Annotated in this window: 57 protein-coding genes, 1 tRNA gene and 1 riboswitch (2 of these 59 running past the window's edge); of the genes, 32 read left to right on the top strand and 26 right to left on the bottom strand. The window is 44.5% G+C overall.

From position 1 onward, the window contains the following. The 4 genes from mutM to AC58U0_RS08405 form a co-directional block, all read left to right on the top strand. Positions 1–661, top strand: partial view of a DNA-formamidopyrimidine glycosylase gene (mutM, locus tag AC58U0_RS08420; protein WP_497378544.1) — the 3' portion only. The gene continues 200 nt to the left of window position 1, outside the view; only the last 661 of its 861 coding nucleotides appear in the window; its start codon lies off the left edge, out of view; its stop codon occupies positions 659–661. Positions 662–757: 96 nt separating this feature from the next. After that, the gene (locus tag AC58U0_RS08415; protein WP_497378543.1) at positions 758–1,501 is read left to right on the top strand and encodes an MntP/YtaF family protein; all 744 of its coding nucleotides are present in this window, start codon (positions 758–760) and stop codon (positions 1,499–1,501) included. Positions 1,502–1,526: 25 nt separating this feature from the next. Then, complete coding sequence (coaE, locus tag AC58U0_RS08410) at positions 1,527–2,123, top strand: dephospho-CoA kinase (protein WP_060647772.1); 597 nt, start codon at positions 1,527–1,529, stop codon at positions 2,121–2,123. Continuing rightward, positions 2,120–2,698, top strand: coding sequence for a lytic transglycosylase domain-containing protein (locus tag AC58U0_RS08405; RefSeq protein ID WP_497378542.1), 579 nt, complete (start codon positions 2,120–2,122; stop codon positions 2,696–2,698). The genes coaE and AC58U0_RS08405 overlap by 4 nt, the downstream gene beginning before the upstream one ends. Before the next feature lie 102 nt (positions 2,699–2,800). Here the strand turns inward: AC58U0_RS08405 and AC58U0_RS08400 are convergent, their stop codons facing one another. Continuing rightward, complete coding sequence (locus tag AC58U0_RS08400) at positions 2,801–3,025, bottom strand: alpha/beta-type small acid-soluble spore protein (RefSeq protein WP_029199330.1); 225 nt, start codon at positions 3,023–3,025, stop codon at positions 2,801–2,803. Positions 3,026–3,140: 115 nt separating this feature from the next. Between AC58U0_RS08400 and nrdR the strand changes: the two genes are divergently transcribed. Then, complete coding sequence (nrdR, locus tag AC58U0_RS08395; protein ID WP_029199331.1) at positions 3,141–3,620, top strand: transcriptional regulator NrdR; 480 nt, start codon at positions 3,141–3,143, stop codon at positions 3,618–3,620. Between the two features lie 164 nt (positions 3,621–3,784). Here the strand turns inward: nrdR and AC58U0_RS08390 are convergent, their stop codons facing one another. Beyond that, on the bottom strand, positions 3,785–3,976 hold the full coding sequence (locus AC58U0_RS08390; protein ID WP_497378540.1) for a hypothetical protein: 192 nt from the start codon (positions 3,974–3,976) through the stop codon (positions 3,785–3,787). Between the two features lie 39 nt (positions 3,977–4,015). Next, positions 4,016–4,112, bottom strand: a riboswitch (cyclic di-GMP riboswitch). An 83-nt stretch (positions 4,113–4,195) separates the two neighbouring features. Between AC58U0_RS08390 and AC58U0_RS08385 the strand changes: the two genes are divergently transcribed. Continuing rightward, positions 4,196–4,369 carry a hypothetical protein gene (locus tag AC58U0_RS08385; RefSeq protein ID WP_156390265.1) on the top strand — a complete coding sequence of 58 codons (174 nt, stop codon included), beginning with the start codon at positions 4,196–4,198 and terminating at the stop codon, positions 4,367–4,369. A gap of 486 nt (positions 4,370–4,855) precedes the next feature. On the opposite strand, the gene AC58U0_RS08380 is transcribed toward AC58U0_RS08385, so the two are convergent. The 3 genes from AC58U0_RS08380 to AC58U0_RS08370 all read right to left on the bottom strand — a co-directional run bounded on the left by AC58U0_RS08380 (position 4,856) and on the right by AC58U0_RS08370 (position 7,934). Continuing rightward, positions 4,856–5,320, bottom strand: coding sequence for a hypothetical protein (locus tag AC58U0_RS08380; RefSeq protein ID WP_497378539.1), 465 nt, complete (start codon positions 5,318–5,320; stop codon positions 4,856–4,858). A 61-nt stretch (positions 5,321–5,381) separates the two neighbouring features. Further along, positions 5,382–7,262 carry a molecular chaperone HtpG gene (gene htpG, locus AC58U0_RS08375; RefSeq protein ID WP_497378537.1) on the bottom strand — a complete coding sequence of 627 codons (1,881 nt, stop codon included), beginning with the start codon at positions 7,260–7,262 and terminating at the stop codon, positions 5,382–5,384. 114 nt (positions 7,263–7,376) lie between these two features. After that, positions 7,377–7,934: a PadR family transcriptional regulator gene (locus tag AC58U0_RS08370; protein ID WP_497378536.1), complete on the bottom strand. Its 558-nt coding sequence runs from the start codon at positions 7,932–7,934 to the stop codon at positions 7,377–7,379. A 187-nt stretch (positions 7,935–8,121) separates the two neighbouring features. Between AC58U0_RS08370 and AC58U0_RS08365 the strand changes: the two genes are divergently transcribed. Then, entirely contained in the window at positions 8,122–9,291 is a 1,170-nt protein-coding gene (locus AC58U0_RS08365; RefSeq protein WP_497378535.1) for a YhgE/Pip domain-containing protein, read from the top strand. 153 nt (positions 9,292–9,444) lie between these two features. Here AC58U0_RS08365 and AC58U0_RS08360 read toward each other — a convergent pair whose 3' ends face one another. The 5 genes from AC58U0_RS08360 to AC58U0_RS08340 all read right to left on the bottom strand — a co-directional run bounded on the left by AC58U0_RS08360 (position 9,445) and on the right by AC58U0_RS08340 (position 12,734). After that, on the bottom strand, positions 9,445–10,035 hold the full coding sequence (locus tag AC58U0_RS08360; protein ID WP_497378533.1) for a TetR/AcrR family transcriptional regulator: 591 nt from the start codon (positions 10,033–10,035) through the stop codon (positions 9,445–9,447). A gap of 45 nt (positions 10,036–10,080) precedes the next feature. Then, on the bottom strand, positions 10,081–11,157 hold the full coding sequence (locus AC58U0_RS08355) for an alpha/beta fold hydrolase (RefSeq protein WP_497378532.1): 1,077 nt from the start codon (positions 11,155–11,157) through the stop codon (positions 10,081–10,083). Positions 11,158–11,327: 170 nt separating this feature from the next. Continuing rightward, positions 11,328–11,681: an MmcQ/YjbR family DNA-binding protein gene (locus AC58U0_RS08350; RefSeq protein ID WP_497378531.1), complete on the bottom strand. Its 354-nt coding sequence runs from the start codon at positions 11,679–11,681 to the stop codon at positions 11,328–11,330. Between the two features lie 21 nt (positions 11,682–11,702). Beyond that, positions 11,703–12,362 (bottom strand): NAD-dependent epimerase/dehydratase family protein, encoded by a 660-nt coding sequence (locus AC58U0_RS08345; RefSeq protein ID WP_497378530.1) that lies wholly within the window; start codon positions 12,360–12,362, stop codon positions 11,703–11,705. 45 nt (positions 12,363–12,407) lie between these two features. Continuing rightward, complete coding sequence (locus AC58U0_RS08340) at positions 12,408–12,734, bottom strand: winged helix-turn-helix transcriptional regulator (protein ID WP_057307433.1); 327 nt, start codon at positions 12,732–12,734, stop codon at positions 12,408–12,410. Positions 12,735–12,873: 139 nt separating this feature from the next. On the opposite strand from AC58U0_RS08340, the gene AC58U0_RS08335 reads away from it, so the two are divergent. The 7 genes from AC58U0_RS08335 to AC58U0_RS08305 all read left to right on the top strand — a co-directional run bounded on the left by AC58U0_RS08335 (position 12,874) and on the right by AC58U0_RS08305 (position 23,555). Beyond that, positions 12,874–14,043, top strand: coding sequence for an MFS transporter (locus AC58U0_RS08335; protein ID WP_497378529.1), 1,170 nt, complete (start codon positions 12,874–12,876; stop codon positions 14,041–14,043). Between the two features lie 159 nt (positions 14,044–14,202). Continuing rightward, positions 14,203–16,185: a methyl-accepting chemotaxis protein gene (locus AC58U0_RS08330; RefSeq protein ID WP_497378527.1), complete on the top strand. Its 1,983-nt coding sequence runs from the start codon at positions 14,203–14,205 to the stop codon at positions 16,183–16,185. A gap of 407 nt (positions 16,186–16,592) precedes the next feature. Next, a complete protein-coding gene (locus tag AC58U0_RS08325; protein WP_497378525.1) occupies positions 16,593–17,555 on the top strand; it encodes an ABC transporter permease in 963 nt (320 codons plus the stop codon). A gap of 15 nt (positions 17,556–17,570) precedes the next feature. Then, the gene (locus tag AC58U0_RS08320; protein ID WP_497378523.1) at positions 17,571–18,458 is read left to right on the top strand and encodes a carbohydrate ABC transporter permease; all 888 of its coding nucleotides are present in this window, start codon (positions 17,571–17,573) and stop codon (positions 18,456–18,458) included. A 78-nt stretch (positions 18,459–18,536) separates the two neighbouring features. Continuing rightward, the gene (locus AC58U0_RS08315) at positions 18,537–20,159 is read left to right on the top strand and encodes an extracellular solute-binding protein (RefSeq protein ID WP_497378521.1); all 1,623 of its coding nucleotides are present in this window, start codon (positions 18,537–18,539) and stop codon (positions 20,157–20,159) included. A 34-nt stretch (positions 20,160–20,193) separates the two neighbouring features. Further along, positions 20,194–21,963, top strand: coding sequence for a cache domain-containing sensor histidine kinase (locus tag AC58U0_RS08310; protein WP_497378843.1), 1,770 nt, complete (start codon positions 20,194–20,196; stop codon positions 21,961–21,963). Then, on the top strand, positions 21,957–23,555 hold the full coding sequence (locus AC58U0_RS08305; RefSeq protein WP_497378520.1) for a response regulator: 1,599 nt from the start codon (positions 21,957–21,959) through the stop codon (positions 23,553–23,555). Before AC58U0_RS08310 ends, AC58U0_RS08305 begins: the two co-directional genes overlap by 7 nt. Positions 23,556–24,518: 963 nt before the next feature. Here the strand turns inward: AC58U0_RS08305 and AC58U0_RS08300 are convergent. Then, the gene (locus AC58U0_RS08300) at positions 24,519–25,793 is read right to left on the bottom strand and encodes an MFS transporter (protein ID WP_497378518.1); all 1,275 of its coding nucleotides are present in this window, start codon (positions 25,791–25,793) and stop codon (positions 24,519–24,521) included. A gap of 168 nt (positions 25,794–25,961) precedes the next feature. Between AC58U0_RS08300 and AC58U0_RS08295 the strand changes: the two genes are divergently transcribed. Continuing rightward, positions 25,962–26,543, top strand: coding sequence for a TetR/AcrR family transcriptional regulator (locus tag AC58U0_RS08295; protein WP_497378517.1), 582 nt, complete (start codon positions 25,962–25,964; stop codon positions 26,541–26,543). Between the two features lie 57 nt (positions 26,544–26,600). On the opposite strand, the gene AC58U0_RS08290 is transcribed toward AC58U0_RS08295, so the two are convergent. The 3 genes from AC58U0_RS08290 to AC58U0_RS08280 all read right to left on the bottom strand — a co-directional run bounded on the left by AC58U0_RS08290 (position 26,601) and on the right by AC58U0_RS08280 (position 31,809). Continuing rightward, positions 26,601–28,277, bottom strand: coding sequence for a type 2 periplasmic-binding domain-containing protein (locus AC58U0_RS08290; protein ID WP_497378515.1), 1,677 nt, complete (start codon positions 28,275–28,277; stop codon positions 26,601–26,603). A 108-nt stretch (positions 28,278–28,385) separates the two neighbouring features. After that, on the bottom strand, positions 28,386–29,993 hold the full coding sequence (locus tag AC58U0_RS08285) for a response regulator transcription factor (protein WP_497378513.1): 1,608 nt from the start codon (positions 29,991–29,993) through the stop codon (positions 28,386–28,388). Between the two features lies 1 nt (position 29,994). Beyond that, positions 29,995–31,809, bottom strand: a complete 1,815-nt coding sequence (locus AC58U0_RS08280; protein WP_497378512.1) for a sensor histidine kinase — start codon at positions 31,807–31,809, stop codon at positions 29,995–29,997. Positions 31,810–31,954: 145 nt separating this feature from the next. Between AC58U0_RS08280 and AC58U0_RS08275 the strand changes: the two genes are divergently transcribed. Together AC58U0_RS08275 and AC58U0_RS08270 are read left to right on the top strand one after the other, a co-directional pair. Further along, entirely contained in the window at positions 31,955–32,905 is a 951-nt protein-coding gene (locus AC58U0_RS08275; protein WP_497378511.1) for an ABC transporter permease, read from the top strand. A gap of 72 nt (positions 32,906–32,977) precedes the next feature. Then, the gene (locus tag AC58U0_RS08270) at positions 32,978–33,850 is read left to right on the top strand and encodes a carbohydrate ABC transporter permease (RefSeq protein ID WP_497378510.1); all 873 of its coding nucleotides are present in this window, start codon (positions 32,978–32,980) and stop codon (positions 33,848–33,850) included. Between the two features lie 78 nt (positions 33,851–33,928). Here AC58U0_RS08270 and AC58U0_RS08265 read toward each other — a convergent pair whose 3' ends face one another. Continuing rightward, complete coding sequence (locus AC58U0_RS08265; RefSeq protein WP_497378842.1) at positions 33,929–34,192, bottom strand: VOC family protein; 264 nt, start codon at positions 34,190–34,192, stop codon at positions 33,929–33,931. Between the two features lie 174 nt (positions 34,193–34,366). Beyond that, positions 34,367–36,367, bottom strand: a complete 2,001-nt coding sequence (locus AC58U0_RS08260) for a YhgE/Pip family protein (protein ID WP_497378509.1) — start codon at positions 36,365–36,367, stop codon at positions 34,367–34,369. A gap of 143 nt (positions 36,368–36,510) precedes the next feature. Here AC58U0_RS08260 and AC58U0_RS08255 point away from each other — a divergent pair, with 143 nt between their 5' ends. Continuing rightward, on the top strand, positions 36,511–37,389 hold the full coding sequence (locus tag AC58U0_RS08255) for a LysR family transcriptional regulator (RefSeq protein ID WP_497378507.1): 879 nt from the start codon (positions 36,511–36,513) through the stop codon (positions 37,387–37,389). 562 nt (positions 37,390–37,951) lie between these two features. Here the strand turns inward: AC58U0_RS08255 and AC58U0_RS08250 are convergent. The 4 genes from AC58U0_RS08250 to AC58U0_RS08235 form a co-directional block, all read right to left on the bottom strand. Beyond that, positions 37,952–38,119, bottom strand: a complete 168-nt coding sequence (locus AC58U0_RS08250; protein WP_235549452.1) for a hypothetical protein — start codon at positions 38,117–38,119, stop codon at positions 37,952–37,954. Positions 38,120–38,250: 131 nt separating this feature from the next. Then, on the bottom strand, positions 38,251–38,553 hold the full coding sequence (locus tag AC58U0_RS08245) for a hypothetical protein (protein WP_497378506.1): 303 nt from the start codon (positions 38,551–38,553) through the stop codon (positions 38,251–38,253). A 557-nt stretch (positions 38,554–39,110) separates the two neighbouring features. Further along, positions 39,111–39,590: a hypothetical protein gene (locus AC58U0_RS08240; RefSeq protein WP_497378505.1), complete on the bottom strand. Its 480-nt coding sequence runs from the start codon at positions 39,588–39,590 to the stop codon at positions 39,111–39,113. An 800-nt stretch (positions 39,591–40,390) separates the two neighbouring features. Further along, positions 40,391–40,463: transfer RNA gene (locus tag AC58U0_RS08235), tRNA-Ala, on the bottom strand. 210 nt (positions 40,464–40,673) lie between these two features. Between AC58U0_RS08235 and AC58U0_RS08230 the strand changes: the two genes are divergently transcribed. Both AC58U0_RS08230 and AC58U0_RS08225 read left to right on the top strand, forming a co-directional pair. After that, entirely contained in the window at positions 40,674–40,961 is a 288-nt protein-coding gene (locus AC58U0_RS08230) for a hypothetical protein (protein WP_057307042.1), read from the top strand. Between the two features lie 16 nt (positions 40,962–40,977). Then, entirely contained in the window at positions 40,978–41,493 is a 516-nt protein-coding gene (locus tag AC58U0_RS08225) for a VanZ family protein (protein WP_497378504.1), read from the top strand. On the opposite strand, the gene AC58U0_RS08220 is transcribed toward AC58U0_RS08225, so the two are convergent. Further along, the gene (locus AC58U0_RS08220) at positions 41,471–41,620 is read right to left on the bottom strand and encodes a hypothetical protein (protein WP_156396556.1); all 150 of its coding nucleotides are present in this window, start codon (positions 41,618–41,620) and stop codon (positions 41,471–41,473) included. The two genes, AC58U0_RS08225 and AC58U0_RS08220, sit on opposite strands and share 23 nt — an antisense overlap. A 114-nt stretch (positions 41,621–41,734) precedes the next feature. On the opposite strand from AC58U0_RS08220, the gene AC58U0_RS08215 reads away from it, so the two are divergent. Together AC58U0_RS08215 and AC58U0_RS08210 are read left to right on the top strand one after the other, a co-directional pair. Then, positions 41,735–43,561 (top strand): SgrR family transcriptional regulator, encoded by a 1,827-nt coding sequence (locus AC58U0_RS08215; protein WP_497378503.1) that lies wholly within the window; start codon positions 41,735–41,737, stop codon positions 43,559–43,561. Between the two features lie 60 nt (positions 43,562–43,621). Beyond that, positions 43,622–44,023 carry a hypothetical protein gene (locus AC58U0_RS08210; protein WP_497378502.1) on the top strand — a complete coding sequence of 134 codons (402 nt, stop codon included), beginning with the start codon at positions 43,622–43,624 and terminating at the stop codon, positions 44,021–44,023. 18 nt (positions 44,024–44,041) lie between these two features. On the opposite strand, the gene AC58U0_RS08205 is transcribed toward AC58U0_RS08210, so the two are convergent. After that, on the bottom strand, positions 44,042–44,302 hold the full coding sequence (locus tag AC58U0_RS08205; protein ID WP_057307038.1) for a hypothetical protein: 261 nt from the start codon (positions 44,300–44,302) through the stop codon (positions 44,042–44,044). 187 nt (positions 44,303–44,489) lie between these two features. On the opposite strand from AC58U0_RS08205, the gene AC58U0_RS08200 reads away from it, so the two are divergent. Then, positions 44,490–45,155 (top strand): tetratricopeptide repeat protein, encoded by a 666-nt coding sequence (locus tag AC58U0_RS08200; RefSeq protein WP_497378500.1) that lies wholly within the window; start codon positions 44,490–44,492, stop codon positions 45,153–45,155. A 13-nt stretch (positions 45,156–45,168) separates the two neighbouring features. On the opposite strand, the gene AC58U0_RS08195 is transcribed toward AC58U0_RS08200, so the two are convergent. Continuing rightward, positions 45,169–46,221, bottom strand: coding sequence for an acyltransferase (locus tag AC58U0_RS08195; protein ID WP_497378499.1), 1,053 nt, complete (start codon positions 46,219–46,221; stop codon positions 45,169–45,171). Positions 46,222–46,492: 271 nt separating this feature from the next. Between AC58U0_RS08195 and AC58U0_RS08190 the strand changes: the two genes are divergently transcribed. Together AC58U0_RS08190 and AC58U0_RS08185 are read left to right on the top strand one after the other, a co-directional pair. Further along, entirely contained in the window at positions 46,493–46,924 is a 432-nt protein-coding gene (locus AC58U0_RS08190) for a DUF86 domain-containing protein (RefSeq protein WP_497378498.1), read from the top strand. Positions 46,925–47,008: 84 nt separating this feature from the next. Then, positions 47,009–47,641, top strand: coding sequence for a helix-turn-helix transcriptional regulator (locus AC58U0_RS08185; protein ID WP_497378497.1), 633 nt, complete (start codon positions 47,009–47,011; stop codon positions 47,639–47,641). 43 nt (positions 47,642–47,684) lie between these two features. On the opposite strand, the gene AC58U0_RS08180 is transcribed toward AC58U0_RS08185, so the two are convergent. Further along, positions 47,685–48,317: a bifunctional 4-hydroxy-2-oxoglutarate aldolase/2-dehydro-3-deoxy-phosphogluconate aldolase gene (locus AC58U0_RS08180; protein WP_497378496.1), complete on the bottom strand. Its 633-nt coding sequence runs from the start codon at positions 48,315–48,317 to the stop codon at positions 47,685–47,687. Between the two features lie 176 nt (positions 48,318–48,493). Here AC58U0_RS08180 and AC58U0_RS08175 point away from each other — a divergent pair, with 176 nt between their 5' ends. Continuing rightward, the gene (locus AC58U0_RS08175) at positions 48,494–48,940 is read left to right on the top strand and encodes a DUF948 domain-containing protein (RefSeq protein ID WP_497378495.1); all 447 of its coding nucleotides are present in this window, start codon (positions 48,494–48,496) and stop codon (positions 48,938–48,940) included. Positions 48,941–48,954: 14 nt separating this feature from the next. Next, positions 48,955–49,326: a YtxH domain-containing protein gene (locus AC58U0_RS08170; protein WP_497378494.1), complete on the top strand. Its 372-nt coding sequence runs from the start codon at positions 48,955–48,957 to the stop codon at positions 49,324–49,326. 48 nt (positions 49,327–49,374) lie between these two features. Here AC58U0_RS08170 and AC58U0_RS08165 read toward each other — a convergent pair whose 3' ends face one another. Together AC58U0_RS08165 and AC58U0_RS08160 are read right to left on the bottom strand one after the other, a co-directional pair. Continuing rightward, positions 49,375–50,490, bottom strand: coding sequence for a phosphodiester glycosidase family protein (locus AC58U0_RS08165; protein ID WP_497378493.1), 1,116 nt, complete (start codon positions 50,488–50,490; stop codon positions 49,375–49,377). Between the two features lie 484 nt (positions 50,491–50,974). Then, entirely contained in the window at positions 50,975–51,634 is a 660-nt protein-coding gene (locus AC58U0_RS08160; protein WP_497378492.1) for a helix-turn-helix domain-containing protein, read from the bottom strand. Between the two features lie 172 nt (positions 51,635–51,806). On the opposite strand from AC58U0_RS08160, the gene AC58U0_RS08155 reads away from it, so the two are divergent. The 5 genes from AC58U0_RS08155 to racE form a co-directional block, all read left to right on the top strand. After that, entirely contained in the window at positions 51,807–53,843 is a 2,037-nt protein-coding gene (locus tag AC58U0_RS08155) for a glycoside hydrolase family 15 protein (RefSeq protein ID WP_497378491.1), read from the top strand. 18 nt (positions 53,844–53,861) lie between these two features. Then, positions 53,862–55,025: a glucose 1-dehydrogenase gene (locus AC58U0_RS08150; protein WP_497378490.1), complete on the top strand. Its 1,164-nt coding sequence runs from the start codon at positions 53,862–53,864 to the stop codon at positions 55,023–55,025. Positions 55,026–55,818: 793 nt separating this feature from the next. Next, the gene (locus tag AC58U0_RS08145; RefSeq protein WP_497378488.1) at positions 55,819–56,238 is read left to right on the top strand and encodes a disulfide oxidoreductase; all 420 of its coding nucleotides are present in this window, start codon (positions 55,819–55,821) and stop codon (positions 56,236–56,238) included. Between the two features lie 85 nt (positions 56,239–56,323). Continuing rightward, positions 56,324–57,310: a polysaccharide deacetylase family protein gene (locus tag AC58U0_RS08140; RefSeq protein ID WP_497378487.1), complete on the top strand. Its 987-nt coding sequence runs from the start codon at positions 56,324–56,326 to the stop codon at positions 57,308–57,310. A 118-nt stretch (positions 57,311–57,428) separates the two neighbouring features. Further along, a protein-coding gene (gene racE, locus AC58U0_RS08135; protein ID WP_497378486.1) for a glutamate racemase crosses the window boundary here: on the top strand, positions 57,429–57,671 show its 5' portion. It continues 567 nt past the right edge of the window; 243 of the gene's 810 nt are visible here — the first part of the coding sequence; the start codon lies at positions 57,429–57,431; its stop codon lies beyond the right edge, outside the window.

Below are 57,671 nucleotides of genomic sequence, written 5' to 3'. Positions count from 1 at the left end.
CGATTACGTCATGGTTTCGCATCTGCGGATGGAAGGACGATACGGTCTGTATGACGGTGAAGATCCGTTGGAGCTTCACACCCATGTGTTGTTCCGCTTTACCGATGGCAGCGAGCTCCGCTATAAGGATGTTAGACAATTTGGAACGATGCATCTGTTCCCCAAAGGCGAAGAGCTCACGCAGCCACCGCTGCATAAGCTCGGACTTGAGCCTTTAGATGAAGGCTTCACCTTCGAGGCTTTTCGTGACCGGATCGCTCATCGTTCGACGAAGATCAAACCGCTGCTGCTGAATCAAGAATATATTGTGGGCATCGGGAATATTTATGTAGACGAGTCCCTTTTCTTGGCTGGTATTCATCCAGAACGCGAAGCCTCGTCACTGAGCAAGAAGGAACTCGAACTTCTTCACTCAGCTATCATTCGTACGCTTAGTGAATCGGTTGAAGTCGGAGGATCCTCCATCAAATCGTATGTGAATGGACAAGGCGAAATTGGCTTGTTCCAGCATCAATTGAACATTTATGGCAGACAGTCCGAGCCCTGCAAAACATGCGGGAGCGAGATCTACAAAACCGTTGTTGGCGGTAGAGGAACGCATATTTGCCCAACTTGTCAACCGTTAAAGCGCAAGGTCATCCGAAAGAAGTCAGAGAAATAGGCACGTGAAGCCTCCCCTTCCCATATGATATGGAGTACTTAGCCTAGATAACGGCTTACAAGCTAGTTTCTAGGTAAAACTCTTAGGAGGGGTATTATGCTTCCTGTAGTTTCTCTACTTATTCTTGCTTTCGCAGTTTCTTTGGACGGCTTCGGCGTTGGTGTGATGTATGGATTACGCAAAATACGAATTCCGCTCCTATCCATTGGGATTATATCGCTTTGGTCTGGTATCATTATCTACAGTTCGATGCAGATCGGTGTACTGATGTCTTCCTTCATGTCTCCTTTGGTTGCTAAGCGTATCGGTGCTCTCATCTTGATTGGGATTGGCATCTGGGCACTGGCACAAACAAGACAACAGAAGTCTCAAGACCATCAGGAACGAGGAGGAGTCACATCCTTAGATCAAGCATCGATAAGCGGTGTTCTTCCTTCATCTGAGGGTAAGCATCCTGGTTCTGGAGAGATTCTCACGTTTGATACTTTGCAGCGAACGAAAGAAATACTGAATATCGAACTGAAACGCTTCGGACTGGTTATTCAAATTTTGCGAACGCCCTCCATTGCAGACGTTGACAAATCGGGCAATATTTCTGCATCAGAAGCTACATTGCTAGGTTTGGCGCTATCTTTGGATGCATTCGGTGCTGGTATTGGCGCAGCATTAATTGGTTTCGTCCCTCTGTTAACGGCTTCTGTCATTTCGATATCAAGTGGTTCATTTATTGCATTAGGTTTGCGGTTTGGTTTACGGTATGCGGAGATAAATTGGATGAAGAAACTGTCTGTACTTCCGGGATGTGTACTCATTATTATGGGTCTTTTGAAAATGTTGTAGGACGCACGTTAGGAGAGATTTGCCCATGAATATCGGGTTAACAGGAGGAATCGCTTGCGGCAAAAGCACGGTTAGCGCCATGCTGGTTAGCCGCGGCGCCCTATTAGTAGATGCGGATACCATAGCCCGCGATGTCGTCGAGCCCGGCAGCCCTGTTCTTGAACAGGTTGCTGCACATTTTGGACAAGCCGTCCTTCTGGCAGACGGCTCGCTTCATCGCAAGAAGCTTGGCGAGATTATCTTTGGGAATACCGAGGCTCGCAAGCAGCTGGAAAGTATTCTGCATCCGCCAATTCGTGCACAAATACGTGAACAGATGGAAGCCTATGAACGGCAATTTCCAGACAAGCTTGTTGTGGTCGATGTCCCTTTATTAATCGAATCTAATTTATCCTTCATGTTTCAAGAGGTTATGGTTGTTTATGTGCCACGTCCAGTTCAGTTGGAGCGGCTTATGCAGCGAGATGGATTGACGGAAAGTGCGGCGAATAATCGCATTGATGCTCAGATGTCCATTGAGGAGAAACGTAAATTCGCGGATGTTGTCATTGACAACAGCGGGACATGGGAAGAAACTAACGCTGAAGTGGAGCGGTTTTGGCTAGGGAAGGGGCTTTCATGACCTTTTTACGTAAAAAACGAGTTTTTGCCCTGCTTCTTGTTTGTTTTGTTCTAGTTCTCTTTATGAATAGCGATTTTATCGGAAGAAAGCTGTACCCGATCTACTTTGAGCAGGAAATTAGGCAGAGCGCGGCGAAACACAATATAGATCCATTTTTAATTGCTGCGATTATTAGGGTGGAAACGAATTACAAATATCATTTGGAGTCAAGCAAAGGGGCATTAGGCCTTATGCAGCTTATGCCTGACACGGCAGAGTGGATTGTAGAATCCACGAATCTAGGGCCTCATGTGCAGAACGATTTATTAAAAGTGGACGTAAATATTAATCTTGGTTCTTGGTATTTGAGCTGGCTAAAGAAGCATTATAATGGTAATTTAATTTATGCGATTGCGGCTTATAATGCAGGTCAAGGGAATGTGAATAAATGGAAGCAAAATGACGTTTGGGATGGTTCGCAAGAGCATATTAATCAAATTCCATTCGGAGAAACACGTCATTATGTACAGCGGGTACTCTATTATTACGAGAAATATACGAAGCTTTATTCTCAGCAATGGGGAAAGAAAGATTAGGATTCCGTGTCTTCATAAACAAAGAAGCATTGGACTAGCTCCTTTTGGGGGCTTAGAGTCCAATACTTCCTGTTTTTGAGCTTCAGTAGCTAGGATTCAAGATTACTTGAATTGACCAGCCAAGGATTGCTCTGCGATTTGTACTAAGCGACGAGTGATGTTACCACCAATGGCTCCAGCATCACGAGTAGCCATATTACCCATATAACCATCTTGTGGGATGGCGATACCAAGTTCTTGCGCTACTTCATATTTTAGCTGATCCAAGGCTGCGTTAGCTTGAGGAACAACTAAAGTATTGCTGTTACGGTTTTGTCCTGCGCCCATGTCTGTTCACCTCCTTGTCGTTTGGTAATAGTATTGTGTGCATATCTCCTAAGTTCATGACATGTAACATATGGTAATAGATCAAAGAAGAGAAGAGAGAAAGGAGAGATAGCGAATGAAGTGTCCGTTCTGTGACTATTCCGGTACGAAAGTTCTTGATTCACGTTCAGCCAATGAAAACAAATCGATTCGTCGTCGTCGAGAATGTGAGAAGTGCGCGAGAAGATTCACCACTTTTGAGATGGTGGAAGAAACGCCGTTAATCGTGATTAAGAAAGATGGAAGTAGGGAAGAATTTAGTCGAGAGAAGATATTAAGAGGCTTGATTCGAGCTTGTGAGAAGCGGCCGGTATCGATGGAGAGGCTTGAGATGATGGTATCTGAAGTGGAAATGCAGCTTCGTACAACAGCTCATGCTGAAGTGGATAGTTTAAGCATTGGAGAAATCGTCATGGAACAGCTGTACCCCGTCGATGAAGTGGCGTACATTCGCTTTGCCTCCGTATACCGACAGTTTAAGGACATTAATATGTTCCTGAAGGAGTTAACGCAAATATTGGGAAAGCATGACACCGGACTGCTCCGGGATAAATAATCTCTAAATATGACAAAAACTAAGAAAAAGACAGCGGGATTCCCGTTGTCTTTTCTTAGTTTTTCCCATGAAATCAACAATCATGCGATTAATATTTATTTGAAAAAAATAAATCTTTAGACATCAACCGACTGTATTTTTGAATGCTTTCGTGCATAATTCCTTTATTGAGTTCGTTTGTCCAGTTCACTTCTTAGAAAATGAATAAACCGAATAGCTTCATCTTGGGTTAAAACGTTGTTATTAAACTTAAAGGAGAACATGTTCAAAAGATCGTTTTCTGGAAGGTGCAAGTTATCAATCAATTGCTGTACATCCATGCTCATTTTACCATCCACCGTAATTTTTTCCATCATTTTTGTTCCCTCCTAGTCTTTCTACATGAATCGGACGGAGGCGGTAGCTGGCTGACATTTTGGACATTCAACGAATGCCATTTTAGTCCCTTTAGCTTTGCGTCGCCACTTTTCAGTGGTTTTGCCTTTATCGTACCGATTTATGTTTGTAAGAAAACTATATCATATTTACGGATTGAGTATCCATTAATTACATTATTCGAAGGATGGTTGAAGCATATGTCCGTCAAGTCCAATCAAATTCCAAGTATTTCTTATGAATTAGACATCGTAAAAGTTGCTAGCTCTCTCGGAATTGATACAGATCGTTTATTGGCTTATGTGTATGCAAACTCGGACTCGAAGAAACAATATGAGGTAAAGGAAACCTTTCCCGACTATAAGAGTGGTTGATCATATAAAAAAAGGATGTCTCAAAAGTGAAGCTACTTGTGGTCAGCCTCTTAGGGCCTACTTACTTTCTGGGACATTCGCTCGAAGCGGTGGTATTCAGAACGAAATTCATACATCCATTGGATTTTTCCAATGGAATTTAATCTGAGGCTTCGAAGTTCATAATTCTATTGGAATATATCCAATGGAAGGGACTTTTAGGTCGCCAAATCCCTACTTCCACTGGATTAATCCAATGGAAGTAGCAGAAAGACTACGAAATACATAAAGTGGGATTTCATTTTTCTGAATATGACTTTTGGGGCAGCCCCATTTAGCTTTAGTAACGGTAGATGGGCTATAGGATTACGAATGATGTATTTTCTACAACAATTCACACGCCCAAAGGCTATTTTGCAACTTGAAGTTGCAGTTTGTACAACATTTTGAGCCCATTTGTTGCGAAATGGCCTGTATAGGAGCAAATTGTTGTACATAATGCAACAACTATGCGAGGACGGCGAGATTTAGGCAGCTAATGTTGCACTTTCTACAACATCTTTCAACCGCGAATGACGCAATGATGAAAAGTATCGTTACAGCATTAAACTGATGATTGAGTACCCTTGCAACGATGAAATACATCATTGCAGCAAGAGTGGCTGTGCAAAAAGTCGTCGAAGATGACTGTGAGATAGGCCCACGATTCTTCACTTTCTTGCCGATGAGAAATACGTGCAACTTGAGCTCTACTTTGTCGACGGCACCCAAATTGAAGCCATTGCCAATCGGTATTCCTTTGTTAGAGGTAAAGCCGCCCAGAAGCATAAGGCAAAGGGTTCGAAAAGGCTCCTGCTTCGAGGCTTGCCCAAAGTAAGTCTGGAGGTCAGGGGCTTTCCCAAACTCACTGCGGCGGTGGACGCCAAAAGCAAAGGAGCTAAGCACATACAAGCCGCTTAGCTCCTTTTTCATTCAAATATTCACTATTTTAAACAATTGAATCTGTCCCACACATCTATCATGTTACTTTTGACTAAACCATGATTTTGCAGATATCGTTCGTGAACTCAACCGGATCTTGAAGTGGCAAACCTTCGATCAAGAGCGCTTGATTGTACAGCAGGGCTGTATAAAGATTCAGCTTTTCTTTATCTTTGTCAAAAGCATCTTTTAAGGATGCGAATACTTCGTGATTGACGTTGATTTCCAGTACCTTCTCAGCCTTCACGTTAGGATTATTCGGCATCGCATTTAAGATTTTTTCCATCTCGATCGTTACATCGCCGTCTGTCGATAAGCACACAGGGTGCTTTTTAAGACGCTTGGATGCTTTTACATTTGTAACCTTACCTGACAACAAGTCTTTCATATAATCGAAAAGCTCTTTGTTGTCATTTTTGTCAGCATCGGTTTCCGTTTGGTTATCATCCACTTCAATCCCAAGATCGCCGCTTGAAACGGATTTAAATTCTTTTTCTTTGTAGGTCATGATCATTTTGATCGCGAATTCATCGATATCATCGGTGAAATACAAAATCTCATAGCCTTTATCTGTCACAAGCTCGGTTTGTGGAAGCTTATCGATTCTTTCCATCGATTCTCCAGAAGCGTAGTAAATGTACTTCTGATCTTCCGGCATTCTTGCCACGTATTCGTCCAATGTAACCAGTTTTTTCTCCTTGGAGGAATGGAACATTAATAGATCCTGCAAGACGTCCTTATGGCTTCCGTAATCGCTGTAGACACCAAATTTGAGTTGTCGACCGAAGGACTTGTAGAATTGCTCATATTTCTCTCTTTCGTCTTTCAGCAGGCTTTGCAGCTGGCCTTTGATCTTGCTAGAAATGTTTTTGGCAATCAGCTTCAATTGACGGTCATGCTGGAGCATTTCTCTGGAAATATTGAGCGAAAGGCTCTCTGAATCAACCATTCCTTTAACGAAGCTGAAATAGTCAGGAAGCAGGTCCGCACATTTGTTCATGATCAATACGCCATTGGCGTAGAGCTCCAAGCCCTTTTCGTACTCTTTGGAATAATAGTCAAAAGGAATATTTTCTGGAATAAAGAGGATAGCTTGATAGACGACAGCTCCATCGGCGCTAACGTGAATATGTTTGAGCGGCTTGTCGAAGCCGTAATGTTTCTCATGATAGAACTTCTTGTAATCTTCCGGAGTCAATTCACTTTTGTTTTTTCTCCAGATGGGAACCATGCTGTTGACATGCTGCTCTTCTTGGTAATCCTCAAATTCGCTTTCGCTGCCTTCTTTCAGCCTTTTTCCGGAAATGTCCATTTTAATAGGGTAACGAATGAAATCGGAGTATTTTTTGATGATCGCTTTTAAACGATACTCGTCTAAAAATTCATCAAAGTTCTCATCTTCCGTATTATCCTTAATTTTCAGGATGATCTCTGTGCCCACTTCGTCTTTCTCCGCTGTTTCGATCGTGTAGCCATCAGCACCGGTGGACTCCCACTTGTAGGCAACATCGCTGCCTAAAGCTCTACTAATAACCGTAACGACATCTGCAACCATAAACGCTGAATAGAAGCCAACGCCGAACTGGCCGATGATGTTGTGACCGTCTTTTGCTTCATTTTCTTTTTTGAAAGCCAAAGATCCGCTCTTCGCAATGATCCCCAGGTTATTCTCCAAATCTTCCTTTGTCATACCAATACCCGTATCACGCAGTGTGAGTGTGCGATTCGTTTTGTCGGCAATCACTTTAATGAAATAACTATCTTTGTCAAAAACCAACGAGTCATCGGTCAAAGCTTTGTAGTAAATTTTGTCGATAGCATCGCTGGCATTGGAGATAAGCTCTCTTAGAAATATCTCTCTTTGCGTATAAATCGAATTGATCATCATTTCCAATAAGCGCTTGGATTCGGCTTGAAACTGTTTCTTTTCCAATGGGAGATCTCCTTTCAAATATGTAGAAATTAGTCAGAGATGATTATTAGCACTCTCAGTAGCTGAGTGCCATTCCTTACTTTTATAACACTCCTTAATTTTATTGTCAATATTTCATTCGATATGAACTTCTTGCAGCTTTTCTATGAGCTTATCGCACCAATCCATATACATGCGTTCATATTCAATGCCAAATTCCACCACTGAGATGCTCGAGACTAGAGGATGATCAATCTTGGAATTACCAAGTAATTGCGTAAGCTCCGCTACCTTGTCCAGATAGGCAGTTAAACGCTCTTGATGCTGCTTCTTTTTCTCTTTAATTCGTATGATCATTTTCTCTGGCTCAATCAGCCATGAATTATAGGCTTTCAAAAGAAAGTCATCACGAACATTCTCGACTTCCTCCGGATTTAGCGTCCACTGGATTAAAGCCTCACGACCAACCTCTGTTATCTCATACAATTTCCTGGCGGGGCGGTAGCTAAGCTGCTCTACAGTTTGCAGCGCCACCCAGCCTTCAGCCTCCAATTTTGACAGTTCAGGATAGACTTGATTGCTGCCTACTTTCCAAAAAGGTCCGATCCGACTGTTCATCTGCTGCTTGATATCATAACCGCTGAGAGGCTCGCGAGCCAATAAGGTAAGGAGGGCATAGCGAATTGAGCTCATATAGACAACAACTCCTTATATCATAATGCGATTTTATGTAATAGGTTCATTTTAATCTATAACTACTGGATTAACAACTTTTTGACATAGGTTAAATTTAACTTATATTTTTGTTGACTCATATAATTTTATAGGTTAATATTGACCTATGTTAATATTAACCAATCGAATGAAATGGGGAAATGAAATGAAAAACTCTTTATTAACGTATTTAAAAAAGCCGCAAACCATTGTGGCAGTAGTCGTGGCCTTGATGGCTCAGCTGATTTTTTGTGTCGTATGGATGACAGCCTATGATGGCGTACTGGATCGGGTCAATCATCTGAGAATTGCTATCGTCAATGAAGATGGCGAGTTCGGAAAAAGCATCGAAAACCAATTACAAAGTAATCTGCCTTTTGAAATCATAACTTCGACCAAAGAGCAGGCGATGGATGATCTGCTGGGGCGTGATGTTCATTTAGTTTTGACGATCCCGACGAACTTTGGACAGTCCTTAACAACACCCGGAAAGCAAGCTGAGCTATCCTATCTCATAAACGAATCTAATCCACAGTTAACTAAAAGCGTCATGCAAACCGTAATTACCAAGGTTACCGATGAATTGAATCATAAGGCCTCTCTTCAAGGGACACAGATCGCCTTACAACAATTAAAATTACCTGCTCAGGAAGCATCAGAAACTGCACAAAATCTACTGAATAAAGTCAAATCCAATGAACAACTATTAAATCCCGTCCACGGCATGCACAATCAAATGGTACCTATGATGTTGGTGTTAGCCTCTTATGTGGGTGCGATGTTAATGGCCATGAATCTCCATCAGGCAACTGAATCGATAGGATCTGTCCTCTCTAAATGGCGGCATGTTGCCGTTCGTTCATTGATTACGGTTTTGGCTGCAATTCTTATCTCCATTGTTGGTTCTTCTGTCATCGCTTCGCTTGGCGGCCAAATGGCAAATGGCTTCGGTACCTTCTGGTTGTTTCATTGTTTAACTCTTTTGACATTTATGTTTTTCGCACAGACGTTCCTTACGTTATTTGGGATGGCAGGCATGTTTGTAAATATGGCTATGCTATCTTTACAGCTTGTCACTTCCGGAACCATTGTACCGAAACAAATGTTAAGTGATTTTTATCAATCTTTGGGCCAATTTCTGCCGGCAACCTATGCGGTTGAAGGAATCATGAATGTGCAATTTGGCGGATTACACACGGGGAAAGATGTATGGATTCTTTTTGCAACTATTGCAAGCAGTCTATTGCTAACGGTTGTGGTTACCATTTTTAAGAAGCAAGAGAAGCAGGTTAAGGGTATTGAGACAACAAAAACAGTCAGACTTTCTGCCAACTAGCGCTCGTTAAGAGAAAAATGAACATGAAAAAAGATTGCCAACCACCTGGTCGTGAATGACCGGATAGGGGCAATCTTTTTTTAATATGGTTTTTTTGAGTTACCTTGACAAACGCGCTCGTCTCAGAAGGACGACGGAGTCGTCTATCCTTGGTTATTTCGTAATAATCCGCATGAGAATATCCGCGCTTGGAAACCCATATTCTTCATATTCTTGTTCTTGCATAATCAGACTGTTGATGATGTTAAAATACCACGATAACAGTTCCCTTGGATCGCCTGCAGAGAATTCTCCAGCTTGCTGCCCTTTGATAAATATAGGGACAAGCTGATCTATAAGAACTTTCGGGGAATGCTGTTCAAGGGCTTGTTTGACCTCTACGGGTACATCATCCGTTTTTCGTGCTTGTTGAATAAGCATGAAAGCATGTTTGTTTTCTTCATCCAGCATTCCTTGAGTCAACGCTTTAATTTGTTCCGCGGGAGTGCCAGGTATTTGAGCAATGTAAGCAATTTCCTTGCCTGCTTCTTCCATGAGTTCTTGAACGAGTGCAGTGAATAGCGAATCTTTGGAGCTATAGTAACGGTAGAAGAGGCCTTGACTGATGCCAGCCTCTGCCGCGATCATGCTCATTTTGGTTCCTGCGATTCCGTGGCGGGCAAATACGGTAAGAGCTGCTTTCTTAATTTGTTCTCTGCGATCATCACGAATTTGAGTTAATTGTTGTTCATTTAATGGGGACAATGGCTGTCAATCTCCGATCTGCATAATATCATTTCATTAAACTTATTATATAGTCTTCTCAAGTTGAAGTGAAATAGCATCCTTATTGCTTGCCGAGTCTACAAGCGGACATATCCTCATCCTAAGTTCATCTAGAAATTGCTCTGTTCGAGCAAAGGCTGCGAGATGGCCCGCATTCTGGATAAGAACGAATTCTTTATGAGGTGCTTTAATATCAGCGAAATAGGCTTGGGCTAATGCGGTTGGTGTTATGGCATCAGTATCACCTTGGAAGATGAAGAATGGTAAATCAAATGCTAACCCGAGGTTGCGGACGTCAAAGGCCATGAGTTCATCAAAAAGAAGGTCCAAGGAGAAGTTCATGCCTTTGAAAATGTCTATAATATCGAGAAGGGTGTGGCCAGGCGACGATAGAATAGCAGGAAGCATGATGTCCATAATCATATTAGGAACCTTTGTAATAGATTTAATGATCCATTGGTTCATTTCATCGAAGTCTTTGCGGCTCCACTTCGAGGGATCAGGTCCAATTCTCTCGATCGCCAGCATGCCCTTTTTGTTCCCAGCAGCGCGAAGTCCTTCCAGTGTCATCTGATATGACAGATGTTCCGGATCTGGGCCGACGTTCTGATCAGTCCCGACATAGGCGTGGAAGAGATCTGGTCGGCGCTTAACCATCATGACTCCAATACAGCTGCCCACAGAGCTGCCAACAAGAATAATTTTTTCTTGATTGAGATGCTTACATAGGAATTCGGCAACCTCGAGTCCATCCTGTGCGAGTCTGGCAAAAGTAATTTCTCCGCTCCCATTCACGCCATTCCTGCGGAATGTCTTACCTGCACCGCGCTGGTCCCATTGGACGATGGTAAAGTGCTTCTCCCATGAACGCAGTAATGGAGTGAAGACGGTATAAGTTGATGCGGGACCGCCGTGTATGAAGAACAGCACGGGCTTGCTGCGATCTTCCCCGCGAATGGTGATCCACTGATCAATGCCGCCAATCTGAATGAAGCGTTCCTGGGCGATGCCATTTGGCGTATGGAAGATAAGCTTCTTAGCATTTCTACGCTGATTTAGCATCCGTAGGAGTAGATCGCAAACTAAATGTTTTTTATTCATTCGTGCACCTCGCTCCGATATTTTTAAATGAATAATTCATTCATCAATAAATTATATCTGTAGCTTAATTCATTTTCAATCCGCAGTCAATAGGTTATTGCCTATGCAAATAATAAAAAACGCTTGGGAACCCAAGCGTTAAGCGGCTGTTTATGTAAGTAAATCTAGTTTTAACTTTTACCCTTAGATGTTTCATTAAACGCTTTTACGATCTTCTTAGGAGCTACAAGGCTCCAAGCCAGCGTAAGCATATTACGACATTCCTCAGGATGGACACGATCCATTCGAACAATCATGAACGCTAAGTTTTGGAAGCTGTCTGGCATCTGATAAACATCAGGATCCATCGTGGTGTAAGCCGCTCGATCCTCTTTGGTCGTTTTTATCACAAGAGACACACCATCTGGTTGGATAACAGCAAAAATTTTGCTGCGTACACGAAAGGAAGGCTTTTCCCAATGGTCATGTTCTTCCGATTCCGGTAATGACAGCGCGATGCTTCTAATTTCATCCGTAGTAACCATGATTGTCACCTCGAATTCTTCTCAAATGAGATTGATATCACTGCTCTCAATGATTGATTCTGGATAACCTTGCTTGGCAATTTTGATCATTGCGCGTCCGATCTTTTCTGAAGTCGTAATCGAATTCGGGAACCATTTTTCTAACAAAGGGTAGAGTGGTTTCGATATGGTGTAAATACTCTGGTACAGTTTAGTCTTGGACTTGACGCCGTGCAATGGAAGAATGCCTCCTGGACGGAACATGTAAGCTGACTTAAAAGGCAGTTTAAGCAAGTCATTCTCCGTCTTTCCCTTCACCCGTGCCCACATACTGCGACCCTTTTCCGTACTATCGGTTCCCATTCCTGTTACATAGAAGAACGACATGTTAGGGTTCAATCTCACTAATGTCTCAGCAACATGCATGGTAATATCATAGGTTATTGCCCGATATCGGTCTTCGGTCATACCCGCGGAAGACACACCAAGGCAGAAAAAACAAGCATCGAAGCCCGACAGTTTATGCTCAATGACAGATAGATCCAGAAGATTAGCATGTACCTGTTCGCGTAATTTGGGATGATTCTGACCCGTGGTGTTTCTACCTACGGCTAGCACGCTATGAACTTGAGGATCAAGAAGGCATTCGCGCAGTACGCTCTGTCCGACCATGCCCGTAGCTCCGAAAAGAAGGATCTTCAATCTATCACACCTTTCACTTCAATTGTCTCAAATTTGCGTCAATGGTTATTTGCTTTCCCATCTCTTGGCCCATTTATCCATTTCTTTGAGAGCGGTCTGAAAATCAATTCCTTTTTCCGTTAATGAATATTCTACCATGATGGGTACAGTAGGAGTTACTTGACGTAGAACAATCCCGTTCTGCTCTAAATGCCGCAGGACATCCGTTAAGGATTGTGTCTTGACGATCACTAAATCTCTATGAAGCTGTTTAAATCGTTTCGGGCCTTTAGATAGCTCCGCGATCACAAGGAATGCCCATTTCGCACCAAGTATGGTCAATACGGAACAGATGTTAGAGAAGTCATGCACTTCTTCTTGTAAAGGTTCCATGTGTCTGCACCTTCTTACTTATCGTTAGTTAGTCAAAATACTTGGATAATGTCCAAATACTTTGCCTTCTTACATTATTTTCGTAACCTTATTATACTTCAAGAAAACGATCACGGAATAGCAGAAAGGAATGAATCGAATGAATCGACTGTCTATCTACATCCTTGCTCTAGGGGTATTTCTAACGGCGACCTCCGAGCTGGTTCTTGCCGGAATTCTTCACGTCATCGCTGAAGACTTAAACATTTCTATCGCTCTTGCGGGGCAGCTAATCACAGCCTATTCTCTTGCGTTTGCGATTGGAACCCCCATTGTGGTATCACTTACTTCCCGGATGGGGCGCAGGAAAGTGCTGCTCGGCTCACTGGCTGTATTTATCTTGGGTTGCCTAGCTTCTTTTGGGAGTTCAGAGATTTCGGTCTTAGTGGTTTCTCGTATTATTCTTGGGGTAAGCGCAGGCGTCTATCTTGTTGTAGTGTTTGGAGCGGTTGCCAAATTAGTGCCTGCTGAGAAACTAGGAAGTGCGATCGGCACGATCGTTCTTGGGTTTAGCAGCGCTATGATCTTAGGGGTCCCGATTGGAATTGCCATTACCAACTGGTGGAGTTGGCAAGCCATTTTCATTATTTTAGGCTTATTCAGCCTATTAATTACTTTCATAATCTTCCGCCTTCTACCAGAAATTGAGGGGGACGCACCGGTTCCATTCGGGCAGCAATTTAAAGTGTTGGGAAGTCTCGTCATCGTAAGCGGTTTGTTCCTCACCTTTTTTAGGGAATCGGGTAACTCGATTTTATTTACGTATCTGATGCCATTTATGCAAGACGTCCTTCATGTGAATGCCTCCAACATAAGTATCATTATGCTTGTTTTCGGTATTTTCGGAGCCATCGGATCTCGTTTAGGCGGTTATGGCGTTGATAGATGGGGAGCGGCTAGCATCATTACGCTGAGTATTATCGTTCATGTAGCAGCTTTAGCTCTCCTGCCTTTTTTTTCCGAATCATTAATTATCAGCTTAGTGTTAATCGCCCTTATGGTGTTCTCCATGTTCGTGACCGGTCCAGCTATCCAAACGTATTTTATTCAACAAGCGCCGCAGTCATCCAATCTCGTTCTCAGTTTGAATACATCCATCATTCATTTGGGAATAGCGATGGGAGCGGGAGCGGGGGGAGTGATGGCGAACGAGACTTCGACTGTCTTCTATCATCCATGGATGGCAAGTATCATTGTAGCGCTCGGGTTGGCGGCTGCCTTCGTCAGTTTTAGGGTAGGGAAGAGGGGTCAAAGTTATAGTCCTGAATAATTCTTGCCCTCCGTAACTATCCTTACAATTTACACAATGCTTGTTAGATATCTAACGGGAATCTAATAGTAATTAAACAATTCATCCAGAAGACTTTTAACATGTTCCGTATAAGATTGAATTCATGAATCTATTTTAGGCGATAAGAGGAGAATTCAATTGAAATTAACCATGAAATCATTCCGAATGTCATTGCAGAGCAAACTGGTTATTTCATTCGCGGCTATTTTGCTTATTCCTTGTTTAACGCTAGGTTGGTTTGCCTATGAGACCTCCAAAGATAAAGCAGAACAACAAATTATGGAAGCAACGACCGAAAATGTTAAATCGTTAAATAAGCTGATCGGCGAATACATCGAACCGATCCAAAAGGATGTCGATTATTTGGCTGAGAGCTTGCCTAATAAGCTGAATAGTACTAATGGGGAACCGACTGTCAAAAGTTTAATAGCCAAGTTTCAAGCGGTTCACCCCGAACTGGACTCAACGTATGTAGGGACATCCGAAGGTATTATGATACTTAACCCTGAGGCAGCGCTGCCGGAAGGTTTTGATCCTCGAAAAAGACCCTGGTACGAAAATGCGTTGAAGAATAAAGGTAAAACGATCATTACCGATCCTTACGTCAACGCGACAAATGGTGAAATTGTCATTACGCTAGCAAGAATGATGGCGGATGGATCCAAGGTCATTGGAGTTGATTTGAATATGACCGAGTTTGCCAAAGAAGTGTTAAAAGTTAAAATCGGAGAAAATGGCTATATGTCCATTGTCGATAAGTCAAAAACATATCTCGTACACCCTACTGCAAAAGCAGGATCTCCGGTACCGGTTACTATCTCCCAGCCCATGTTTGCAGCGGACGAGGCTGCTTTCCAATTCCAACAAGAGGGGCAAGCGATGAGATCGGTATTCGTAACGAACAGTTTAACGGGCTGGAAATTAACGGGTACAATTTCTCTTCAGGAAATTAAGGAAGAAGCTTCGAGTATTTTGAAAAATACCTTGTACATTGTCTTGATCGCTATGATCATTGGTGCTGTATTGATTTATTTCATTATCCGATCGATTATCGTTCCTGTAAAAAGCTTGATTACGGTATCGCAACAAGTTAGCGAAGGTAATCTGTGTGTTCGAGTAAAAGAGACGAGAGCTAAAGATGAAATTTCAGAGCTTGGACGTACTTTTAACAAGATGATTGATTCGTTGAAGTCGGTATTAATGGAGGTGAGCGAAAAATCGAGCATGTTAGCGGCTTCATCAGAGCAGCTTACGGCGAGCTCGGAGCAAACGTCCAATGCAACTCACTTCATCGCTGAAAATATTGGGCAAATGGCTGAAGGTGCAGAGAAACAAGTTGGAACCGTCAAGCAAGGGGCGCGAATCGTAGACGAAATGTCTAAGGATGTCTTAGAAATCGCTTCTAACGCTCAAGCGGTTTCGGATAAAGCAGCGCAAGCCACTCGTATATCCATGGAAGGCAATGTGACGATCCAAAAAGCTGTAGTTCAGATGAACTCCATAAAAGGAACCGTCGAAAGCTTGTCTCATGTCATTCAAAATCTAATGAAACAATCGAATCAAATTGAAGGGATTGTCTCTCTGATAGGTGATATCTCGTCACAAACCAACCTGTTATCTTTGAATGCATCGATTGAAGCAGCCCGAGCGGGAGAACATGGCCGAGGATTCCAAGTCGTTGCCAAAGAGGTGAAGAAATTGTCGGAGCAGACGGCAAGGTCATCTAATCAAATCATCGATATGATTCAAATTATTCAAACCGAGTCGCAGCAGGCCGTTACATCCATGGATGAGACCTACACAGAAGTGACGGGAGGAATTGATATCATGAATAGGGCTGGAGAGTTATTTCGCCAGATTCAGCATTCCGTCGTAGAACTAGAAGCACAAATTCAGGCAGTTTCGGCATCCTCGCAGCTGCTTTCAAGCGGTGCAGAGCAAACGATTATGGCTATGGATACCATTTTCAATGTTGTGGAGAAAAGCGCATCGGCTACTCATAATGTCTCCGCAGCGGCACAGGAGCAGCTGGCATCGATGGAAGAAATCGCAGCTTCCTCAGAGTCATTATCTAAGATGGCTATTGAGCTTCAAGAGATAAATGAAAAATTTAAAACATAACGCAAAACCAAAGAAAACAAGGACAATCTTTAACGGGTTGTCCTTGTTTTGTGTTTTTAAATCCGAACAATTCTTTTGGCCCTAGCAGGGGCTTTGATCCTGAAATATCTAGAACTAAGCCTACTCTGGCGGTCAAGTTGGTCATCTTTTATTTTTCCAAAGTGATCTGAACGATTTTCTTGCGTAAATCGAAACTACCGTTCACCTCTTGATATCTTGCGCTATCTCGGCTTTGGCAACAACTACATCAAGCAAACGTGCTCAGTTCTTTAATTTTTGGACATTTTATTGAAATGCGGTGCTATTTTCGGCTCTGGTTCGCACCTATACTTATTTATAGATAACATTTGTAAGCGCTTCATAAATGAAATGACAATATCGGATCGTTCCGGAGAAGGGGGAATTTCATGCAAGCCAGCAAGTTGACCATAACGGGACAAACTGTCGTAACGCCCAAAGGTGCAAGGCGCGGTTTCTGGCGGACGATTGCCAAGTATCGCTGGCTGTACATTCTCACAGCGCCGGGGCTGCTCTATTATCTAGTGTTTCATTATGCGCCGATGGTCGGCTTGGTTATTGCTTTCAAGGACTACAATCTAATGAAAGGATTCTGGGGGAGCGACTGGATAGGGCTGGACAACTTTCGGAAAATATTTAACTCGCCTGAATTTCCTCAGCTGCTCAAAAATACGGTATTGCTAAGCACTTACCGGATATTATTCAATATGTTTCCTGACGTTATCCTCGCACTGCTGCTGAACGAGGTGCGGGTCAATTGGTTCAAACGGATCGTTCAGACAATCACGTATGGTCCGCACTTCTTGTCGTGGATTATCGTTTACGGCCTTGTGTTCTCGTTCTTCGCGCCGGGATCAGGTCTTGTGACGACACTGTTTCGTGACATGGGCTGGGGCAGTATCGATGTCATGACGAATTCCAATTCGTTCCGGCCGATGCTGTTAATAACGGACGTCTGGAAAAATACGGGCTTCGGGGCGATCATTTATTTGGCAGCCCTGTCATCGATCAATCCAGAGCTGTACGAGGCAGCTGTTATGGACGGAGCAGGCAGAGGGCGTCAAATGTGGCATGTTACACTACCCGGCATACGTGATGTGTTCATGCTGATGATCATTTTGCGAATTGGACATATTTTGGATGCGGGCTTCGATCAGGTGTACATTTTTCTCAATGCCAGGGTGTACGATGTTGGCGACATTCTCGATACCTGGATATTCCGGCGAGGCATTGAGCAGCTGGATTTCAGCGTCCCAACCGCAATGGGCGTATTTAAGTCGGTGATCGGGCTCATCCTGGTGCTTGGCGCAAACAAGCTCGCCAAACGGTTCGGAGGATCGGGCATATGGTGACAGGAGGATGCTGACATGTCGATTGTATTAAAGAAAAGTACACCTGACAGGATATTCGATGTCGTTCTGTACGCAGGGCTAAGCTTGTTTTGTTTAGCAACTCTTTTTCCGCTTTATTATGTTTTCATCGTATCTGTTACACCCTATACGGAGGTGCTGCGCAGTGGTGGATTCGTGCTATTCCCCAGTGTCTTCACACTTGATGCGTTCCGGACTGTGCTGGGCAGCAATGTTGTGCCAAACGCGCTGCAGGTGACCATATTTATTACCGTAGCAGGCACCATGCTCAATTTGATCGCCACGACGGCGCTTGCATACCCATTGTCCAAAAAGTATTTGCCAGGCAGGAACGCCATGCTGCTTGCTATCATCTTTACGATGCTGTTCTCGGGAGGTCTTATTCCCGTCTATATGATCGTCAAAGCGCTCGGAATGATGAATACCTTATGGGCACTTGTTATTCCAGGTATGATTTCGTCATTCAATTTGCTGATCATGAAGACGTATTTCGAAGGACTGCCGCACGAGGTTGAGGAAGCGGCGAAGGTGGATGGCGCCGGCGATTTGGCAACACTGCTGCGCATTGTACTGCCGCTTTCGCTGCCGATTCTCGCGACGCTCACGCTTTTTTTTGCAGTCGGGCATTGGAATACCTATTTCGCCGGCATCATGTATTTGCACGAGCGCGAGTTGTACCCTCTTCAAGTCGTGCTTCGCAACATGATCATAGCGCCAAGCGTCAGCCAGGAGCTGTCGGTGCCGCAATCGGAATTGCAATCACTTCCTCCAGAAACAGTCAAAATGGCTGTAGTGGTCATAGCGATTGTACCAGTTCTGGTCCTGTATCCGTTCCTGCAAAAATATTTCATGAAGGGCATGCTGATTGGTTCGATCAAAGGATGACGTGTCATCCTTTACTGGTTTGCCTACTTAAGCAGCAAACGAACCAAATACAAAAAAACATTAGGAGGTCAAATGCGCATGAGAAAGACAACGACAATAACAGCGGTTTTGCTGGCAACGGCCCTAATCGCAGCAGCGTGCAGCGGTAAATCGGACGTTGGAACGAATGGCTCTCCTTCCGTTTCAGCGAAAGCGGGAGAGTCGCCTGCGGCCTCGGTGAAGAAGGAAAAGCTGGCGCTCACTTGGTTTGTCAACGCGGCTAACAGTTCGCAATTGCCCGCAGCGGACAAAGATTTCGTTAAAAAAGCAATCGCAGAAAAATTCAACGTCGATCTGAAACTTTTGTATATGGCGTCGGGACCTGATTATCTTAGCAAAATCAATACGATGATCGCTTCCGGCGACATCCCGGATCTGTTTTATATGGACGGACTGGAGTCAGTCAAGTACATCAAGGACGGCATAGCACGAGATATGACGAATCTCGTCACCCCTGAAGCGATGCCGAACTACTTCAAATATTGGATTTCGCCGACCGATCTGAAGCAGTACCAGGTGCAAAACGTTTTCAAACGCGCTCCGGTTCCGTATACGAAGAAGGTGTCTCGCTCGTATTACGTCCGGAAGGATTGGCTTGATAAGTTGGGCTTGAAGATGCCGGAAACGTACGATGAGATGGTTACCGTCATGAAAGCGTTCACTGAAAAAGATCCAGACGGCAATGGCAAGAACGATACCTTCGGCTTTTCGACAAGCGGTAACGGAACATCACTGCCATTCGATTTCCCAGAATTCATTAAAAACGGCCTTGTAGGCGATTTCGTGCTCGAAAACGATCAGTTTATCGATGTACGTACCGATATCCGGATGCAAAAAGTGCTGGATGACGTCCGCAAACTATTAGCAATGAATGTGGTCGATCCCGACTGGCTGCTAAATAAAAGCGGACAACACATCGAGAAAGCGACGCAGGGTAAAGTCGGCATCGTGCTATCGGCAGGGGGGAACGACGCCTATGACAATAATGCAAACGGCTTGCAGGTGAAGACGAAGGCAGTAACAGGCGTGGCGAATGTCGATTGGCAGCCGTTCCACATCGGAGCCAAGACTGGAACATGGGTCGAGCTGCTTCCGGGCAACCCATTCCTGATCAGCTCCAAAACGTCGGAGGAGAAGGCGAAGCGATCGATCGAGATTTTGGATTGGCTGGCCAGCGAAGAGGGGTACTTGCTAACTCAATATGGTATAGAAGGCGTTCACTACAAGCGTAATGGAAAGCAAATCGAACGGATCGAGGATGCATACAAGAGAGATGTTCTTGATAACGGCAATTTCCTCAATATTTATAATTGGTTTGCCAATTTTGTGCAGGGTCAGACAGATAAATTCGGCCTCGAGATTATCGACAAAAACATCACAGCACGGGATAAAGCAATTTCTGAGAAGCTGAATTCTTACAAGCTGCTGCCGTCGGTCGGAACCAGCCTGACAATCAAGGAAGGTATGGATTTGGCGACACTGCGTAAAAAAATGAGCGAATATCACATCCAAATTTTATTCAAGGAAAAAGATGCTTCCAATTGGCCCCAATACCGGGCTGAGCTGATGAACAAATACGGCGGCAAAAACATCTTCGGTTATTACGCTGAGCAGGTGTCGCAAGCATCTGGAAAATCGATCAAATTTATGAGTGATAACTGAGACGCCGCTTGACATTGGAAGGGACTGTTTGGCAATGTGGCTATTGCGTAGGTTAAGGAACCGAAGGTATACAGGAATCAGTAGGAAGCTGTTCGTTCTCGTCTTTCTATCGGTAGTGGGTCTGTTTTTCGCGATCGGGTTGTTCGGCTATCAACGGCTGTTCAATCCGATCAAACAAAACAACGAGGCTGTGCTTCAGGATTCAGTCGTACAGGTGGAAAATTATTTGAAAACGTTCATGAACAATATTCAAGGCCTACTGCTGCTTTTGTCCAATCCAGTTATTAACAACAGTCTGGGGAAAGAGGATATAGACAGGCTGCTGGAAACCATGATGACCCAGCACCGGGAGGAATTCGAAGCGATTTTCTTGATTGAGGGAGATGCTATTTCAAGCAGCTCTCCTTTTTCGTATCAATTCTTTGTTCCGGAAAAACAAGTTGTCGATATTGTGCGTGAAATGTCCGGTGACAGTGGTGTTTGGTGGAGTCCACCTTATCCATCGGGGGGAAGGCAATCGCTATCGGTGGCCAAACGGATCGATGCGAAGCGGATTATCGTGTTCGATTTGAATTTGTCCTCATTGACGGGTCCTTCAGTGGTACAAAACAAGGAAAAGGCTGTATTTCTGTTTACCGACCCCGGTCAGCCTATCGCCTTTAATATGCCGTTAACATCTCTTACCGCAATAAAGGAATATGAATCTATTGTCAGTCAACTGCAGTCTCTTACCGCTGCCAGTCAAACCTCTTACGATAGGGTCCACACGGAAACCTCTGCATATAAAGTGCTAAGGAGCGATCAGAATCGCTGGAATTGGATTGTTTTCTCGATCGTCAAGGAATCAGAAGCGTATCCGTTGCTAGCCTTACTGGAGCAGCAGATGGTGGTGGTGCTTCTTGTCGCGATTATCCTTGCGGCTTTCCTGTCCATGTGGATCGCTAGGTACATCCAGGTGCCAGTTGGCGCAATTACTCAGCAAATGAAGGAAGGAGCCCGAGGGGCACTGGACGCGAGGGTATCGCTCAAGCGCAACGATGAGTTTGCCTACATCGCCGATGCGTTCAATCGGATGATGGACAGTATTCAGACATTGTTTGATGATCTGCGATTGGTGGAGGAGAAGAAGCGGCAGCTCGAATTGAAAGCTTTGCAATCGCAAATTCACCCGCATTTTCTTCATAATACGCTGAGCGCGATCTATTGTTTGGATCAGGCGGGACGTGCAGCGGAGATGGCTGGCCTGCTGCGTGCCCTGACTGGCTTGCTGCAGTATTCGACGGACAAGACGGGTGATATCGTAACCGTGGAGGAGGAATTGCGACAGCTGGAGCAATACGATGTACTCATGAAGTTGCGGTACGGGGACGTCTTCCGGCTCGATCTCGTTGTACGCGACGAATCGCTCGTCGCCCCGATACCAAAGCTCACGTTGATTACGCTCGTCGAGAATAGCATTTTCTATGGACTCGGCACAGGCGAAACGAATCATATTATCGTGGCAGGTATGGCTTCCAATGATGGAGAAACGTTGCTAGAAGTGTCGGATACAGGCCCTGGCATCGAGCCTTCTAAGCTGAGATGCCTTCTCGCCGGTGTTCCTTTATTGGGGCGTCATAAAGGATTGAATAATTTGGGTTTGCGCAACATTCACGAGCGAATCCGGCTTCATTTTGGCGAGTCATACGGTCTAAGCTTTCCCGAGGAATCGGACGAGGGTCTGCTGGTTTGCGTCAGACTACCCGAACCGGATGGTCCTGAAGCATTCCAGGTTAAGCGTGAAGGGGGGGGAGAAGCATGCTGAAGCTGTTGCTGGTGGACGACGAGCAGTGGGTAAGGGAGCATTATTCGCAAAGGGTTGACTGGGCTTCTGCCGGTTTTACACTGATCGGACCAGCCTCCAGTGCAAAGGAAGCGATCCGCATCATGGAGCAGGAGAATCCCCACCTACTGCTAACCGACATCATGATGCCTGATATGGACGGACTGGAGTTAGCCGGTTATGTTCGGGAGAGATATCCGCAGGTCCATATCATGATTTTGACCACTTACGGCGAATTCGATTTCGCCAAGCGCGCTATATCGATTGGCGTCTCAGGCTACATGATCAAGCAGGTACAGGAGGCGGATCAGCTTCTGACAGCTTGTCGCAAGGTCGCCGAAGAGATCTACCGTGACATGGACGTGGCGCACCGGCTGCAGCTTCAAGGGCTTCAGCAGCGGCAAAGCGACTGGCATGAAAGACGACACTGGCTGGAGCGGATGTTATCTGCTCCGGCTTCCTTGGATGCACACCCACTGCCGCCGAGACTTGGCACAATCGAAAGGCAGTCGGGCTTCGTCGCTTTACTGTCCGTCGGTTGGAGCGGGCGCGAGTTGTTCGGAATCGCGAGTCAGCAGGGCGAGCAGGCATTACGTCTGCAAGCGGAAGCCGGACAAGTTATCGAGCGTCGGTACTTAGAGAGCGAGGATGATGGCAAAGTCGTCGCTGTTACTGTACCTTGGAGAAGCGACAGGCTGTTTGTGTTCATGCGCTTGCCGAATATCCATAGCGCTGCCGCTAGGCTCAGCTTACTTCGTGTGGAAGCAGTGGCTGTTCTGGATGATATACGTGCCGTAACTGGCGTTCCGGGGCATGCGCATGCCCTGCTTAGACAGACGGGCGAAGTGACTTGGACGGAGTTGGTCCGCGCTGGGGCGGATGGTCTGGACGCTTTCTTCTATCATCCAACGCCGATGATTTCCGACGTGGCGCCTGAGAGGTTCGCTATGATTCCCCCTTCGCAGTATCGGGAATGGGCTGCTGCGGTACGAAAGGCACTGCAGCAGCGTTCTGCCATCTCGTTCTGCGAGGCGATCACGCCGCTGCTGCAAGAGGGAGTTCCGCCCTTACGTCCTGCGGAGTTGATAAATGTCTCGCACAAGCTGCTTGATCCGACTTTGTCGGAAATTCCAGCTTCCGTAACGGAACGAATGGCCGATCTTGCATCGGTCGAGACCTGGGAGGAATTTGTCAGCTGGTGGGAGCAAACTTTCCAAGAGCTGGAGCGGGCATTCGGGGAGCATGTGAAGATGTCCTACCGCAAGGAAGTTCAAAGCATGTGCCGCCTTATTCACGAAAGATATGCAGAGGATATTCAGATTTCCGATCTTGCGGAGCGCGTACAGCTTCATCCTTCCTATGCGGGGCAATTGTTCAAGCAAGAGACGGGTGAGCATTTTACCGATTATTTGAACCGGTACCGAATGAAGAAGGCCGAAGAACTGCTGACACAGACGACGATGAAAATATATGAGGTGGCGGAGGCTGTTGGCGTAGACAATTATCGTTACTTTTGCAAGCTGTTCAAAGCTTATACGGGGTTTACGCCGACCGAATATAAAAAAAATCAATAGTTAGGAGACCGCCCATCCTCTTATTCCGGATGAATGAAATTATATTCTTAGTAGAATATGTTTAGAAGGGAGTCAATTTCATAATAAAGTCCGATTTTTCCAAGTATGGATTCGGGAGAAATACAGTTGAATAAGAGCCTTTAGAGACTGCTATCTCTTCATTTTCAGCGTATTTTGTAAAAATAAGAGTCCGTAGAGGCTCTTATCCGTTAAGTAAAGTGTGAACTCGGGAGAAAAGCAATCGGATAAGAGCCTTTAGAGACTGCTATCTCTTCATTTTCACCGTATTATGTAAAAATAGAAGTCCCTAAAGACTCTTAACGTTCAAATGAAGTGTGGATTCGATAGAAATATCGTCGGATAAACCTTAAGAAGCTAATTTCACTATTAAAGCACTATTTTCCCACAAGGCGCCATAATATCTTGGGTAGGTGACTGTTTTTGAATGCGCTATAAGTCCTTATGTAGCAAGGGTTTTGAATTACGAAATTGACTCGAAGGTGCAACTATTGTTACCTAGATCCCGCTTATCTCCCTACATTGTTGCATAATGGAGACCGTCGATTCATTCATCCAATCTAACTCTTTATTGAGGTGTCACTGTCTAGATCCCGCGATTCTCCCTTCGATGTTGCATAATGTACAACAATTGTGGCCTATATAGGCCATTTCACGACAAATGGGTTCAAATTGTTGTACAAACTACAACTTCAAGTTGCGAAATAGCCTTTGGGCGTGTGAATTGCTGTAGAGAATACAACATTAGCAACCATTATAACCAATTTGACCTCATGAAAGCTGGATGACTCCTAAAATCGAATTTTGGAGTTATGTCTACCAGTTGTGAGGAGGTGAGGAGGCATAATGAATGAATCGACAGTCTCGAAGGTGATATACCCGGCTCTGCTGCAGTTTGGCAATGGAACCGGGTTTTATGTTTTAACTCCTAAGGCTGGAAAGTTTCTAAGTCGTAGGCGTTATACGCCGGGTTAATCCCCAAAAGAGCAGGGCTAAGGCGCTTACTGAGGCACCCAGCAAGCATACGCCGATCCAGCCTGCATATGAGAAAACGACAGTTGAAGAAATTGAACCGACGGCACTGCCGATGGAATAGAAGATCATGTAGCCAGCAGTGAGACGGCTGCGTGCCTCCGGACGTACGTTCAAAATCATGCTCTGATTGGTTACGTGCACTGCCTGCACCGCGAGATCCAGAGCGACAACTCCGATTATTAATGCCCACAGTGAGTGCTCAGTTAAGCTGATAGGTAACCATGATCCTAGAAGCAGAACTAGAGCTATACCGGTTGTTCGCTGGCCTAATCCGCGATCGGCCAGACGTCCTGCCCGCGCAGCTGCTAGCGCTCCGGCAACACCTGCTAGGCCAAACGAGCCGATTGCAGTATGTGAAAGAGATAATGGCGGTGCGCTGAGCGGCAGTACAAGCGAAGTCCATAAAATGCTGAACGCAGTAAAGATCAGCAAACAGATGACGGCACGTATACGCAGTATTGGTTCTTGAATGAACAGAGTGAACATGGAACGCAACAATTGCGGATAGGATAGGGGAGCTTTTACTTTATCGTGGTGTGGCAGCATCCGAAATAAAGCGATAGCCACTAAAAGCGTCATTACTGCGGAGACATCATAGACGGCACGCCATCCAGCAAGATCCGTCAGTACACCAGCGATGGTACGCGCCAATAGAATGCCGATCACGACACCGCTTGTCACCAAGCCAACCACACGGCCGCGATCGGTCGGCGCAGCCAAAGTTGCAGCGAACGCGACAAGCACCTGTACCACTACAGCAAGCAGCCCTACTACAGCCATGCCTCCCAAGAGTACAGCGCTTGTGGGCGCAATGCTTACCGTGAACAGTGCTAATACGGAGACTAGCAGCATACGGACAACCAAGCGACGTCGATCAAATAGATCCCCAAGCGGCACAAGAAATAGAAGTCCCAATGCATAGCAAATCTGAGTGATTGTAATAATTATGCCTACGAACGAATGACTGATGCCGAACTCCTTAGCAATAATGTCGAGCAGCGGTTGTGCGAAATAGATGTTTGCGACAGCAAGCCCGCTGGCGACTGCTAACAAGAGCGTGGCCGAGCGTGAAAGCGATGAATGGATATCCGATTCGGATATGTCTGCCTCGCTTCGTACTTTTTTCACTTCTAGACCGCTTGCATCCCCGATAGTAACGACTATATGTTCTTCAAGCTTCTCCATTGTTCACGCTCCTTGGTTGAATTTAGTTTTATGAATAACATACTGACTGGTACGTTATTATGAAGAAAAACATACGACAATTGACTCTGATTGTCAACAATTTGACATTTGAATGCTAGAAAACATAAAATAATATCATACTGATCGTTATGGAAAGTGGGGGTTAATATGGCGAGGCTCCGTGAATTTGATGAGCAAAAGGCTTTAGACGCAGCTATGCATGTATTTTGGGAAAAAGGATTCGAGGCAACCTCGTTAAGCGATTTGACATCCAAAATGGGTATCCAGAGACCAAGCATTTACTCGGCATTTGGTGATAAAAAGGAACTGTTTGAAGCTGCGCTGCGCAAGTATACACAGTTTCACGCTTCTAATGTTAGAGCACGACTTCAAAAAAAGTCATCAGTGAAAGAAGCATTCCGTTCCTATTTTGAAAGTATAGTGGCTGAAGAATACGAGGAGGGGCCCAATCGGGGTTGTTTTTGCCTGAATACGATGGTCGAACTTGCACCTCACGATGCCAAATTTGAAATACTCACAAGAGAGCATCAGATGTATCTATCCGCTATATTTCAAGAAACGATTGAGCGAGGCATACGATCAGGTGAGCTTGATAACGCTACGAATCCATTAGCCTTAGCGCAGTCACTAGTCGTATCGTTAATCGGTCTTACGGTTATGATGAAATCACGTCCAGATCGCTCATTTATGAATAATTCTGTAGAATCCATTCTTACATTGCTCAAATAGGACGTAAAAAAACGGGCTATCGCCCGTTTTGAAATTGTAGTTTTCTTACGACAATATTTACTTTTTGGTTACTGACGTGTACCACTCGTTGACTTCCTTCGTTGTCTGATCACCGCCATTAGCCTTCCAACTAGCGACGAATTCATCAAACGCATTCACTGGCAATTTGCCATAGATGATTTTGTTGAATGTTTCCATTTCAGACTGACGCAGAAGGTTCCATTTCGAGATCATGGTCGGTGTCGCCGCACCGGTGAAATAGTTTTGCTTGCGAATGTCCATTTGTGACATGACGACTTTCGCAGCGTACCAGTTTTCAGGTTTGCGGAAATCAGCAATCTGCTTCTCATAAGGAGTTTCCGGTTTTTTGCCGTCTGCAAGCTTAACAAGCGTCTTCATATATAGATCCGGAATCCGCGCCGGTCCGGTTATGAATGTGAAGTCATTGCTGAAGTCTTTGATTTTATCTTTATCACTAGTCGGTTTTCCGTCCACGATGTCCCAATCATAGCCTTGGGCAAAGCCGTTTTCGAATTTGCTGCCGATTGGTGGGTTGGCCAAATTGTCAAGCATGTAGTTGTAATACAGGAAGATGGCTTCCGGATGTTTAGCGTCTTTATTAATCATGAAGCTGCTGTTCACGCCAGAATTTTGCCATTTCGTGCCTGCCAGTCCATCTGGACCTGCTGGAACTGGATAGGCTTTATATTTCGAATTTTTTACGTTCTTGATCAAATCCGGAGCCGGCCAGTCAGGAACCCAGTTTGCTCCAGGCAATACGCCTGCATTTCCTTTTGTCCAGATCTCAGCAGATTTACCTTCGTCCCACAGAGCTGCATCAGGATGAATATAGCCTTTGTTCATCCATTCTTGAAGCTTCGCTAGCGCTTTCTTGGCCCCTGGGTTGATAGACCCATATTCAAGATTGCCATTTGCGTCTTTGTTCCATTGCTCCTCAACAGAGCCGTATGCCCCGAACAGCCAATCGAGTCCGCCCATCCATGTGTTCGTATTGTTTTTCAAGGAAATTGCGAGCGGATAGACATCCTTAGCAGCAAGCCCGTCCGGGTTCTGATTTTTGAATTTGTCCATCACGTTCTCTAAATCTGCGATCGTTTTGGGAGCCGTAAGATTCAGCTTCTCCATCCAATCTTCCCGGAGCCATAACATCGTATCGTCATTGTCGGTATATTCCAGAATTGGCAGGTTGTACTTCTTGCCATTTCTCGTGAAAGGGTACCATAGTTCTGGATGTTGAACGGTATGGTCTTTCCAAGTTTTGTTGGCATACTTATCAAACAACGCGTCAATGGCAACAAACTGGCCTGAATCGATCAATTGGTTGGTTAGTACTGGATCCGTTGGTACGAATACGAAATCTGGCAGTTTCTCGCCGGATGCAATTGCAAGCTGAAGCTTCTGCTTATACTGATCCCCGCCAGCAGGGTACCAAGTATCTTTGTGCTTGATACCTAGCGTCTCCAACATCCAACGATCATGGACATTGTTTTCTTTGGTGTCGCCTTTGACGTACTTCTTTGGCGGGGCAAACATGACAACGGTGCTAATCTCAATTGGCGGATCGTATTTGCCTTTGGTGAATCCGGCATCGGATGCAGCGGTATCTTTTGAACCGGTAGTGACTGGCTTCTCACCAGACTTTCCGCTACAAGCCGAGATCACGATGAGTGAAGTGGCTACGAGCAGCAAGCATGATTTTTTGAGTTTACTCATTTTTGATTTCCCCCTACGGTGTAAAATTACTACAGTGTTAACTCTACCAACTTATTGGGGAAGGTATCTATATGATTATTTTAGTTTCCGTAAGACTTTGTTAGGCAATTAATTACCGTCTCTAAATTCTTGCGGTGTTACACCGAACTGGCGTTTAAACACTTTGATAAAGTAAGCCGGATCCAAATAACCGACTTCCGTGCTGATTTGATACACCTTTTTGTCGGTTGTTTTTAGCAAATGACAAGCACGCTCCATTCGCAGAGAGGACATGTAATCGCTTATCCCTTCACCGGTTTCAATCTTATAAATTTTGGATAAATGTGTCGGGTGCAAATTAACGTGGTCCGCAAGCGCACGCAGCGAAACATCGAGATGAAGGTTTTTCTCCGCAAAATCCTGGACTTTCTTTACATACAGGGATCGTATATCTTTGATTTCATTTGATGCATTCTCTTTTAGCTCGCCAAGCACGCCCAGAGACCACTTTCTAAGCTTGCTAATGGAAGAAAAAGCCTCTCCGCTCTGCAAGGATTCAATCTCAGATCCAATTAAGTTGGCCAATGTGTAGCCGTTCCGATGCGCTATATGCGTGAAGGAAGAAGCGATTGAAAATCCAGCCTCCATACAGTGCTCCCAGGATTCGGACCATCTATCATCAAGTTCCGCGAACACCGTCCCTAGTTTATCTTCCGCCGCATCCCAACGCCCGACCTCGAGCAGGTTAATCAATGTAGGTGGCATATGGATCGCATCCAAGGTTCCCTTCGAAACGTTTTGCTCGAAATCGCCAACCCGCATAACGAACTCCCGTTCGTCCCCTACAATTTGCCGGAAATAGGCCGATGCCTGTCTATAATGGTCTGGTAACTGGTCCGGAAATTGGAACCACTCCGTAATAACGATGGACAGAGATCCTTTTAAGAACTGTTTCACTTTATACTGAAGCTGCATAGCAAGCTTTTCTAAAATAGTTTCATTCCCAACCTCAGAATGATCCCCCTTGAGCTGAAGCAGAAAAGCAAGATACCCATGCTCTTCCTTAACCCCCCAGACTTCTGTAAATTCTCCGATAATCTCTTCGGCCATATTGATGATCGCATATTCCATCAACTGCTGCCCATTGTTTTTATATTGACCGAATTCTTCCTCCATACGGACGAGCAGGAGGGCACAATCGCCATAATGGAACGGTAATCCATAATTCTCTAGCTTCCGACTCCATTCGTCGATGGGCATGCGATGCCCCCGTAAGGCGTCAAGCAGCAATTGTCCGCGAAGAAGCGGTAAGTTTTCGCGAAGGGTGAATTGGGTGCGTTCATAGGAACTAACGCTTTCCCATTCCCTATTTAATTGATCGATCGCAGCCTTGACGGCGTCAAACAATTCGTTGTCGGTCGGCGGTTTAAGCAGGTAGTCTACTGCCTGATTTCGGACGGCCTCTTTCGTAAACTCAAAGTCGGAATGACCGGATAATATAATGCATTTTATTTTTTTGTCAAACATGCGAATTCGCTCTATCAGCTCTATGCCTGTCATTTCAGGCATGAGAATGTCTGATATGACAATATCGATAGGATGCGTCTCGAGGATTTGAAGCGCCTCATGCGCAGAATAAGCTTTATGGACCTGTTCGATGCCGAGCGTATGCCAAGGTTTGTGCATGGATAGGTTGTCTACCCAGTGAGCTTCATCGTCTACTATGATCATTTGCATATTACGTATCTCCTTGTATGAAGGGATGATGGCGATGTTCTTCTCCCGAGTTTATTTCCCAAACAATTTCTGTCTGAAATCCTCCAAGTAGCGATTTCGTGAAATAGAGATAAGAGTTATCTCCAAATTGATGAATGATCCGCTGGTTGGTGTTCCAAAGACCGCAGCCCATTTTCTCTTGTAAGGGCTCCCTCATTTTACGATTTAGCGCCATTTGCTGATCCTCCGTCATCCCTGGGCCGTCGTCATCGATATAAATCCTGCAGTAGCCGCCTACAATCTCGCCCGTGATTCGAATTTCACCCGAAGAATACGATTTCCCAACCCCATGAATGACGGCATTTTCCACAATCGGCTGCAGCAGCAAGCGCGGAACTTGTTGGTTCAGCAGCTCTTCGGGTATATCGATATGATATTCAATTCTGCCGTTACGCAGTTTCTGAATGTCCAGATAGTTGATGATCAGTCGAATTTCTTCGTCGAGACTAGCCGTTTCCCGTTCCATTCTGGTCGTGTAACGGTAGTATGCGCTCAGATTATACGCCATTGAAACGACTGCCTCTTCGTTCTTCATCTGGGCCATGTTAACAATGTAGCCTAGGCAGTTATAAAGAAAATGCGGATTAATTTGAGCCTGCAATTGCTTCAAAGTCGCATCCCTGGCCCGTAGTTTCTCATTGAGCACGTTTTCAATTAAACCTTGAATTTGCTGAGACATATCATTAAATCGATAAAACAGAAAAGAAAACTCATTATGTGCATTGGCGTTGATCCTTACTGAAAAATCCCCCCGCTGTACGCTCTGTAATCCGCGAATCAGCTTTCTAATCGGACGTTGAACGTTCCGGTAAAGCAGCACGGAGGAAGAAATACCGACTACAAAAAGCAGGACCATCGATAAATAGAATAGATTGCGGCTGAACGATATCGGACCCAAGATTTGATCCAGTGGAACAATGTCAACCAGATGCCAGTCCAATAGGGGAGATTTCACAGCACTAACCAAATAATTTTTATTTTCTAATCTCACGACCTTCTGCATCGTATCTTCCAGAGACTGTTCGTCCAAATAATGGATGAGGCTACTTGATAGCTGCGTGGACGCGCTGCGATTCAGTATAGGAGTCTCTCCCTTGTGGTAAAAGAAAGGATCTCCTTGACCTCCTGCCTTATAAGTGTCCAGCATATTTTGAATATTTTCATGACCAAAGCTGGCTTCAACCACCAAATTACTTCCACTAAGCGTATCCTGTTGGCCGAAAGAATCCGTATAGAACCAATAGAAGGACTTCGGATCACCTTTAGGCACCGTTTCGCCATCCCCATAAGTCCATTTTCCGGTCATATTCCTTTTCAAATACTTCTCATCGTATTCGGACGTTTTGATGGCATTAGAAATGGCCTCTTTGTTCTGTTGGGAATATACCGTGTATTTAACCGGCCATATGTTCATAATACCTGACTGCAGCACCATCTTTTCCTGAACCGCATATCTAGTCTGCATGCGATCATAGCGATCTTCCCAGATGTTTAATCCATTGAATTTCTGAACATTCGGATCTTTCGAAAAGGTCATGACAAAGTCCATCATTTGATTGATTCTCGAGTCAATTTGGCTGGATAGAAAAGAGAGCTGTTTGATATTAGATACCTGTAGCTCTTTGCCTATAACATTGAATGCGATTCTATTGGAATATGTAAAAACGATAATGATAGGGATGAACAAAATGATAATAAGACTGTTCATTTTGGCAAACAGACTAAACCTGGTACCGACCCTTCTTTTGACAAACGCAATACCTCTTTGCAGCTCCATAACCGATCCCCCCAGAAGATATCCCTAACAAAACCCTATCCATCCTAACATTGTCTTATAGTTTATGGGTAGCGTTTGTTGATACTATATATATCAGGGTTTCTCAAAATACACAAATGAGTTTTACGGAACGGGGTAGAGAGCTATGGACGCAAATACAGTACATCAAGTGACCCACAAGGCCACCGAAAGTGTGAAAAGGAAAAGCAGTTACAAACAACCATGGATACTTCATCTCATGGTGCTGCCGGCTGTTATATTGGTTTTCATTTTTTCTTACCTTCCCATGTCGGGGATTGTTATGGCTTTTCAGGATTATAAATCAGGATTGGGAATAACCGGCTCCCCGTGGGTTGGCTTGAAGCATTTTCGTTATATGTTTGAGAATGATTATTTTTTGAAAATTACGTGGAATACGCTGTTCTTTGCTTGTACCAAGATCGTGATGAACTTAATCATTCCATTTATTTTCGCTTTGTTATTGAATGAGGTAAGGAACATGGGACTCAAAAGGTCCATCCAAACCCTTGTCTACTTTCCCCACTTTCTTTCATGGGTCACACTCGCAGGAATTCTGATTGATATGCTCGCCCAGACTGGGCTTGTCAATCAGTTCCTTTCCAGTGTGTTCGGCATTAAGCCAATTTTCTTTCTAGGCGACGGTAGTTGGTTCCGATTTACCATTATTTTCAGTGACGTCTGGAAAGAATTTGGGTTTAATACGATTTTCTTCCTAGCCGCGCTTACTGCCATTAATCCAGCGCTGTACGAAGCAGCAGAAGTTGACGGAGCGAGCCGCTTCAAGCAAGCGATGCATATCACCATACCATCCCTTATACCGATCGCAATCGTAGTTGCAACCTTGGCTCTGGGCAATGTACTGAATGCGAATTTCGACCAAGTGTTTAACTTGTATAGCCCTTTGATCTATCAGCAGGGGGATATTATCGACACGTTTGTGTACCGGGAAGGTCTTCTAAGCGGGCAATTCAGCTTCGCAACGGCAGTTGGTCTATTCAAATCATTGATCAGCTTAATCTTAATCATCATATCCTACCGTCTTGCTTATAGATTCGCTGGGTATCGAATTTTCTAAGCGAATGCTTACGAAAACTAAGTAACGCTTACGAAGCCAGTTTACTTACGAAAACTCTAAGGAGGACAACATATGTACCACAAAACGTTATCTTATCGCATATTTTCTGTTTTTAACAATGTGCTGTTGATCATAATATCTATTCTTTGCCTACTGCCGTTGTTCCACTTACTGATGGTGTCTTTTAGCTCAAATGCCCCTGCCAACGCCGGGTTGGTTACGTTTTGGCCGATCGGTTTTACACTTGAAGCCTACGAAAAAACGTTTAACAATGATCAGTTTCTTACATCACTTGGGGTATCCATCAAACGGACGATCCTTGGAACGGCGCTTGGGATGTTCATTAACGCAATTGCAGCTTACGCGCTCTCCAAAGATGCTCGCGTCTTTCGCGCTCGCACTGGGTATCTCTGGTATTTAGTCATAACCATGCTGTTCAACGGGGGCCTGATTCCAAACTATATCCTTATCTATAAGCTTGGTTTAATGAATACGATGTGGGCGCTTATCCTGCCAGGAATGGTAACGGTCTATAACCTCATTCTACTTCTTAATTTCTTCCGTAACGTTCCTAAAGATCTTGAGGAAGCTGCCTTTATTGACGGAGCCGGTCATTTCCGAACCTTCTTCATGATTTACTTGCCGATCTCATTACCGGCCATAGCGACAATTGCATTGTTTACGATGGTGGGACATTGGAATGCTTATTTTGACGGCTTAATCTATATGAAAGATGCTGAACATCTCCCGCTTGCAAGTTTCATGCAAACCATCATTGTTCAAGCGGATATGTCGAAGATTGATTTGTCAGCAGTTGCCAATCAATCTCAACGAACAATTCGGGCATCTCAGATATTTATCGGCGCTCTGCCAGTATTGATGGTCTACGTTTTCCTGCAGCGTTTCTTTGTAAAAGGGATCTCTATCGGCGCCGTCAAGGAATGATGGGATGAACCAGATGGGGACATTGAAGCTATAAAAAAGAAGAACACTGTGGCTACAGTGTTCTTCTTTTTTGACTTCTTACGCCTTCGGCATCTTACTCATATCCATATACAGCACATTCCACCGATGACCATCCAAATCAATGAAACCGGCTCCGTACATCCAGCCCTGATCATGAGGCTCTCCGTAAATAGTGCCGCCAGCCTGTACCGCTTTCTCTAACATTTGATCTACTTCTTCTTTGCTCTCAGCATCAATGGAAAGCAATACTTCGGTACCTTGCTTCGTATCTGCAATTTCATTTTTAGTGAAACTTTTGAATGTGGACTCCGGAAAGAGCATCACGATAACTTTGCTATCTCCGATTAGTAAGCCAGCGGCATCATCACTTGCTCATAGTCATTTCTCCTTTATATTAGAAGTGATTATTCTGAGCACTTATCTTTAATATTAGCATACAAAAAGAAGAGGCTGTCCTCTTCTTTTTGTCCACGACATAATATCACTTTGGTGATATTAATGGGCCGCGGCTTCTTCATGCTTCGCATGTTGGATCATCGTTGCTGCCAAACCAATCATTGCCGCGACGAACAAGTACCCCAGCATAATCAAGGCATGATTCCCGATTTGTGTGTTGCCACCCAGCGTAATGACATGTTGAAGCCCGCGAAGGGCATATGTCATCGGCAAGCATTGACCGATCGCTTTCATAACTGGAGAGCTCAGTTCCGTTGGAAACGTTCCGCCGCAAGTAGCAAGCTGCAGAATTAATAAGGTAACCGCTGCGAATTTACCGACCAAGCCGAATACGTTTACGAGCATGAGAATAATCGTCAGGAACGTAAAGGATACTAATAAGGTAAATAAAATGAACAGCGGAATGCTGGTGACCTGCAATTTGAACCCGAGAAGAACGATCGAGTCCACTATAGCGGTTTGGATTAAACCGATTGAATAGAACAGACCGAGCTTATTAGCAAAGTGCGTGCTTCCTGCAATATTGGGCTCCTGCCGACGACCAAGAGGAAGGATGTTGGCCGCCATTATACCACCTACGAAGAACGCCAAACATAGGAAATACGGAGCAATACCGCTGCCGTAGTTTGGTACGTTCGTTAACTTCGATTCGACAAGTTGAACAGGCTCGGCAAACATCGATGACCTAGCATCATCTGTATGAATACCTGACGTTTTCTGTGCGGCATCATTTAATTTGTTCGATAGCTCTCCGGAACCGTCTGTCAACTGAATGAGTCCGTTCATCAGTTCATTAGCACCCGTATCCAGCCTTTGACCGCCGTTCGCGAGTTGATTGACTCCTCCGGCAAACAGCTCGAAACCGTTGCCCCATTTCACAAAGCTCTCTTTCAGCTTCGCTGAGCCATCGGATAATTGAGTAACTCCGTCAGCAGCCAGCTTCAGCTTGCTGCCGAAGGTTTGAATACCTTCATTCGTTTGGACTTGTCCGTCACTTAGCTTTTGCGAGCTATCCGACAGTTTGGACAGAGTTGCGGACATACGTTCTAAGTTTGAAGTCAATCCTTCGGATGCTTTCACAAGGCTTTGCAGCTTGTCATCGTTAGCAGCATCAGGATGTGCGCTGACATAGTCGGCCAAGGCCTTGTTCAGACTTTTAGCGTCCTGCGCAGCTTGATCTTGTCCCTGAGCAGCTTGTTTGCTTCCGTCCGTCCACTCTTTAAAGCTTTGGGAGATCTGAGAGGAGCCGGATTCGATCGACTGATGGCTGTCGGCAAGCCGTTTCATATTTTCAGCCAAATTGGCAGTTCCTTCAGTAATGCTTTGAACTCCTTGCTGCAGCTTTTGTTCGTTTTCAATTAATAGGCTGCTGCTTTCTTGTAACCGCGAGGCACCTCCGGTTATTTGGCTAATGCCATCCGATAGCCGGGAAAATCCATCTTTGACTTGAGCAGTGCCTTGGTTTAAGGATTTCGCGCCGTTACCGGCATCGCTAATGCCTTTGGCCAGCTCCTGCATATTGGCGAAAACGCCGTCGGCATAAGATTTGGTAATGCTGGCGTCAATTTTTGCCTTCATCTCCTTGACGGCTGTAGAACCGACTTGGGAAGCAACGTAGTTGGTTCCAGCATTCGTTCTATAAATCAGCTGTGCCGGCTTCGGATGCTCGTCCATGAGCGTGCCGACATCTTGGGAGAAATTTTCAGGCAGCGTGATCGTCATATAATATCGTCCTTTTGTTAAGCCGTCTTCTGCTTCAACCGAAGTAACGAAATGAAAGTCTAGCTCTTTGTTTTTTTGCAGTTCGTTAACAAAATCTTCACCCGCGTGGATTGGCTTGTTGTCTAAGACGGATCCTTGGTCCATATTCACAATAGCAACGGGTAATTCAGTTAGTCTGACGTAGGGATTCCAGTACCCAGCTAAAAAGAATCCGGCATAGATCAGGGGAACCAGAACAAGAAACCCGAGTGCGATTCGTCCGTGCTTATGCTGCAGCAGAGCTTTCCAATCCCGGAGGATGAGTTGAACACCCTTCATAATCCTATCTTCACTTCCTTATAATTTGGTCTTGTTGATATCACTTCCCTTATTGTAGCTACTCCGAATGATAAAGTATAATATATAATTGATTATAAAATGATAGCTTTTAGTCTATTAACTATTGAGGGAATGATCGTTCATTGGAGTTTATTCAGCTTCACTATTTTCAAACCGTTGCCCGCTTGGAACACATGACGAAAGCGGCAGAAGAACTACAAATCGCCCAACCTTCCTTAAGCAAGACTATCGCCCGTCTAGAAAAAGATTTGGGTGTACCTTTATTTGACCGCAAAGGCCGCCAAATCCGCTTGAATCCTTTTGGCAAAGCTTTTCTAGCTAGGGTGGAACGCGCATTCATGGAATTGAACGAGGGGAGAAGGGAACTTCAGGATTTAGCGGGGCTGCATGAAGGAACGATCACGTTGGCCGTGACGATTCCTCGAATATTGCCAGATTTGCTTGGAGCTTTCCTGACGCAATATCCACGCGTACGGCTTCGGCAGTTAATTGAATCGACATCCTCCATGAGGCGCCTATTGGAAAACGGGGAAATCGACTTGTGCATTTCTTCGATTCCGATCGAAGGATGTGATATCGAATGGAAACCGCTCATAACGGAGGAAATCTTTCTGTTAGCTCCACCCGAACATCGGTTAGCGGGGCGTGAGGCGATCTCTCTTTTGGAAGTGAAGGATGAGCCGTTTATTAGCATGAACGAGGGGTACGGCTTTCGGAACCTGACGGACGCATTTTGCCGAGAGGCTGGTTTTACGCCTAATATTGCTTTCCAAGGGGATGAACCCAATATGATCGGCAGCTTGGTACGAAAAGGGTTGGGCGTTGCATTCGTACCTGCCTTATCCTTGCCGGATGTATCGGATCCTTCACCTGTACGGCTTAGGATCACGTCTCCTGCCTGTCACCGAACAATCGGAATGGCCTGGTCAAACAGTCGTTATCTGTCACAAGCTGCCGGGCGGTTTCAGCAGTTTATTGTCGATTATTTCGCTAATCTATGATCTTTGTATCACAAATTTCCAATACCTCGAATAGACATGCAGACTTACAAAGTAGATGTAAGATGCGAACAAACAAAAAATCCGCAACCTTAGAGGGGCGGATTGTAGGATTGGTTAGTGGAAGCTCATAACTAGGATCCAATTGAACCGGTGATTAAACCGCTTTCAAATTATTTCGCTTTTAATTATGTAAGGAAGAAGATCACAAGATATATCCGCTTTGAGATCAAGGATACATTGCGAAGCTTGCTGCTCATCAATCCCCAGAATACTAGTTAAGTAAAATAGCATGTGATCATAGATCGAGTTGAAATTCTCTAGTTCGTTGGGGTTATCGGACAAATATTTTTGATGTTTCTTAACGAAATTCTCGGTGACAGGATTCAAAATGATATACCTCCAACTGGTTATAAAATCAATCTATCACAATTGGTTAGAGGTTGAATAGGAATTTTTTTATATCTATGTGTGACCATATCCATACTAATTATTTGTCCTGTACTTTAATACTTGATTTATCGTCGAATGTGAGGAATTCTAATCGTAAATTGTGAAGTATGCGCTATTTGCGCTCTTTGATAAGTTCTTTAATTTCTTCAAATTGTCTCATAATTTTTTTATAGGTTAGATATCCAAAAAGTGCCTTTAGCCCAAAGAAAATAACCGCCCCAATAATAATCAAAATATAATTGTGACTTATGACTTCAATCGCTTGATTTAATTTTTCCATTTGGCGGGCCTCCAAAATATTTCTTATCATGGAACAATTATGGTCAAAGCAGCCCGATGATAAACCACCTAATGGATAGTAAGGAAGTAGAACAGAGCCGCACGGGAAATTCGCCCGACTCTGTTACAAATTTATTTTTGAGTTTGTTCTCCTCTGTGCCCACCATGCCAAGTACCTTGATGCTCTTGATGTTGGCCGGTCCAATGTCCACTATGCCCGTGACTTCCTTGCTGGTGACCACCGTGCATACCATGATAAGGCATTGGATAGTAATGTGGATGATGTGGATGATGTGGATATGGAACAGGATAAATGATCACTGGATGATGATGCATATGAGGATGATATGGATGGTATGGATGATGTGGGTGGTGTGGATGATGTGGATGATGTGGATGATGCGGATTAACATGATGACTTTGGTTGTAACTCATTGTTTAATCTCCTCCAAATTTTGATACACCAACCTATGTAGAAATATAATAACTGGATGCTTGACTATAACGATTTGGGCTTTCCAAAGGAACATAAGCAGCTTGATCTTGAGCTGATTAATAAAACATTTAAGTGAGATTATAGGTAAATAATTATATACAATTGCACGTTATAATGTGGAAGTGTTACACCCCTTAACAGACCATTCAGTGGTCCAATCACATCACAGCGTCAAGGGTTCAAGTTTATGCTTAAGTGTAACGAGGCACTACGCGGGCAGGATTGCTTAAGCTGCGCATGGAGCAGAAACAGAAGGAATATGTATAGGCGGTGTACATGTGGCGTGTAAATGCGGAAATGAAAAATGCCACGGGTTCCAGTTGCTCTACCCGAAGGAGCTTCCCGAGGTTCCAGAGCGCAAAGAGTTGCTGATAGAAAAGTATGGAGATGTGAAGTTCGAATTGGGGATCAGTCCGAGTAGTGGGGAGATATTCACCACGTTTTATGAACTGCATGTCGTAACAAAATGAATATTTGAAATTTATTGGTCAATGAACTATGTCTTAACCCGAGTTATGTAAAGAATTAATTTCTCTAACAGATGAAAGAGTAATCCGGTAACGAGTCCACACACGAGTCCAGTAATAGGGTATGTGCCTAAGAATTTTAAACTAGACCCTGGGACCCCTCCAATCGTAAGGCCAAAAAAGAATCCAGTAAGTCTGAATTCACGGAAACTCCTATTTTGGGCAATAGCAGCATAATTGTATGCGTGCCACATTGAGAAACTGTAAACAGCCGGGAAAAATAAAACTGGTAAGTCTGAATATAGAATGTTTGCCTTTTTAAAATTTCCTGAAAAGATAAGAAAAATGACCATGTTTAATTTGGAACGAGTTACTACGAACATGGTTATGAAAATAAATGCAAATCCCATGATTTTCTTGCCTAGATACAGATGACCTAATCCAGGCATTGCAACTGACCATAATAAAGCTACAAATTTGTTTGTGTTCACAGGATGATCTTGATTCATTAATTGAAATTCTCCTAAAGAGCTTAATTGCTAATAAATTTCCCTAATTGGTCCATTATTATCCACTTTGGAAAATGCATTAGTATCAAAGAGTTTTTAGGGATTGGCCGGTATCAATCTTATAACCTTCTTAAGTCAGGAAAGTTTCATGTTGTCCAGGTCGGCAAAAGAGTTTTCGTGGATAAAGAGATATTTAAGAAGTGGCCGCAAGGCGCATAGATAAGATGGGAGGAGGGGATAACTCTTCTCTTTTGTTATTGTTCCAAAAATGGCACCCAATTACGCTTTAGCACTTTAGTGTAATAACGGGCGCCGATATGGCACCAATTTGATTTAAGGCACCAAATCCAAGTAAGAAAAATAAGAAAAAAACCCTTGATCTACATGGGTTTTTCGGTATGGAGCCTAGGGGGATGTATGAATCTAGATTGAAATGGCTAACGAAGAAGACTCGACGCAGACGAACTTAGCGGTAGATTCAGACGCCATGCTCCTCCACTCCGTTCCGTCCGCGCGGGCGAACCCTTCGGGGTTCTCTCCCCACAGCTCCAAATAAAAAAAAACCACAACCAGTAAGGTTGTGATGCTTCTTTTTAGTATGGAGCCTAGGGGGATGTATGAATCTAGATTGAAATGGCTAACGAAGAAGACTCGACGCAGACGAACTTAGCGGTATATTCAGACGCCGTGCTCCTCCACTCCGTTCCGTCCGCGCGGGCGAACCCTTCGGGGTTCTCTCCCCACAGCTCCAAATAAAAAAAGCACCACAACCAGTAAGGTTGTGATGCTTCTTTTTAGTATGGAGCCTAGGGGGATCGAACCCCTGACCTCATCGCTGCCAGCGATGCGCTCTCCCAGCTGAGCTAAGGCCCCTCAATGTCGCTTAGTTAATGTCGACTTTTCGTATTATACATGAATTATTCAGCTCAAGCAAGTCCTGAGTCGGAGAATTTTTCTATAGTTTTTCTTCCTTGTATAACCATTTGACGTTTCTGTTGCAAAGGGCGGCAAACGTTGTTTTCAGCCGGTTATTCATGCTAACCTATTAGAATAAACTAGTTGATCGTGTGGGAGTGTTGGAGAGTGTCTAATGCGGTGTTGTATTGGGTTTTCTTAGGTGTAGCTTTTGTAATTCCGTTTGTCATCGGTGTGTGGTTAATGCGGAAAACGAATCGATTGGGATTCTCTTTCTGGATAACGACAGCTTTGAATATGGTTATGACGTTGGCTGCTGCGTTTTGGTGGAAGTCTGTGACAGATGATCCGTTCCGCATGATGTTTGGAATGGCCTTTTATGGGGTATCTGCAGTAAATCTGATGGTTATTGAATTTTTTGCTTTATTCAGCATTCGTAAGAAATTGAATCCTTAAGGGGAATGATTCACTCATGTCGAAATCATATTCAAAATTTTATTTCTATTTTTTCTTGATTGCTGCCGTCCTTTGGATGGCGTTTATTTTTTTAAAGTCGGCAGAATCGTACCAGCAGCAGAGCTTGCGGCCGTTGTTGGAATCCAAGCTTTCGGGTGTTCAACTGATGAACTTATTCCCACATTGGGAGTTCTCCTATGACCACCAAAAGATCTCGTGGCAGGATCCCATTGGTGTCATCGAGTTCTTCATAAGAAAAGCAGGGCATGTTAGCGAGTACGCTATCCTTGCCCTGCTCTGGTCCTTAGCACTGCTGGCGAAGCCTGTAAAAGTGGTCATGGCACTGCTCACCTCCTCCATCATTTCGTTAGTTTATGCGGCTTCCGATGAATGGCATCAAACTTTTGTAAAGGATCGAACGGGGCATGGGATTGATGTTGCTGTTGATGCCGTCGGTATACTTCTGGCCGTTCTCCTCGTCCTAGTGGTTCTCTGGATAAGAACTAGGATTAAACGAAGAAGAATAAGTTAGTTAGAAGCATGTAGACTTTTCGTTTTTTAATCGATTTCCATTTCCAATGCTCGCGAGCTTCGCTTTCCAAATCTTGCTGCTGCCATTGCATCAGCTTCTCGGATACGTATAGGTCTGTAGGTTGCATACGGTTCACCTTCCTTTCTTTTCCTGTTAGGTCTAGTTTACATCTAGAATAAGGGGAACAAAAAGAGTATAATTCTCTTTAACGATTTCCCCTTTTATGGAAAGGATGTTGAGAATGCAGCTTTTGACCCATTTCTTAGAGCTACGGGCTAGTTTTGAACATGGGGTAGAACATGAACCGCAACCTATAACGTTAGATGAATTGGCAGATAGATTGTATTGTACAACACGTAATGTAAAGATTTTGCTTAAAAAAATGATGGAGCAAGGCTGGGTATCCTGGAAGCCTGGAAGAGGAAGAGGTAATGTGTCCGAGCTTACGTTTCTTGTTTCCTCGGAGGATATGATTTCAAAGCAGGCGATGGAGCTGGCGGGCCGAGGCGATTATAAAGGGACGATTGAACTGATACACCAATTGGGCAAGGGAGAGGGGCTGCAGGACTCTTTCATCGATTGGTTGTTCAGTTTTTTTGGTTATCGTGCAGTCGAACTTGAGGAGCGTTATAAGGACACACTACGGTTTCCGGTCTATAAATGGTTGGTGACTTTGGATCCGGCGCACTCTTTTTATGCATTTGACTGTCATCTCATTAATCAAATATTTGACACGCTGATTGTGTATAATCCGCAAACAACGATCTTTGAGCCCCATTTGGCGCATTATTGGGAAGTTAGCGAGGATGGCTTACATTATACGTTTTATTTGCGAAAAGGCGTGCTGTTTCATCACGGCAGAGAGATGACAGCGCATGATGTTTTTTACACATTTTCGAGATTGAAGGAGCTTGGTCTTTCGGCATGTCAAGGTTGGATGAGCGAAAGTATTGAGAATATGACGGTACTAAATCGAAGTGCGATTGCTATCGAGTTGATGCAGCCGAATGTGCTCTTTTTGCAGCAGTTATCGCATTCCTCGATGGCTATCCTGCCGGAGGATATTTGTCGGGATAACGAGGGAATCTTCGGACGTATGCCCATTGGGACAGGACCATTCAGACTTGAACGAAATGATGATTATATCTGTAAACTTCGTGCTTTCGATGGATATTTTGGAGTTAGGCCACATCTGGATCAAGTAGAAATCTGGCTTTTGCCGCAGGATTTATCTGAGGTTGGCCCTAGTTGGGATATGGTGCAAGTGCTTTGCGACCATACGAATTCCCGTAAACCTGTTGGTGCTGTCGGTAAAGATACAGAATGGCACCAGATTGAGCAGTCGATTCTCGGCTGCAGCCTGCTCACTTTTAATCAGAATAAAAAAGGGCCTCAGCAGGATACTCGATTCCGCAAAGCGATTGACCTGATTATGGATCGTGATCGAATGATTGAGGAGCTTGGAGGCTTCAGAGAAGCACCTGCCAGCAGTTTTTTACTGACATTGGATCGCAAAGGAGCTGTCTCGGGTTATCGTACTGATTTCGTTGAGGCTAAGCGCCTTCTTGATGAAATGGGGTATGACGGTGAGCCCCTTCACATGTACATTTATAGTAACAACAACGAAGATGCTTTATGGATCTGTGAGCAGTGTATCAAAATTGGAATTAGGATTGAACTGACAACCCGGAGTAAGTCAGATATGATGGGGCTGGACACGATCCAAGAAGCGGATCTCATATTCTATCACATTTGTATGGAAAGCGATTATGACCTTCATATTATTCAGACGCTTAAGCAAAGTAACAGCTACGTCCGCGCTCATTTAAATAGCGATCAAATGGCATGGGTTGATGCAGAAATCGATCAAATTCTCCAAAATGCAAGTCAAGAAGCGCGCATATGCAAGCTAAACGAGTTAATTGAAGTACTTCAGGAGGAGAAGTCGTTTCTGTTCGTGCTCCATCGTTCTCAGCAAACCACGTATCATGATTCGATCAAGGGAGTGAGCATTAACGATTTGGGGTGGGTTGATTTTCGGAAAATATGGTTCACTCCAAGCGTTTGATAAATCCTATAAAACTGGAAATACTCTTCTTAATAAAAGGTAACATTAGGAGGGTATGACATGAGGGAAATTAAACAGGCGAACATTGTTCGTTTCACGGAACGTAATGATGTTCGGTGCGCCGATGTCGAAGTTAAAGCTGATGGTATAAAAGGGATTTTACTAGCTGAATTCACGGCCACGAAGGATAATGACTTTGACATGAGACATGTGTATCGCAAAGACGCATCGAATGAAATCGACTGGTATGATAACAATTTACATGAGGCGTTTAAAGATATTTCTGAGGAATTGTTCAACAACAAGGGGCTTAATAAAGAATGGGGCGAGCGCGAGTCGTTCATAGAAGAGATACTGTCGTTCGGTTCGATTCGGAAAGAGCTGGAAGAACATTTTCATCGTACTCGTACAGCTTCGCTTTTCCATACAGACGATGTGGAAGATCAGACCTTTTTACATTAATAAAAAAATAAACGACCGTTAAGGTCGTCTAGTATATGGTTCGTAGCGGCTTTCCATCGCGTGCCAGCGTGCATTAGCCACGAAGAAACCTATGAAGACAAAGACGAGAAGACGAATCGGCAGCCAAACTAATTTGAGCTCTTGAAAACTAAGAAATTCGATGACACTAAACAATAACGTGAGTCCGATACCCCAAGGGAGCAGGCCGAACAGAATTAAATACTTGGATCTTCCCAGTTGTTTTCTTTTGTGCCAAATTTCTTTACGTGGATCGCTCATAGATTAACTCCCTTTTTCTTTTCATTATAGCACCGCTTCAAAAAAATCTCGAATGATGCTCTATCCTTCAGATGAATAGTAAATCGTGGAAGCACTTAGCTAAAGGCTGAGTGCTTTTTTCTTTGAATAGTGATGACCAATCTAGGAAGATTATGGTAGGATAAGGAAGTTGAAAGGAGGGTTTACCGTGCTTACTAAATTACTTGCTTTCGGTTTATTATGGCGTCTTGTTGGCAATCCGTTTCTCGCTCTTCTTATTTTATTAGTCATTCTGTACGTGCTGGACAGAAGATTTATCGGGTTAACACCAAACATTTTCAAGCCATTTCAATTAAGTCGCAGAGCATCTAGATTGCGAAGTGACTTGCACGCTAATCCGCATAATACGTCAGCTAAATTGGAGTTGGCAAGGATTCTAATCGAGCGCAAAAAGTTCAGCGAAGCGCTTCCCTACTTGGAACAAACTCTGTCTATTATGGAAGAATCTGCAGACGTCCACTATGAGATTGGCCTTTGCCACCTGAAACTTGGGAATCTCAACAAGGGTGAAAGCTATATGCTCAAAGCGGTAGAATTAAATCCACGAGTTAAATTTGGCGAAGCTTATTTACGACTTGGTGAAGCTTTGGCTTCATCGTCACCAGTGAGAGCGGCGCAATACATCGAGCAATTCCGAGACCTGCATTCTTCGTCGGTTGAAGCTTACTACCGTCTTGGTCAGCTGTACCAGCAGCTCGGCCGCTCAGAAGATGCTAAGCGCGCTTACCGCGAAGCGCTGGATATTCACCGCGGCTTGCCGCGCTACAGCCGCAGACAGCAGCGGCGATGGGCGCTATTAGCCCGCTTTAAATGAAAGAAGGTTCCGCTCAGTTGGCGGAACCTTTTCTTTGTGCGCTCGTATACAGCCGCACGAGCAGCCAAGAGCCAAGCAGTCCGATGAGAATCGACGCGACCGTGTGTAGATCGTACAGCCAGAGCTGCTCCTTTGCTGGCGCGATGCGATCCCAAAGCGTCAGAAGCGCAGGATGTACGAGGTAGATGCCGAAAGAAGCTCCGCCTAAGGCTGATAAGGCGGTGCCGAGCGGTGAGCCGCTCTGGAGCAGTTTACGCCCCCATTGAATGCAGCATAGCGGGATCGCCATACAATACAGGAGAAGCGCTAGCTCGAACCATGAATTTTCTATAGAAGCAAGCCCATATTCGTGGAGCAATAGCATCCCAACAAAAGCGGCACCTGCTAGGAGCATGATGCTCCAAATCCAACCTTTAAAGCGGAGAGACCAAGCAACAATCGCCGCATAATGAATGCCCATGAAAGCGCCGAAAGCAAATAAAGCTGAATAGCTTAGAAACAGGGAGGCGTACTCTGGAAGAGGATACACCCAATGATGAAAGCAGTAAGCAACTGCTTGAATTCCGATACCTATAGGAATAAGTCCTTGGCGAAACCGATGAGACCGTCTAGCAGCCGTAATCATCAGAGGGAATAAGAGATAGAACTGAACAATAATGACCATATAATAGAGATGATAGCTGGCATTTCCCGACATGAGCAGTTTGATAACGTATATAACGTCAAAACCAATGTTGCCATGAAATATGAATTGATTGAATAAGTAATAAAAAAGTGACCAAAGCACATAGGGAATCAGAATTTTTCGCAAACGTTTCGTCCAGAAAACCCGCGACATTCCCGGCTCCCAGCGGTCGTAGTACGTATAAAATAAGACAACACCACTGATCCAAATAAAGAGTGGAACGGTGAACAAGCTGGTCTTGTTGAGGATGAAAAATACGGCATGAGATCCAGTTCCTAACGGCAGCTGAGTCGCGCCTGAAGTACCATGAATGACGAGGACTGCGATGATCGCTATTGCGCGTACGATGTCTATTTCGGTAAGCTTGGGCCTTGATAGCATGTCTATGACTCTCCTTTTTTCACTTTTTTCACTCTATCATGAAAGAAATGAGAGAACAATACGGTTCCCAAGAGAATCTTGCTTGGCTTGACGCTCCCCCGCACCCGCGATAAACTGAGAGTAGAATGAACCAAGTGAAAGTCAAGAGGGTGAATGAACGTGAGTTATGAATACGTCATGCAGGCTGTATTGTTAGTATTTCTGGTTATAATTACTTTTTTTGCAATGATGATTTGGACGAAATGGCGAAAAAGAGGACGGAGATAGCCCCATGTATTTTATTAATCATGATCAGATCAATCAAAGAATTCAATTTCTGGCTGCTTTAGCTGATGCTAGCAAGCAATTAGAAGAACAGTGGGCGAAAGGTACCAATGATGTTGTATGGCAGCTTGCGCAGGAACGTGTTCTGCATTTAGCGATCGAGACAGTGACAGATATTGGGAGCTTGCTGATTGATGCTTTTATACTAAGAGATGCTAGCAGCTATGAGGATATCGTGGAAATTGTACATGGAGAAGGCGCCTATTCCGAAACATTGACAGAGACGCTGCTTCAGCTCGTGAAGCTCAGGAAGCCTCTTGTCCAGGACTATGTTGACTGGAACCGCGAGGAATTGAACCCGTTAATTTCGAAACTTCCAGCAGCTTTTGAAGAATTTGCAGCGAGTGTTCGAGCTTTTATTAAGAGCGAATTGGAATAACATACATAGTTGTTTCTTAATTTACTTATTGTTAACAATGCTGTAAAATGAGACTTAAATGACAGTTCCGAGGTAGGTGAGAGAGTGAATCATGCACTTGAGACATCCACGCGTAAAGTGATTCTTTCTATGCTCAAAACTCAGGGACCGCTAAGTGTCCATGATATTTCCAAACAGCTCGGAATTACGGAAATGGCTGTCAGGCGTCATATCCATTCCTTGGAGAAGGATGATCTGCTCGAAACGAAGCTGGTTAGGCAAGCCATGGGAAGACCGTCTAACGTCTATACATTAGCTCCGCAAGCAGATGAATTGTTTCCCAAGAAATACATGCAATTGACGCTTGATTTGCTTGATGAATTAGTAGAAGACGAAGGTCAAGAGAAGATCGAACGACTTTTTGAAGGCAGGCAAGCTAAGCTTGAATCCCGGTATCAATCGCGTATGAACGAGAAAAGCTTGGAAGAGCGGGTGGCTGAGTTAGCGTCTATTCAGAACGAGAATGGATACATGGTGGACTGGTCACAGCTTGGAGAGGACGCGTATATGTTTAGTGAACATAACTGTCCGATAACGCAGGTGGCGAATACGTTTGCCCAAGCTTGTCAGTGTGAGTTAGCCTTGTTCCGGAATTTGCTTGACGCGAACGTGGAGCGAACCGAGTGTTTAGCGAAGGGTGCTAGCAAGTGTGTCTATATTATTCGTCAAAATAAATAACCATCAACCTCACATACGGAGGAAGATGGTTTTTTTGTTTGCCCTAACGCGAAGCAGCAAGGAGACTTGCAGCTTTATTTGTAACCCAATCGAAGCGGCCTGCTTCGATTTCTTTGAGATTAATCAAGGAGCCACCGATGCCTAATCCGTAACAACCTATGTTTAGGAATTGTTTGATATTCTCCTCCGTAACCCCGCCGACGGCTATCAATGGAATTTGGTCTAGAGGACCCATCAATTCTTTGATATATGTGAGACCTAAGCTCGCACTCGGAAATACTTTAACGGCCGTAGCGCCAGCCTTCCATGCTTTAACGATTTCGGTTGGTGTCATAGCGCCTGGGAAAATTGGAATCCCCTCCGTACTGGCCCAACGGATCACTTCCTCATCCATATTCGGAGTCACTAAGAATGAAGCACCTGCATGAACTGCTTTCTTAGCATCTTCTAGATCTAGTACAGTACCAGCGCCAATAAACATGTGCTGACCCGATTTATCCTGCAGCTCGCGAATCATACGCAGAGCCCCTGGTGTATTGAGTGTGACCTCCATGACGGTAATGCCACCTTTAAGAAGTGCGTCAGCTAAAGAGAGAATGTGTGTTTCTTGCACACCTCGAACGATGGCAATGATACGGGTGCGTTCGATTTCTATAAGTCCTTGCTCTCTGTTCATCTTAATCCTCCAAGTGTTCTAGTTTGATTTGTTTTCATTATGACAGGTCTCAGAAATTTTTCCAGCTTTTTTGTGTCAAAACAAGCTGCTCCTACCTATACTGTAGTAAATCATAGGCATTCGTCTAGAAGCCGTCATCAAACCTCACCGTTATTAGCTCACAGGAGGTGCCCGTCATGACATGGATAGAGATAAGTATCGTCAGTTCAGCAGTTGCTTTCATCGTGCTCGTCGGCTTTGCCATTCGCATGTTGATTACCATTGTGCAGATACTAGGCAAGTTGGGCGATACGGCTGCTCAAGCTAAGAAGAACTTAGCTGAGACTGCAGAGCAAGCGGAGCAGTTGATGACGAAGGTAGGGCTGCTCACCGAAGAGGTGCATATGCAGTTACTTACACTAGAGCCGAGTATCCAATCTGTGGAGAAGGCAGGAGCTGCTATAGGGGATGTCGCTTCTGCACTTCGCAAAGCCTCGCGAGTAATGAACGAATCGATTCATGGTGCGGAAAAGGTTGTACATACCCACCAGAAGCGAATCCAAGATGCCATGGAGTGGGCAACGACGGGTTTTGAGCTGTGGCAAAGATGGCAAGCGTATCGGAATGCCAAATCAGACAATTAAGGAGTGGATTTCTCATGTCCAATGAAAGAAAAGGTAAAGATCTTCTCATCGGTGCGGTTGTTGGAGGCATACTCGGAGCGGCAACTGCGCTTCTGTTTGCACCGAAATCAGGCCGTGAATTGAGAAGTGACATTGCGGAGCAAGCGCAAGTGGTTAGCGACAAAACGGTACAAATCGCAAGCAACGTAAGTCAAAAAACGCAAGAAGTTGCGAAAACCGTGAGCACAACAACATCTGAGCTATATGGAAAAGCAAAAGACACAGCCGTAAATGTTGTGGATACCGTTCGTTCCTGGAAAGAGTCCAAGGGTGACGAAGAGTTGGACTCACCTGATGAAGAAGTAAGCGAAGCTGCCGAAGACTTGGTCATTCTAGGAAATCGTTAAAACAGAAAAAGCAGGAAGCTCCTAAAATAGAGCTTTCTGCTTTTTCTTTTACCACTTGGAAGGATCAATTTTGCGAATATCTAAACCTTCCCAAACGTTCTTGATGTTCGCTGTTTCCGGATGATCGAAGAGAAGCCACGCTGTAGGGAGGTAACGTTCCCCGTATTCACTTGATGGCTTGTTGATGATCTCATTCTTATGAACGAGAACTGTTGAGGCGCCACCATCTAAATTCGCAGCCGTTACAGCTCCATGCTCGAGGAAAATCTGCTGTACATCATACAGCGTTGCTCCGATGCTATGCTTCTGTCTGCCATCGATGATAGCGAATAGAATGGAGCCGTCCTTCGTCTGCGCCATGCTGGTGCGCGGAGCAATTCCCCAGCCATCGGCTTGGCTCTTAATCTGCCCAACCCCATTCACAATGAACCGAGGGCTGAACGAAACAGCTTCCTGTACGCCCATGTCCACAAGCTCGGAAACCTTGTACTTGCCTGCAATCATGCGGCCTTCTTTATCGATACCAACAACTTGCACAGTGCCGTTCATGCCTTTGTCATTATAAAAGATTTTGCCTCCGGAGATAACAATTCCTTCAGGCTGGAAGCCGTTTCCTTCCCAATTGGGGTCGATGAATCCTCCACCGTTAACACCAAGAATAGCTCCGGTTCTTTTGACCATAGAGGAAACCTTCTCCCCTTTGCCCGCTTTCTCAGGTACGGCAATTCGAAGCTTTTTCGGATCCGAAATCGTGACGAGCTGTCCTTTGAAATTGGTCCCCGAAATTGGTTCAATGGTGACCAAATCTTTCTTGGCAACAACTGGAGCAAGGGGGGAGTTTTGATTAATTTCAACGAATCCTTTATCTTTCTCATCGCCCATTTCGTCGAACTTCTTCCAATAAGCTTCCACGCGCTTCTGTAATTCTGTAGATCCTATCAAATATTTGGCCCACTCCCTGTGTTGGGTTGTAATCAAAGTGTCAGCCATCATTAATCTTACATTCGAACCAGAGGAAGTTAGGAAAAACCAACATAAGGACATTACAGAAAGTAAGGTAAATCCAAGTACTCCATACACGATAAAGCTCATTCCCGCAGACCTTTTGCGTTTAACTCTCGTTAGACGAGAAGACTGCTGGGAGGTCGTTTGTTGTACAGCCATTTATTCTTTACCTATCCTCTCTGCCAAAAAATCAATCTAACCATCCATATAAATAAACGAAAAGAAAGGAGAAAAAGTTTCATAAACGAATGAGCTTTTCTCCTTTTTTTGTAAGATAAGAATTTATATGTTTTGGGTGACCGATAGGTTACCCTTTATTACAGGTGAGATAAGGCCTGATATTCGCGCTGAGTGTGGTTTGGAACGATGATATCCATCGTTGCAGAAGAAAACAGTGCTGGCTCCCGCGCTGCGTGCAACATGTAACGATGTTTTACATCGTTACAGAGGGCTCTGCTGAGCTATTGCGCGCTGGAACGATGATATTCATCGTTGCAGAAGAAAACAGTGCTGGCTCCCGCGCTGCGTGCAACATGTAACGATGTTTTTCATCGTTCCAGATGTCCAAGTAGCTGGGAGGAGGGACCTTGCTAATGGCAAGGGTTTTCTTACAAACGCGCTCGTCCCTTTATCCTTCGTATTCTTAAATATGCCGCTTTAAAGCTTGGAAAAGTGAATCCGTTCCAGAGTTACGGTCGTATTGAAACTCCAATCCCATTCCTGTGTTACTTGCTACACTGCGGACGATTAAATCATGGTATTTCTTCTGACGAATCGCAGCGATAACGACAAATTTGCTGACTCCTAGAGGATCGAAATAAAGTTTTCCTTCTTTTTCGATGTATTTCTGCACATGATTTAGGTTGACGAATAAGTCGGTATCCATCTTCTTAAATCCTTGCTCTTCAAGCTTATCTAGAAAATGACTGAAATCCAGTAAGGAATTTACACTTCGGCTAACTTTGCCAATTCGTGTATGGTAAGTAATTTCCTTCGTACTGACTTCGATAAACAGTGTATCCGACATAGGGACTAGCTCCTGCTCATTGATGGCATGGATGTCCTCTTTTTCGAGATACCCGGCTTTCTCCATAAGTTCTGTATATGAAAAGTTGTAGGCATCCGACAGCTTTTTCAGCGTGACAGGTGAGGGTTTGATTTTCTCATTGGTGGAACGATTCCGCTCTAGTTCAAGATCTCTGATGTAGGCATGTGAAAGTCCGCTTTTATGGGCTGCTTCACGCAAAGACATCTTACCCCGTAAGCTTTCCAAAAATTTACCGAATCCTTCAAATTGTTTCATAATAACGTATCCCTCCATATGTTTTAATTGTAAATGAATTCGAACGAAATGAACATATTTAAGGCGCGAATTGGTGCCAATTACCTCAAAATCCAGCCAAGAACCGCCGCGTGCATATTTAAGCACTCAATTTGGTAAATTAGTAGCAATATCTTGGAAAGAGGCTGATGGAATGGCAAGAGATTTACCCATAGGAAACGGGAATGTACTCATTAATTTCGACGCTGCTTATAATATTCGTGACATGTATTACCCTTTAGTAGGTCAAGAGAATCAATCTAGTGATCATCTTTCACATTTTGGCATTTGGTGTCCGGAAGGATTCTTCTGGATTGACGATCCAGAGGTTTCAAAAAAGCTCAATTATTTGGAAGATTCGCTTGTTACTAACGCTGATTGCGCTCATGAAAGGTTAGGTCTGGGTTTCGTTATTCGTGATGGGGTCGATGTACAGCAGAATGTGTTTTTGCGCAAGGTGAAGGTAGAAAACCGCTTTGATGTGGAAAGAGAAATCAAACTGTATTTTCATTTGGATCTCCAAATCTATGGGAATGGCGTCGGAGATACGATTTATTATGATCCTGAGCTGAATTCACTTTTATTTTATAAGGGTCATCGATATATGTCACTATCTTGCTTGTCTCCAGACGCCGAGAAAGCCATGCCTAGCGGTTATGCTACGGGACAAAAAGGGATTCATGGTCTGGAGGGAACATGGCGTGATGCTGAGGATGGCCATCTAGGCGGTAATCCAATCGCGCAGGGATCTGTTGACGGTGTAATTGAATTGACGATGAAGCTACCGCCAAAGAGCGCGAAAGATGCTTGGTTCTGGGTCTGTTTTGGGCGCACAAAGCAGGAGGTTGAACGTTTAGAGCGATTACTTCGCACAGCAACCCCGCAAAAGTTATTACAACGAACTCATGATCATTGGGTGAAATGGGTGAATCAGGACGCCCACCAGCTATCACTGCTTAAGCCTGATTTGGAATCATTTTATAAGCGATGTTTGTTGATTACCCGAACAAACGTCGACAATCGAGGAGCCATCATTGCGGCGAATGATTCGGATATCTTGAAATTTGCCAAGGATACATACTCGTATATGTGGCCGCGTGATGGCGCATTGGTGTCACATGCGCTAGACAGGGCAGGGTATTACGAATTATCTAGGAAATTTTTTGATTTTTGTATAAAGGTGCTAACGCCTGAAGGCTATCTCATGCACAAATATAACCCTGACAGTTCGGTTGGCTCGAGCTGGCATCCCTGGGTGGATAGCCGGGGGAATAAGCAGCTTGCGATTCAAGAGGATGAGACAGCCCTCGTGCTGTATACGTTATGGCATCACCATAAGCTGGCTGGGACGATAGAGAACTCACGTGAGGATTATGAGAAATTTGTGAAGCCCGCAGCGGACTTTCTCGTTCGATACCGGGATGCTTCCGGACTTCCTTTGCCCTCCTATGACCTCTGGGAAGAGCGTTATGGCGTACTAGCCTTCACAGTATCATCGGTCTACGCCGGACTTATAGCCGCAGCACGTTTTGCCGAATATCATCAGGATAAAGTACGCTCCATCTACTATGCAGATATCGCAGGTCAAGTGAAGAAAGCAGCCGAACAGCATCTGTATGCACCGGATCAGAACCGCTTTTTGCGGGCTTTATATTGGAATTACGAGCAAAATACATATGTGCCGGACTACACACTCGATATGAGTATGTATGCACTATTTGACTTCGGCTTGTTTGAGCTTGAAGATCCGCGGATTGTGGCAACGATGAAGATTTTGAAAGAAAAATTGTGGGTACATACAGATATCGGGGGTATCGCTCGTTATGAGAATGACTATTATCATCAAGTCACTAATGATGTAGCTAAGGTACCGGGCAATCCTTGGTTTATATGTACTCTTTGGTACGCAGAATGGCTGGTGGCGTCTGCCAAAACCGTTCAGGACTTGTTGGAAGCGGAAAAATTGATGCGTTGGGCTATTCTGCATGCTGCGCCTTCAGGGGCGATGGCTGAGCAAGTGCATCCTTTCACAGGAGAGCCTATGTCCGTTTCACCATTGACCTGGTCACATGCTTCCTTTATTAAGGTGACGCAAGAATATTTGTCGAAATTAAAATTATTGACCTCGAAGGGAACGAAGCAAGCCGTTGATGCGAGTGAGGATAAAGTATTGGAACCCGTCGTTCATTAGTTGGAAGGAGAGGAAGTCATGAAGGCAATTCGCGTCAAACAGCTTCGACAGGGGAACCCGACTATTCAGCTTGAAGATGTGAAGAACCCCGTGATTTCAGGGCCTCAAGAAGTCATTGTAAAGGTGCTTGCAGTTGGGCTGGACGGCACAGACAAGGAAATTCTACAGGAGAAATACGGCGTTCCTCCCGAAGGCGAAGATGATTTGACCACGGGGCATGAGTCGCTGGGGGTTGTGACTGAAGCTGGAGCGGAAAGTGGATTCCAGCTAGGGGATCTTGTAACCGCAATTGTCAGACGGCCTTGCAGAAATCAAAGCTGCGTCAATTGCCGCAATGGTCATTCGGACTTTTGTCAGACCGGTGAGTTTGTAGAACGGGGCATTAAAGGGGCTCACGGCTTCCTCTCCGAGTATTACAAAGAGGAAGGTCGATATTTGGTTCAGGTGCCGAAGGAACTGCTGAGACATGGGGTGCTAGTCGAGCCGCAGAGCATCGTTGAGAAAGTTTGGGATCAAGTGCTGCGGGTCCAGCAGCGATTGATATGGGAGCCGAGAACAGCCCTCATACTCGGGTCTGGACCGCTTGGTTTGCTCGCTGCGATGACCTGCCGCCTGCTGGGGCTGGAAGCGTACGTCTGGTCCAAATCTCCGCAGGACAGTCTGCAAGCGCAGCTTGTGAAGGACAGCGGAGGTGTATTTAAGGAGGCCGGCGCTGACAGCAGCAGCGCGGCGACCATGACGGCTTATGCCGAAGGTCTCGGCAAGCCGATAGATTTGATCCTCGAATGCACGGGTTACAGCCCGCTAGCCTTCGAGGCCATGTCTGTTCTAGCGCCGAACGGTGTATTGGCGCTGCTGGGTGTCACGCCAGCGGATCGTAAGCTGGAGATTTCATCCGACATGCTCAACCAGAGCATGGTGCTGGAGAATAAGTGCGTAATCGGCTCGGTTAACGCTTCGCGCAAAGATTTCGAGACCGCCATTTACCGCTTACAGCAAATGGAGAAGCAGTTTCCAGGCTGGCTCGACCGCTTGGTTACGAATCGAATGACTTTGGAAGACGTGCCAAAGCTGGATTTTAAAACCATACCGATCAAAGCCGTTGTGGATATTGTTCCTGTGGAACAGTGGGTTGATCTCGTGAAACAAACGAATGAAGTGGTGTATAGCTTCTCCGTTTAATGGAAGTTGGGCTGTCTCTAAAGCCAATTTATGATTTCCGAGCACCCACTAAGAGTCGAATTTCATAAATAAAAGAAGCTCCATCTCGCACTGTACTAGTGGAAATGGAGATTTTTTTGTGTAATATTTGGGACGTTCTCTATCATGCGAATACTTTTGAGACAGCCCCATTTTCCATACTCGGGAGTGAATCCATCCCCCCCAAGTCTGCGCTTGGGGACCCGTTTAACGCGGTTCGATACGGAAAATAGGGCAACTGAAGCTGCTTATTTGTTCGAATAGCTCTTGTTATGGATACTTAAGCAAGCTATGTTTGCTTATTGATCGCTAATGCGCCCAGAATGTCATGTTTTTGCAGAACATTAGCACGATCTGTGGTCTTATCTCACGAGATACCTCGATAATTAGAAGGAATTAGCACACCTAACTTGCCTATTCATTCCTATCGCAATGTAGATATTTTAAATGACCTAGCGGCAGTCTAGGTTTGTACTCGAGATAGATATGGATATGTTTCACATGCCAAATCGGCTATAAAGAAGCTCCATCTCGCACTGTACTAGTGTGAAGTGCACCCCCTAGAATTTTCATCGGTTTAACCCAGGGGTTTTTCCAATGTCTATTCTAAGGGGTGCACTTCACCACTGTGCTTGTGGAATTGGAGGTTCTTTTGCGTAAAATTCGGGACGTTCTCAATCATGCGAAGTCTTTTGAGAAAGCCCTATTTTTCGTTCTTGTTAGACTTCCTTTCTCAATTTTTTTATAATAAGGAAAAAGGGGAGGACGAGATTTGATGTCTAACAAATGGTTACGAGATAATGGCATGCACTTATCATGGCTTCTAGCATTAATAGCCACATTAGGAAGCTTGTATTTCTCAGAGATTATGAACTTTATTCCTTGTAAGTTATGTTGGTATCAACGCATACTTATGTATCCATTAGTTGTCCTATTAGGGATTGCAGCCGTGCGCAGAGACTACAAATTAACGATCTATGCGATGCCGCTGACCATCTGGGGAGCTTGTATTTCTATCTACCATGTTCTACTGCAATCGGGTGTATTTCACGAATCAGCAACAAGCTGTGGCCCTATTCCATGTGATGTTGATTACTTGAACTGGCTGGGCTTCATCACGATTCCTATGCTTGCCGGAACAGCCTTTATTCTCATCACTATTCTTCAATTTATGACGTATCGAGCTACGAAATAACACCGTTTACCTAAAATAGGCAGGGAATTTGTCTAGCGCTGTCGAAATGAATACATGAGTATTCATTCCAAAACGAGGTGCTACGATGACGCCAATTACCAAAAGTGCTGCACTACTGATCGTTCTAAGCGCAACATTGATCGGTTGTGCAGACAAAAGCCTGTTATCCCCAAACTTGAGTCAAGCTCAAAATACTACGCCACAAGCAACAGCAAGTGCAGCTGCGACTCCAACTCCAACTCCTAAATCAACTGTTAAACCCATACCCACACCTCAATCTACACCAGTTCCCAGTGCGACACCGAAGCCAACAACGGCTCCAGAGCCAACTGCAACACCAAAGCCAGCAGTGGTAGGCAACTTTTCCAAAACGAAGTCAGTGACTGGCGATCGCGTACCTTATTCTTGGTATTACATGAAAAAGAAAACGGGGCAAGTTCCTGATTTTCCAAAAGAAACAAAATCCTTCACGGCCGACCAGAAAGCAGTTTGGGTTGGGACCGGTAAAAAGGTTTATTTAACAATCGATGCTGGAGGACCCTTGATTGAAGTCGATCTTATGCTTAAATCGTTGAAAGAAAACGATGTGAAAGCGAATTTCTTTATTTCGGGCAATAACATTAAGAAAAATCCGGAGTATTTGAAAAAGGTTGTAGCAGATGGTCATTTCGTTGCCAACCATACGATGACTCATAACGATTTTAATGACATGACCGATGACCAGATTCGCAAAGAAATTACGGATTTCGAAGCCTTATATACCAAGCTTACAGGTAAAGAAGTTGAGAAATATTTCCGCTTTCCTTATGGACATTACAATCTACATAACTTGAACTTAGTATCCAGTATGGGCTATACCTCTGTATTCTGGTCAACAGCTATGCGAGATTGGGAACCGAGAGCCAACGGGGCAGAAGATCCATACAATGATATTATGAATAATTTGCATGATGGCAATGTGATATTGATGCATCAGGGATCTTTAGAAAATATGCAGGCGCTGTCTCGTATCTGTAAAGAAATCAAGAAAAAAGGCTATGAATTCGGAATTGTGAGTGAACTCCATTCCTAACAAAGTAGGTGTCCGACCAGAAATCTGATACGTTCACCTAGGTACCTTTCAGCTTGGACGCTCATATCCTATTCATGTGGTTACGTAATTCATTAACCGGCAAAGGAAGCGGATAGGTGTGCAGCAAGCGATAGCCGTACTGGACTCGGGAGTCGGAGGATTGACTGTAGTAAAAGAACTTATGAGACAGCTTCCGCAGGAAAAAGTGATTTATTTCGGAGATACAGCACGAAGTCCGTATGGTCCCCTATCTGCTGAAGAAGTAAGAATCTTCACGCGGCAAATCGTCGAGTACTTAATTCAATTTAACCCTAAAATGATTGTTATCGCTTGTAATACAGCAACCGCAGTGGCTATAGAA

It is taken from the genome of Paenibacillus sp. J31P190, from assembly GCF_059692075.1.
The sequence above is the reverse complement of the archived record's forward strand: the minus strand, read 5'-3'. Positions and strand labels throughout refer to the sequence as shown.

Coding starts and splice junctions, on each gene's coding strand:
- AC58U0_RS08415 (WP_497378543.1), top strand. CDS start 758: ATGCTTCCTGTAGTTTCTCTACTTATTCTTGCTTTCGCAGTTTCTTTG.
- AC58U0_RS08150 (WP_497378490.1), top strand. CDS start 53,862: ATGAAGGCAATTCGCGTCAAACAGCTTCGACAGGGGAACCCGACTATT.
- AC58U0_RS08175 (WP_497378495.1), top strand. CDS start 48,494: ATGACATGGATAGAGATAAGTATCGTCAGTTCAGCAGTTGCTTTCATC.
- AC58U0_RS08390 (WP_497378540.1), bottom strand. CDS start 3,976: ATGATGGAAAAAATTACGGTGGATGGTAAAATGAGCATGGATGTACAG.
- AC58U0_RS08315 (WP_497378521.1), top strand. CDS start 18,537: ATGAGAAAGACAACGACAATAACAGCGGTTTTGCTGGCAACGGCCCTA.
- AC58U0_RS08365 (WP_497378535.1), top strand. CDS start 8,122: ATGAAAAACTCTTTATTAACGTATTTAAAAAAGCCGCAAACCATTGTG.
- AC58U0_RS08295 (WP_497378517.1), top strand. CDS start 25,962: ATGGCGAGGCTCCGTGAATTTGATGAGCAAAAGGCTTTAGACGCAGCT.
- AC58U0_RS08155 (WP_497378491.1), top strand. CDS start 51,807: ATGGCAAGAGATTTACCCATAGGAAACGGGAATGTACTCATTAATTTC.
- AC58U0_RS08250 (WP_235549452.1), bottom strand. CDS start 38,119: ATGGAAAAATTAAATCAAGCGATTGAAGTCATAAGTCACAATTATATT.
- AC58U0_RS08320 (WP_497378523.1), top strand. CDS start 17,571: ATGTCGATTGTATTAAAGAAAAGTACACCTGACAGGATATTCGATGTC.
- AC58U0_RS08215 (WP_497378503.1), top strand. CDS start 41,735: ATGCAGCTTTTGACCCATTTCTTAGAGCTACGGGCTAGTTTTGAACAT.
- AC58U0_RS08190 (WP_497378498.1), top strand. CDS start 46,493: ATGTATTTTATTAATCATGATCAGATCAATCAAAGAATTCAATTTCTG.
- AC58U0_RS08310 (WP_497378843.1), top strand. CDS start 20,194: ATGTGGCTATTGCGTAGGTTAAGGAACCGAAGGTATACAGGAATCAGT.
- AC58U0_RS08275 (WP_497378511.1), top strand. CDS start 31,955: ATGGACGCAAATACAGTACATCAAGTGACCCACAAGGCCACCGAAAGT.
- AC58U0_RS08205 (WP_057307038.1), bottom strand. CDS start 44,302: ATGAGCGATCCACGTAAAGAAATTTGGCACAAAAGAAAACAACTGGGA.
- AC58U0_RS08260 (WP_497378509.1), bottom strand. CDS start 36,367: ATGAAGGGTGTTCAACTCATCCTCCGGGATTGGAAAGCTCTGCTGCAG.
- AC58U0_RS08335 (WP_497378529.1), top strand. CDS start 12,874: ATGAATCGACTGTCTATCTACATCCTTGCTCTAGGGGTATTTCTAACG.
- AC58U0_RS08280 (WP_497378512.1), bottom strand. CDS start 31,809: ATGGAGCTGCAAAGAGGTATTGCGTTTGTCAAAAGAAGGGTCGGTACC.
- AC58U0_RS08210 (WP_497378502.1), top strand. CDS start 43,622: ATGAGGGAAATTAAACAGGCGAACATTGTTCGTTTCACGGAACGTAAT.
- AC58U0_RS08400 (WP_029199330.1), bottom strand. CDS start 3,025: ATGGGCGCAGGACAAAACCGTAACAGCAATACTTTAGTTGTTCCTCAA.
- nrdR (WP_029199331.1), top strand. CDS start 3,141: ATGAAGTGTCCGTTCTGTGACTATTCCGGTACGAAAGTTCTTGATTCA.
- AC58U0_RS08385 (WP_156390265.1), top strand. CDS start 4,196: ATGTCCGTCAAGTCCAATCAAATTCCAAGTATTTCTTATGAATTAGAC.
- AC58U0_RS08265 (WP_497378842.1), bottom strand. CDS start 34,192: ATGCTCTTTCCGGAGTCCACATTCAAAAGTTTCACTAAAAATGAAATT.
- AC58U0_RS08300 (WP_497378518.1), bottom strand. CDS start 25,793: ATGGAGAAGCTTGAAGAACATATAGTCGTTACTATCGGGGATGCAAGC.
- AC58U0_RS08380 (WP_497378539.1), bottom strand. CDS start 5,320: ATGAAAAAGGAGCTAAGCGGCTTGTATGTGCTTAGCTCCTTTGCTTTT.
- AC58U0_RS08405 (WP_497378542.1), top strand. CDS start 2,120: ATGACCTTTTTACGTAAAAAACGAGTTTTTGCCCTGCTTCTTGTTTGT.
- AC58U0_RS08340 (WP_057307433.1), bottom strand. CDS start 12,734: ATGGAACCTTTACAAGAAGAAGTGCATGACTTCTCTAACATCTGTTCC.
- coaE (WP_060647772.1), top strand. CDS start 1,527: ATGAATATCGGGTTAACAGGAGGAATCGCTTGCGGCAAAAGCACGGTT.
- AC58U0_RS08195 (WP_497378499.1), bottom strand. CDS start 46,221: ATGCTATCAAGGCCCAAGCTTACCGAAATAGACATCGTACGCGCAATA.
- AC58U0_RS08165 (WP_497378493.1), bottom strand. CDS start 50,490: ATGGCTGTACAACAAACGACCTCCCAGCAGTCTTCTCGTCTAACGAGA.
- AC58U0_RS08180 (WP_497378496.1), bottom strand. CDS start 48,317: ATGAACAGAGAGCAAGGACTTATAGAAATCGAACGCACCCGTATCATT.
- AC58U0_RS08140 (WP_497378487.1), top strand. CDS start 56,324: ATGACGCCAATTACCAAAAGTGCTGCACTACTGATCGTTCTAAGCGCA.
- AC58U0_RS08220 (WP_156396556.1), bottom strand. CDS start 41,620: ATGCAACCTACAGACCTATACGTATCCGAGAAGCTGATGCAATGGCAG.
- AC58U0_RS08355 (WP_497378532.1), bottom strand. CDS start 11,157: ATGAATAAAAAACATTTAGTTTGCGATCTACTCCTACGGATGCTAAAT.
- AC58U0_RS08240 (WP_497378505.1), bottom strand. CDS start 39,590: ATGAATCAAGATCATCCTGTGAACACAAACAAATTTGTAGCTTTATTA.
- AC58U0_RS08160 (WP_497378492.1), bottom strand. CDS start 51,634: ATGAAACAATTTGAAGGATTCGGTAAATTTTTGGAAAGCTTACGGGGT.
- AC58U0_RS08305 (WP_497378520.1), top strand. CDS start 21,957: ATGCTGAAGCTGTTGCTGGTGGACGACGAGCAGTGGGTAAGGGAGCAT.
- AC58U0_RS08350 (WP_497378531.1), bottom strand. CDS start 11,681: ATGGTTACTACGGATGAAATTAGAAGCATCGCGCTGTCATTACCGGAA.
- AC58U0_RS08325 (WP_497378525.1), top strand. CDS start 16,593: ATGCAAGCCAGCAAGTTGACCATAACGGGACAAACTGTCGTAACGCCC.
- AC58U0_RS08170 (WP_497378494.1), top strand. CDS start 48,955: ATGTCCAATGAAAGAAAAGGTAAAGATCTTCTCATCGGTGCGGTTGTT.
- AC58U0_RS08225 (WP_497378504.1), top strand. CDS start 40,978: ATGTCGAAATCATATTCAAAATTTTATTTCTATTTTTTCTTGATTGCT.
- AC58U0_RS08145 (WP_497378488.1), top strand. CDS start 55,819: ATGTCTAACAAATGGTTACGAGATAATGGCATGCACTTATCATGGCTT.
- AC58U0_RS08285 (WP_497378513.1), bottom strand. CDS start 29,993: ATGCAAATGATCATAGTAGACGATGAAGCTCACTGGGTAGACAACCTA.
- AC58U0_RS08290 (WP_497378515.1), bottom strand. CDS start 28,277: ATGAGTAAACTCAAAAAATCATGCTTGCTGCTCGTAGCCACTTCACTC.
- AC58U0_RS08270 (WP_497378510.1), top strand. CDS start 32,978: ATGTACCACAAAACGTTATCTTATCGCATATTTTCTGTTTTTAACAAT.
- AC58U0_RS08245 (WP_497378506.1), bottom strand. CDS start 38,553: ATGAGTTACAACCAAAGTCATCATGTTAATCCGCATCATCCACATCAT.
- AC58U0_RS08370 (WP_497378536.1), bottom strand. CDS start 7,934: ATGAGCTCAATTCGCTATGCCCTCCTTACCTTATTGGCTCGCGAGCCT.